At 52.8% G+C, this 57,671-nt stretch carries 40 protein-coding genes (2 of these 40 only partly in view); 5 read left to right on the top strand and 35 right to left on the bottom strand.

Going from position 1 to position 57,671, the window contains the following annotated elements; genetic code table 11:
- Together JT719_RS23045 and JT719_RS23040 are read right to left on the bottom strand one after the other, a co-directional pair.
- A protein-coding gene (locus tag JT719_RS23045; protein ID WP_207436116.1) for an IS3 family transposase occupies positions 1-868 on the bottom strand; the annotation gives its coding sequence in 2 pieces (ribosomal slippage) (positions 1-607 and positions 607-868; 1,080 coding nt in all) (it extends 211 nt beyond the left edge of the window).
- A 135-nt stretch (positions 869-1,003) separates the two neighbouring features.
- Positions 1,004-1,285, bottom strand: a complete 282-nt coding sequence (locus tag JT719_RS23040; protein ID WP_207436115.1) for a hypothetical protein — start codon at positions 1,283-1,285, stop codon at positions 1,004-1,006.
- A gap of 512 nt (positions 1,286-1,797) precedes the next feature.
- On the opposite strand from JT719_RS23040, the gene JT719_RS23035 reads away from it, so the two are divergent.
- Both JT719_RS23035 and JT719_RS23030 read left to right on the top strand, forming a co-directional pair.
- A complete protein-coding gene (locus JT719_RS23035) occupies positions 1,798-2,802 on the top strand; it encodes an aldo/keto reductase (RefSeq protein ID WP_242693428.1) in 1,005 nt (334 codons plus the stop codon).
- A 75-nt stretch (positions 2,803-2,877) separates the two neighbouring features.
- Entirely contained in the window at positions 2,878-3,774 is an 897-nt protein-coding gene (locus tag JT719_RS23030; protein WP_207436114.1) for a helix-turn-helix domain-containing protein, read from the top strand.
- Positions 3,775-4,049: 275 nt separating this feature from the next.
- On the opposite strand, the gene JT719_RS23025 is transcribed toward JT719_RS23030, so the two are convergent.
- From JT719_RS23025 to JT719_RS23000, 6 genes are all read right to left on the bottom strand, one after another.
- Entirely contained in the window at positions 4,050-4,958 is a 909-nt protein-coding gene (locus tag JT719_RS23025) for a helix-turn-helix domain-containing protein (protein WP_207436113.1), read from the bottom strand.
- 37 nt (positions 4,959-4,995) lie between these two features.
- Positions 4,996-5,835 (bottom strand): SDR family NAD(P)-dependent oxidoreductase, encoded by an 840-nt coding sequence (locus JT719_RS23020; RefSeq protein WP_207436112.1) that lies wholly within the window; start codon positions 5,833-5,835, stop codon positions 4,996-4,998.
- 15 nt (positions 5,836-5,850) lie between these two features.
- Entirely contained in the window at positions 5,851-6,255 is a 405-nt protein-coding gene (locus JT719_RS23015) for a PDDEXK nuclease domain-containing protein (protein WP_207436111.1), read from the bottom strand.
- A 231-nt stretch (positions 6,256-6,486) separates the two neighbouring features.
- Complete coding sequence (locus JT719_RS25695) at positions 6,487-6,639, bottom strand: DUF1016 N-terminal domain-containing protein (RefSeq protein WP_423227987.1); 153 nt, start codon at positions 6,637-6,639, stop codon at positions 6,487-6,489.
- On the bottom strand, positions 6,593-6,709 hold the full coding sequence (locus JT719_RS25690; protein ID WP_423227986.1) for a hypothetical protein: 117 nt from the start codon (positions 6,707-6,709) through the stop codon (positions 6,593-6,595). Before JT719_RS25690 ends, JT719_RS25695 begins: the two co-directional genes overlap by 47 nt.
- A 795-nt stretch (positions 6,710-7,504) precedes the next feature.
- Entirely contained in the window at positions 7,505-7,810 is a 306-nt protein-coding gene (locus JT719_RS23000; protein WP_207436109.1) for a PDDEXK nuclease domain-containing protein, read from the bottom strand.
- Between the two features lie 593 nt (positions 7,811-8,403).
- Here JT719_RS23000 and JT719_RS22995 point away from each other — a divergent pair.
- Complete coding sequence (locus JT719_RS22995) at positions 8,404-9,129, top strand: type IV toxin-antitoxin system AbiEi family antitoxin domain-containing protein (protein ID WP_207436108.1); 726 nt, start codon at positions 8,404-8,406, stop codon at positions 9,127-9,129.
- A complete protein-coding gene (locus tag JT719_RS22990; RefSeq protein ID WP_207436107.1) occupies positions 9,126-10,100 on the top strand; it encodes a nucleotidyl transferase AbiEii/AbiGii toxin family protein in 975 nt (324 codons plus the stop codon). The genes JT719_RS22995 and JT719_RS22990 overlap by 4 nt, the downstream gene beginning before the upstream one ends.
- Positions 10,101-10,143: 43 nt before the next feature.
- Here the strand turns inward: JT719_RS22990 and JT719_RS22985 are convergent, their stop codons facing one another.
- The 19 genes from JT719_RS22985 to JT719_RS22895 all read right to left on the bottom strand — a co-directional run bounded on the left by JT719_RS22985 (position 10,144) and on the right by JT719_RS22895 (position 43,245).
- Positions 10,144-10,590, bottom strand: a complete 447-nt coding sequence (locus JT719_RS22985) for a DUF1016 N-terminal domain-containing protein (RefSeq protein ID WP_207436106.1) — start codon at positions 10,588-10,590, stop codon at positions 10,144-10,146.
- A gap of 179 nt (positions 10,591-10,769) precedes the next feature.
- A complete protein-coding gene (locus tag JT719_RS22980; protein ID WP_207436105.1) occupies positions 10,770-11,171 on the bottom strand; it encodes a helix-turn-helix domain-containing protein in 402 nt (133 codons plus the stop codon).
- Between the two features lie 310 nt (positions 11,172-11,481).
- Positions 11,482-12,804: a DUF6055 domain-containing protein gene (locus JT719_RS22975; RefSeq protein WP_242693436.1), complete on the bottom strand. Its 1,323-nt coding sequence runs from the start codon at positions 12,802-12,804 to the stop codon at positions 11,482-11,484.
- Between the two features lie 455 nt (positions 12,805-13,259).
- Entirely contained in the window at positions 13,260-13,700 is a 441-nt protein-coding gene (locus JT719_RS22970; RefSeq protein ID WP_207436103.1) for a hypothetical protein, read from the bottom strand.
- Positions 13,701-13,799: 99 nt separating this feature from the next.
- On the bottom strand, positions 13,800-16,409 hold the full coding sequence (locus JT719_RS22965; protein ID WP_207436102.1) for an alpha-L-arabinofuranosidase C-terminal domain-containing protein: 2,610 nt from the start codon (positions 16,407-16,409) through the stop codon (positions 13,800-13,802).
- A 254-nt stretch (positions 16,410-16,663) separates the two neighbouring features.
- Entirely contained in the window at positions 16,664-17,482 is an 819-nt protein-coding gene (locus JT719_RS22960; protein ID WP_207436101.1) for a DUF5007 domain-containing protein, read from the bottom strand.
- Positions 17,483-17,818: 336 nt separating this feature from the next.
- A complete protein-coding gene (locus tag JT719_RS22955; protein ID WP_207436100.1) occupies positions 17,819-18,490 on the bottom strand; it encodes a hypothetical protein in 672 nt (223 codons plus the stop codon).
- 22 nt (positions 18,491-18,512) lie between these two features.
- Complete coding sequence (locus JT719_RS22950) at positions 18,513-20,000, bottom strand: RagB/SusD family nutrient uptake outer membrane protein (RefSeq protein WP_207436099.1); 1,488 nt, start codon at positions 19,998-20,000, stop codon at positions 18,513-18,515.
- 11 nt (positions 20,001-20,011) lie between these two features.
- Positions 20,012-23,170, bottom strand: coding sequence for a SusC/RagA family TonB-linked outer membrane protein (locus tag JT719_RS22945; RefSeq protein ID WP_207436098.1), 3,159 nt, complete (start codon positions 23,168-23,170; stop codon positions 20,012-20,014).
- A 1,047-nt stretch (positions 23,171-24,217) separates the two neighbouring features.
- A complete protein-coding gene (locus JT719_RS22940; RefSeq protein WP_242693426.1) occupies positions 24,218-26,623 on the bottom strand; it encodes a glycoside hydrolase family 127 protein in 2,406 nt (801 codons plus the stop codon).
- Positions 26,624-27,054: 431 nt separating this feature from the next.
- A complete protein-coding gene (locus tag JT719_RS22935; protein WP_207436097.1) occupies positions 27,055-28,440 on the bottom strand; it encodes an aminopeptidase P family protein in 1,386 nt (461 codons plus the stop codon).
- 152 nt (positions 28,441-28,592) lie between these two features.
- The gene (gene lacZ / locus JT719_RS22930; RefSeq protein ID WP_207436096.1) at positions 28,593-31,841 is read right to left on the bottom strand and encodes a beta-galactosidase, LacZ type; all 3,249 of its coding nucleotides are present in this window, start codon (positions 31,839-31,841) and stop codon (positions 28,593-28,595) included.
- 326 nt (positions 31,842-32,167) lie between these two features.
- Positions 32,168-34,150, bottom strand: coding sequence for a glycoside hydrolase family 97 protein (locus JT719_RS22925; protein ID WP_207436095.1), 1,983 nt, complete (start codon positions 34,148-34,150; stop codon positions 32,168-32,170).
- A gap of 98 nt (positions 34,151-34,248) precedes the next feature.
- Complete coding sequence (locus JT719_RS22920) at positions 34,249-36,462, bottom strand: S9 family peptidase (RefSeq protein WP_207436094.1); 2,214 nt, start codon at positions 36,460-36,462, stop codon at positions 34,249-34,251.
- A 161-nt stretch (positions 36,463-36,623) separates the two neighbouring features.
- Positions 36,624-38,396: a DUF885 family protein gene (locus JT719_RS22915; protein WP_207436093.1), complete on the bottom strand. Its 1,773-nt coding sequence runs from the start codon at positions 38,394-38,396 to the stop codon at positions 36,624-36,626.
- A 92-nt stretch (positions 38,397-38,488) separates the two neighbouring features.
- Positions 38,489-39,736 carry an NAD(P)/FAD-dependent oxidoreductase gene (locus JT719_RS22910; RefSeq protein ID WP_207436092.1) on the bottom strand — a complete coding sequence of 416 codons (1,248 nt, stop codon included), beginning with the start codon at positions 39,734-39,736 and terminating at the stop codon, positions 38,489-38,491.
- Between the two features lies 1 nt (position 39,737).
- Positions 39,738-40,739 carry a 4-hydroxyproline epimerase gene (locus JT719_RS22905; RefSeq protein WP_207436091.1) on the bottom strand — a complete coding sequence of 334 codons (1,002 nt, stop codon included), beginning with the start codon at positions 40,737-40,739 and terminating at the stop codon, positions 39,738-39,740.
- Between the two features lie 6 nt (positions 40,740-40,745).
- On the bottom strand, positions 40,746-42,200 hold the full coding sequence (locus tag JT719_RS22900) for an aldehyde dehydrogenase (NADP(+)) (protein WP_207436090.1): 1,455 nt from the start codon (positions 42,198-42,200) through the stop codon (positions 40,746-40,748).
- A 109-nt stretch (positions 42,201-42,309) separates the two neighbouring features.
- Positions 42,310-43,245, bottom strand: coding sequence for a dihydrodipicolinate synthase family protein (locus JT719_RS22895; RefSeq protein WP_207436089.1), 936 nt, complete (start codon positions 43,243-43,245; stop codon positions 42,310-42,312).
- Between the two features lie 210 nt (positions 43,246-43,455).
- On the opposite strand from JT719_RS22895, the gene JT719_RS22890 reads away from it, so the two are divergent.
- Positions 43,456-44,364: an AraC family transcriptional regulator gene (locus tag JT719_RS22890; RefSeq protein ID WP_207436088.1), complete on the top strand. Its 909-nt coding sequence runs from the start codon at positions 43,456-43,458 to the stop codon at positions 44,362-44,364.
- 70 nt (positions 44,365-44,434) lie between these two features.
- On the opposite strand, the gene JT719_RS22885 is transcribed toward JT719_RS22890, so the two are convergent.
- The 8 genes from JT719_RS22885 to JT719_RS22850 all read right to left on the bottom strand — a co-directional run.
- Positions 44,435-46,750 (bottom strand): S9 family peptidase, encoded by a 2,316-nt coding sequence (locus JT719_RS22885; RefSeq protein WP_207436087.1) that lies wholly within the window; start codon positions 46,748-46,750, stop codon positions 44,435-44,437.
- A gap of 355 nt (positions 46,751-47,105) precedes the next feature.
- The gene (locus tag JT719_RS22880; protein WP_207436086.1) at positions 47,106-48,770 is read right to left on the bottom strand and encodes a M1 family metallopeptidase; all 1,665 of its coding nucleotides are present in this window, start codon (positions 48,768-48,770) and stop codon (positions 47,106-47,108) included.
- 147 nt (positions 48,771-48,917) lie between these two features.
- A complete protein-coding gene (locus JT719_RS22875) occupies positions 48,918-49,067 on the bottom strand; it encodes a hypothetical protein (RefSeq protein WP_207436085.1) in 150 nt (49 codons plus the stop codon).
- Complete coding sequence (locus JT719_RS22870; protein ID WP_207436084.1) at positions 49,064-50,755, bottom strand: sodium-dependent transporter; 1,692 nt, start codon at positions 50,753-50,755, stop codon at positions 49,064-49,066. The genes JT719_RS22875 and JT719_RS22870 overlap by 4 nt, the downstream gene beginning before the upstream one ends.
- A 112-nt stretch (positions 50,756-50,867) precedes the next feature.
- Positions 50,868-52,832: a glycoside hydrolase family 127 protein gene (locus JT719_RS22865; RefSeq protein WP_207436083.1), complete on the bottom strand. Its 1,965-nt coding sequence runs from the start codon at positions 52,830-52,832 to the stop codon at positions 50,868-50,870.
- A gap of 100 nt (positions 52,833-52,932) precedes the next feature.
- A complete protein-coding gene (locus tag JT719_RS22860; RefSeq protein WP_242693424.1) occupies positions 52,933-55,332 on the bottom strand; it encodes a glycoside hydrolase family 127 protein in 2,400 nt (799 codons plus the stop codon).
- Positions 55,333-55,696: 364 nt separating this feature from the next.
- A complete protein-coding gene (locus tag JT719_RS22855) occupies positions 55,697-57,289 on the bottom strand; it encodes a RagB/SusD family nutrient uptake outer membrane protein (protein ID WP_207436082.1) in 1,593 nt (530 codons plus the stop codon).
- An 18-nt stretch (positions 57,290-57,307) separates the two neighbouring features.
- Positions 57,308-57,671, bottom strand: the end of a protein-coding gene (locus JT719_RS22850; RefSeq protein WP_207436081.1) for a SusC/RagA family TonB-linked outer membrane protein. It continues 2,636 nt past the right edge of the window; 364 of the gene's 3,000 nt are visible here — the last part of the coding sequence; the start codon falls outside the window, past its right edge — the gene reads right to left on this strand; the stop codon is at positions 57,308-57,310.

The raw sequence follows: 57,671 nt of genomic DNA, 5'->3' as shown, positions 1-57,671 counted from the left end.
AAGCGGATCCTATTTTCCTTGCACCAGCATCCCAGCCTGTGGGAGATAAATTCCGGTCCGTTGTCCACCCTGATCATTTCCGGTAAGCCTCTGAACTCATTTAGGTACCCCGGCACCCGAACCAGGCGCAAAGCAGGAATAGACAGGTCCGCCTCCATGGTGAGGATCTCCCTGTTGTAGTCATCGACGATGTTCAAAAGCCGGAACCTTCTGCCGTCCCAGAGGCTATCGGACATGAAGTCGATTGACCACACCTGATTGATGTGCTCTGGCTGGAACAGCGTCTGTTTTACCCGGGCAGGAAGTCTCTTCCTGTGCCTTCTCCTGATGTCGAGCCTAAGTTGGCTGTAAACCCTGTACACCCGCTTGTGATTCCAGCTGTGGCCCATTTTCCTGAGTCTGTAAAAGCACTGCCAAAAACCAATGGCAGGATGTCTTTCCACCAAACTCTTCAGCAGTTCAATGACAGGAGTATCATCTTTCTGCTTTGGCTGGTACCGGTAGCTGCTTCTGGGCAGGCTCACTGCCTTGCAGGCCTGACGATGACTCACCCCATGCTCCTCTACCATAAACACCACTAAAGCCTTTTTCCCGTCAGGCCCTACAGCTTTTTTTCCACGGCATCTTTTAAGGCGTGGTGTACCAGGGAGAGCTCAGCGAACATTCTCTTCAGCCGGGAATTCTCCTCCTCCAGCTCCTTCATCCGCTTTAGCTCTTTTACCTCTAAGCCCCCATACCGCTGGCGCCACTTGTAGAAAGCAGCAGTGGTGATGCCCAGCTCCCGGCAGAGCTCCTGAGCATTACCTCCATTCTCATGCTCCTTGATAGCCTTGATGATCTGGCTCTCGGTGAATTTTGTCTTCTTCATTCCATTTAAAGTTAGTAGTTTTTACAACTTTTAAATGGCCGAACTCCAGGTAAGCTTACACTATAAAGTAATAAAGGAAAGGGAAAAAAAGGCGATTTTCGCGGCCAATCGGCTGTTTTGAGCGTCTTTACCAGTTCATCCGCCGCAGGAGCAACCTGTTTCCTGGCGAAAGTTGCCTTTTTGTCCCCAGGACAACTCAGGAAGATTCCCGAAAGTTGCCTTTTTGTCCCTGAACTTAGATAAGTCCCTAAAATAGAAAGCTTTATATTCCTCTATAGGAAGGAATGGATCACTTTGGCGAATCATTCTGGGACTGAACCGGCTATCTTCGCCGGGAAGGTAAGGCATAAATAGGAAGAAGCGGCAATGTTCGGACAAATAGCCCACTTTTGCTGCCGGGAGGACGATTTTTCTCATTTCGCCTGCTTAACATAGTTATAGGGATAAGTCTCGGAAAGGAATAGCTTAATGCCCTATAATTTACCTTATGTTAAGTAAAAAAATAAGTTCCTCTTCCCTTCCGTAAGGGAAAAGTATAAACGAACAAAAGCGAAGAGTAGCCCTAGAAGAGTACTATATAATACTCTTATTTATCACAAATGCCGCCCTACTTACACAACGGTTATGTATGAGCCATCTCATTTCAAATGAACAGCTTTACTGAGAACGCTTAGCAGCTGCCTACTGAAAACGAAGATGTTTGTTATGATCGGATTAGGCTATCACGACAGCATCGGAAAGCTGTTCGCGACCGTGCACGAGGCTTGCCACAAACCCGTCCTCCATTGACCTTTGCTACTTTCCTTTAACGTTTTCAGTGCTTATTTGTCCCGCATTTAACATGACCCTTGATTTGCATACAATGTTCAGGGCTTTGCATACAGCTGATAGTATTGCCTTTGCGAACTTTGACTTATCAAAATAGCATTATGGAAATTAGGGAAATGAAATTAGGAAGCCAAGGTTTGGTTGTACCAACTATCGGTCTGGGGTGTATGGGTATGACTGGCTTTGAAGAAGCAAACATGTATGGGGAAGCAGACGAGCAAGAAGCCATTGCCACCATTCACCGATCCCATGAGTTAGGCGGTAACTTTTTAGATACGGCAGATTTGTATGGTCCCTTAAAGAATGAGCAGCTTATCGCGAAAGCTATCAAAGGTAATCGCAGCAGTTACATCATCGCTACCAAATTCGGCTGGGAAATAGACGATCATAACAAGGTGACCTGGGCCATCAATGGCAAGAGGGAATATGTGAAAAAATCGTTGGAGCGTTCTCTGAAAAATCTTAACACCGATTATATCGACTTGTATTACCTGCACCGGCTCGATAAAAACACGCCCATCGAAGAAACGGTTGCCGCGATGAGCGAGCTGGTGAAAGAAGGAAAGGTGGGTTATATCGGTTTATCAGAAGTTTCCTCGGAAACGGTAAAAAGAGCGCATGCGGTTCACCCGATTACGGCAGTACAGAGTGAGTACTCGTTGTTTGAGCGGACTGTGGAAGAACGGGGTGTACTGCAAACGTTACATCAACTTGGGATAGGCTTCGTGGCCTACTCACCGCTGGGCCGTGGTTTTTTATCCGGACAGATCCGTAGCATAGATGATCTGCCGGAGAATGACTTCCGCCGCGCAATTCCCCGCTTCCAGGAAGCCCACTTCTCTAAAAACTTGGAGTTAGTCAAAGCTATTGAGACCTTAGCGAGAGAGAAAAACGCTACTCCTTCTCAGTTGGCACTGGCCTGGATCATGAGCAAGAACATTATACCCATTCCGGGCACTAAACGGAGAAAATACCTGGAGCAGAATATAGCGGCCGCCGCTATTCAATTGAGCGGAGAAGACCTGTCCAGTCTTGAAAGTATTGTGCCGTTAGGTACTGATACCGGTAAACCGTACGATGAGTTCAGCATGGGGCTTATTGATTGATTGACTTTTTGCGCCTGTATCTTTTGATGGTGCAAGCGTTTATGCTACGAGTCGCAATAAAATTAGAGTAGTGTTATGAATGCCATCAACTCCGTTTCAGAATTTCACCGGTTATTGTCTTTGCCCGAACCCCGCCATCCGCTGGTGAGTGTTATTGACCTTGCTGATAGCATTTTCCTGGAGGACGATATCTGGAAAGGTTTTGTTAACCGGTTTTATTGCGTTGCTTTAAAAAGAGAAGCTAAGGGTAAAATAAGGTATGGTCAGCAACACTATGATTACGACAAGGGTGTTTTAAGTTTTACGGCACCCAATCAGGTTCAGTACCTGGACCTGCAGCAGATGGAATGCGGCTCGGGCTATCTGCTCATCTTCCATCCTGATTTTTTGCTCGCTCATTCATTGGCTAGCACCATTAACAGTTATGGTTTCTTCTCTTACGCTGTCAACGAGGCACTGCACCTTTCCGCTGAAGAAGAAGCCGATCTTATTACTATACTCAGCAAGATCGACAAAGAATGCCAGCATATCGATAAACACACGCAAGAGATTATTCTATCGCAGATCAAGTTGCTGCTTGACTACTCCAACCGCTTTTACGAGCGGCAGTTCATCACCCGCAAAAACCACAACCATCAACTGCTTGCGAGATTTGAACATCTCGTTGACGAGTATTTTGATACCGATGCTACAACGCAAGAGGGACTTTTGACGGTGCAACGTATTGCGGAACGCATGAATCTGTCTCCCAACTATCTAAGCGACCTCCTGCGGGTGCATACCGGACAAAACACACAACAACATATCCATGAGAAGTTGATTGAAAAAGCTAAAGAAAAACTCTCCACTACCGATTTATCGGTGAGTGAAATTGCCTACCAACTAGGCTTTGAATATGCGCAGTCATTCAGTACTTTATTTAAAAAGAAAACTGAAATGTCGCCTCTTGAGTTTCGACAGTCATTTAACTGACAGCTTCAGGTTATCATGGTCATCAAGAGCGCCTAATAAAAATAGGCATATATTAGCTTGTAAGCTCTAGCAGCGGAATGCAACTCAAATCTAACTTCAAGCTAAAATATTCCGACTTCTAAGTCTATAAGCTGGGTTATGTCACATGGGTCTAAGGGTTGGCTTACCGGTGCCCTTGCGCAATTTTTGATTTGAGCGAAGGGCTCCAAGCCAAGTAAGGTTTCAAGCAGTTGTACTCCCGCTTCAAGCCAGCCTTTGCCAGTGGGAGTCCTTTACTACTTTTTGAACCCGGACCTGTATTCCAGCGGAGACAAGGTGGTCCTGCTTTTGAAGAGCTTATGAAACGACTGAGGGTATTCAAAACCTAATTTATAGGCCACCTCCGAGACGTTCAGGTCGGAGGCCGCAAGCAGCTCTTTGGCGTTCTCAATCATTTTCTGCTGGATATGCTGCTGGGCGCTTTGGCCCGTCGTGCTGCGCAGCATGTCACTCAGGTAATTGCGGGAGAGGTTCAGCTTCTCGGCAAAGAAGGATACGGTGGGTATCCCGTCCGTCTCAGGCCTGTTTTCCCTGAAATAGCTCTCCAGCAGCTGCTCGAAGGCGGACAGCAAGCCCTCGCCTGCCTGCCTCCTTGTCAGGAACTGGCGATGGTGGAACCTGTCACAGTAACTCAGCAGCAGTTCCATTTGCTTGATGATGATCTGCTTTGAGAAGGTGTCCGTTGCGGCCGCACTTTCGTCGGCGATACTTACCATCAGCCGGTTAACCGTCTGCTCCTCTTCCTGCGATAAATGCAGGGCCTCGTTCACGGCATAGGAGAAGTACCCGTACTTTTGGATTTCATTCGCCAAAGAAGTTCCCTTCATAAAGTCAGGGTGGATAGCTAACCAGGATCCCTCCAGCGCCCAGTCATCCCTGATTTCGGTGATCACCACCTGGTTAGGGGCGAAGAACGTCATGACGCCCTCATCGAAGTCATAATGCCGTTGCCCATAGCGCATCCTGCCCTTGAAGTTCTTCTTAAGGGCGATGCAGTAGAAACCGTACCTGACTGCCTCCAGCTGCTCGTCGTCAAAGCATCTGATGGTCGAAAGGTCCATTACGCTGACCAACGGGTGCTTCGGCTTGGGCAACTGCAGTAGCCGATGTAACTCCTGGATAGACTCTATCGCGTATGGTTTCATCTCTGTGGCTTTGGCGGAGGGCTGTTTGCGCCCGCTTCTATGGTTTAGCGAAATCCGTCGACAAGGTAAGATCTTTCCACTGCTCAAACTCTGCATCCTCCTGTTTTCTCTTCCTGGTAACAAGCTCGTATGTGTCCGGCCCCAACAGCAGGTGGAGCGGGGGCTGCTCCATCTCGTTGATCTGCACCAGGATCTTCACTAGTTTTTCAGGGTCCCCTTGCTGTCTGCCGCTGAATTGAGCCCACATTCTCTCTGCCTGGTCCACTCCGTACACGTCGATCCGATTCCTGACGTAACTGATGGAGTTCATGAACTCAGTCCTGAACTGTCCCGGGGCGACTACGGTCACCCTGATTCCGAAATCCGTAACCTCCTGGGCCAGTGCCTCGGATAGCCCTATCACCCCGAATTTCGCAGCGTTATAACTGGCCGCCTTCCCAAAGCCTACATAGCCCGCATTGGAGGAGATGTTGATGATGTGCCCCGACTTCTGCCTGCGCAGGTAAGGCATGACGTTTCTGATGATGTTAACGGTGCCGAAAAGGTTCACATCCATGGTGCTTCTGAACTCCTTGTCGGTCATTTCCTCCATACTGCCAACAAGGCTGTACCCGGCATTGTTCACAACCACGTCTATACGGCCGAGCTCTTTTACGATGTTGTCAATGGCCTTTCCCACCTCCTGGTCTGAGGTGATGTCCAAGGCCACCGGATAGAGGTTTTCCCTATGGTTGGTGATTTCATTTTCCAGCGGGGAGACATTCCGGCTCGTGGCAACCACCTTATGGCCTAAGGAGAGCAGAAGCTTCGTCAGGTACAAACCGAGCCCCTTGGAGGTTCCCGTGATCAGCCACACTTTCTGGATTTCACTATGCATCGTTTCGCCTTTTGTTTACGGCTGTAAAACTGCGGAAACAAATCGGACGGGAGGTATCCTGAATACGGGAATGAGTGTCCAGATTACTGATACCAAGAAAAACGGAGAGTGTGTCTGGGTGAATGTTGAACAGAGGGGAAAGAAATTGTCCTTCCAGATCAGCAGTCCGATTCTGGGTTTGTCGTGCTCTGTTTTAAGGAGATCATCCACCACAGAGAGGTAGAAGTTGAGCTTCCCCGCGTATTCCGGTAGGAACTTCCCCCGCTTGAGCTCTATGACCACGTAGCACCGCAGTCTCAGGTGGTAAAAGAGCAGGTCCATATAAAAGTCCTGTCCCCCGACCTCCAAGTGGTACTGCCTTTCCACGAAGGCGTAGCCCGCCCCCAGCTCCAGCAGGAACTTGGTAATGTGCTGGGTCAAAGCACTCTCCAGGACCTTTGCCTAATAATCCTCCGTCAAGGTCAGGAAATCAAATGTATAAGGGTCCTTCAGCATCTCCTGGGCCAGGTCTGGTTGTGGGGAAGGAAGCTTCAGGCCGAAGTTGGTGAGGCTTCCACCCTGCCTTTGGTAGGGGTTCGACTTGCTCTGCAGGCCCAGCACGTTCCTGGACCATCCATTCTCTATGGTTTTATGGATATAGAAGGTCCGTTCCTACTCGTCCTTAACCTTGTGGGCCCAGGGCAATTGCGCAACCGGTTGTTGCGTAAACTCAGGGGCGGTATAGACGTAGGCAAATTGCCGCATGTACAGCAGATTTCTATAGGAGAACCCCCTGTAGGTTTGGGAACTCCCTAGAAATGTCACCGGCGAGTGTCTGGATGACTTTGGCTCTCCACCCTTGGGCTTGTTGTTGCGCCAAGATAGTTTTGCACACCCTCCAGTACAGGGAAAGAAGCTCGGGATTTACGGCGAGGACAGCTTTGTGGCCCTCTTTATCTCCGATTTAAGCTCCTCCAGAACAATCGGCGTAAGCAGTAGGGTGAGAAGGCATGCTAAAAATTAAATGCAGAATAGGTTACATTAACCACTCCCAAATACACGGGATAACCCGGTCCTGTTCCGTTAACATCTTGGCGGGAGCCCATTGAACCCTTTGCAATGCAACTGACGTGTTATCGCGGAAGTAGCCATGACGGTAGGAAGCGTATTTGTTGGCTCCGACACAGGTTGCAAATAACTATAGCTTATGTAGCTGGGACAAAGCCTTGTTAATTACATCATATTCAATAAGAAATTGAATTTTATGCTCTTTAGGTGTTTAACGGTGTCTTGGAAATCCGGTATTACATCTCTCTGACACTTTGTTTTTCCATTGGGTTGGAAAAGCGTCAAAACACAACCTCATTGGTTTTGTGCCTCCATTTGAATTAGGGGCTTTGTAGGGAAGAATATGTCTAAACACGACACTTGGCCGGCAGCTGCCGAGCCTTACCACCCGAAGCCTCTACATGGGATCACATATTAAGGAAATAACGTGTGCTGCGGCCTACCCCTTCCGAGATCAGCGCCCCAAGTTCATGCAGCTGTTGCAAATCCCTAGGATCATGAGCCGCTTAGTGGGCTTATTCGGCTCAAAGATTCGTTAAACTTGAGCCGAATAAGTCTGCTAATCGGCTCAAGGTACATCATAGGTCTAAAGGACTGGTGAAAATGCCGCTCCCGTTATCCGTTAAACATGCTGTCTTCGTTCATTTGAAAAATGGTCAACCGAGTGTAGTGATCCATCAGGGGAAAATTTTTTCTGACGGGCAAGGAAGGCAGAGTCGCTGCCCAGTTCAATGATAAACTGCTGCAATTGCGCCAAGATAAGACCTTCTAAATCTTTCTCAGAATAGTTGTCTGCCAAACCTAGAAAGTCCAGTACAAAGGGGCCCGGAAAACAACTATGACGGTAGCTTGCTTCCTGCAGTTGTTGTAGATTATGTTGAATAGTAACCTCCTGTAGCTTGGAAATAGGAGTGCGCCCATTTAGCAAAGGTTTTTATTAGTCTTGCAGAGTGCGTAACTCCATTGCTCTAGCTTGCGCATTTCAATATAAAAAACTACGATTCAGCTCATTGTCTAGGTACAGGATGGTCCTGATATGCGTTTAGGTTAATTTTCTACGCACTGCGTAGAAAATCTGCTCATCTTAGGAACCTTGGGAAGGATTGAGAAAGTGGACAGCAAGCCCATTCGCGGATTTCGCAGGGAAGGTTTTATGGACAAAACACATTTAGCTGTATACCCACGTGTTTGCCCAGTGCTGGCGCTTACACCGATGAATCCCAAACATTTAACAGTTCCTGTTTAAATCGAACAGCCTATACTTCATATGCTAACTAGAGTTTTAAATGTCCATTCATTTTTGGTTCGTTCCTCCATTTAGTGTTCTACCTAATACTACAGCTCATCTCTTTTGCTATGCTGCTTAGTACAGTTATTTTCAGCAATCATTCTATTCCAAGAATTTACGGCTGGGTATTTGTCAAGTTTAGTAACAAAAAAACTTGACAAATACCCAGCCGTAAACTTACCTTTGTAGGATCGATCTATGGCCCCAATTAGGAATAACACGGAGAGTAGACTATGAGCATCATGCAGCAAGTAAGGGATCGGATTGAGCAGGCCCAGCCAGGTCAGTTGCTGACTTATGCCGACTTTCAGGTAAATGGAAACCAGTTGGAGGCCTTAGCTGCGGCGCTCAGCCGCCTGACCAAACAAGGAGAGATAAACCGTCTGGCTAAAGGCCGCTACTATAAGCCAAAGGAAACTGTTTTCGGGAAAGTAAAACCATCTGAAAAAGAGATCATCAAGAGCTTGAGCACCTCCAAAGGCAAAGTCAAAGGGTATGAGAGCGGTTTAGGGCTATACAACCAGATGGGCCTGACAACACAGGTTCCCCAAGAGGTGACGCTGATGACACGCAGGCAGCGCCGGGTGGCCAATGTCGGGAAAACAAAGGTAAGATATGTGCAGAGTCCTACCAATTTCAAGGAGTCTGACATTGACAAGCTTCAAGTCCTGGACGCACTGCGCGGTTTCAAGAAGATCCCGGACCGGGACAGTGAGAAAGTTATCCTCATTCTGCTTGAACATATAAAAAGAATAGCCAAACGCGATATGGATCGGCTTTTAGAGCTGGCGCTGGCCTACAACCCCGCTACCCGTGCCCTGCTGGGAGCCTTGCTGGAGCAGTTAGGCTACAGACAGGAAGTGGATAAGCTGAGGGAGTCACTCAACCCGCTTACAAAATACAAATTGGGCATTGGCACTAGCATACTGCCCAACGGGAAAGATTGGGATATCATATGAACCTGCACCAGAACCCGGAGGTGTTCCGGGATGCCATCACGGCCACGGCTGAGGCTCTCCAGATCAGGGACGTATTTGTGGAGAAGGATTACTGGGTGACGCTGGTGCTCTACCGCTTGGCCCATTCCCCCTTCGTGGAGCAGGCTATCTTCAAGGGTGGCACTTCCCTATCCAAAGCCTACAACCTGATAGAACGCTTTTCAGAGGACATCGACCTGGCGATCAACGCGCCTGAAGGCATGGCCAACAACCAAGTCATGCAACTCATCCGCAAAATCTCAAAGGAGATCACAAAGGATATGATAGAGGTCGAAGACCCGTACCGAACCAGCAAAGGCTCCCGCTTCCGCAAAACGCTGCACGACTATGGAGCCTCGTTACAGGGAGATTATGGCCAGGCGACCGACAAGGTTTTGGTGGAGATAAACTCCTTTGCCAGCCCAAACCCACACCAGTTGATGTCGATAAAGACCTACATCAGCCAGTTCTTGGCCCAGCGTAACTTGCTGGACCTGATTCGCCAGTATGGTCTGGCTCCCTTTGAGGTAAATGTGGTGAGACTGGAACGTACCTTCACGGAGAAGGTGCTGGCCCTGGTGCGGGCTTCCTATGCAGAGAACCCGATAGATGAACTAAGCAGCAAGATCCGACACGTCTACGACCTGCACGCCATGCTGAATGTGCCTGAAGTGGGCTCTTTTCTGCACAGTGAGGAATTCTTCGGGATGATTGGGGCCGTGCAGGCTGATGATGCCCGAAACAGCGAGTTTCAAGGGGATTGGGCCAAGCAGCCGCTGGATGCCTGTCTGCTGTTTGCCGATGTGAAGGGAGTTTGGAGCTTGTTGGAGACTGCTTACCAGCGGGAATTGCGCTCCCTTGTGTATGGCGCGCTGCCTGACCCGGAGAAGATTATTGCCGTCTTGGGAATAGTCGCTGCACGCCTTAAGGCACTTAGAAGCAGGAAGAGTTGATTCAGACCTTATGTAGCTTTAGGCTCTGCTTAAGACGAGCAGTTTAGAGTTGCCCCTTCTGATAAAAGGCAAGCAGCAGGCTACAGCCTCCTGTTGCCTCCATGACGCGCCTGGAGATCTGACAGGTTTTTGAGGAAGCTGGTATTGCCATTCCTGTCATTGTTATGAAGATAGGTGTCATTGAACGACAGATCGGGGCGCTATTCCTGAAGACCGCAAGGTGCCAAGCTCTTGCCGTATGAGCTTCACCGTTTTGTGGTAGGACAAAACGCTTAAACAGCATGCTGTCCATCCGTTCCTGCAGGAGGCGCGTACTCCAGCGTTCCTGCAGGCTCAGCTCGGTATAGAATTCCCGTTTGAGTCCGTCCTCCACTGCGGCCAGCAGGCGCAGGTGCGTCCAGCTCAATTGTGTACTCAGTGCGTTCACAATGTGGTCTTCTGGAAAGGTGTCCGCCACGCGGACACAATGCCACAGGTGGCGCTTGCCCAAGCCGCTTCATAGAACTTGGTAAGCTCAGTAGCCAGTGAGACAATGGCATGTTCCCCGAGTACGTTGCCTAGAACTAGAAATATAATTTCCTGTACCTCCAAGCACCCGTATTCCGAAAAGATAATGTTGATAATTGGAGTGCTGCAGGTATTTCAATCAGAAAGTATTTGATTGGATCTCTAATCCAATTTCCGCTCTTTCAGCAACTCTATTTTTTCCCGCTCACTTTGCAGCAAACGCTCATATAGCCTTTTATTTTCTTCAATAACTTCCATCAGTTTTTCAAGTGGATTGAAAGTACAATGATTATTGAAGGTGCTATTACTATGGTCGTTAAAGTTGTTGAAATAGTTTATTGCTGCCTCCTCGCTAAAATGCTTAATCACCTCCGGTGTAACACCCAATACCTTAGCGATTTTCATGAGCATTTCCTCCTCCACAGCCTCACTTGACTCTAAACGGGATACCGTCTGCTGGCTCAGGCCCAGCTCCTGCGCCATGACCTCCTGCTTGATTCCTCTCAACTCCCTGATGCGGCTGATCTTCCTTCCTAAATGTATAGGTTTCGTGGTTGTTTCCATGATGCTAAAAGTAATACCTGACAGCAAGTAACGAAAGTGCAATATAGGGGAAAATTCCCCTTGGGCAGTGGGATTGAAAACGACATATGCACTTGTATTCCTCCCTTCTTTAAGCCAATGAATTAGCCGCCTCCATTTTCAGCTTACAGGGGCTTGCCTTTTCAGAGTTGTTTCCAAGCATCGAATCGGCACCAAGCTCCTCCTTCTATAATCTATTAATTTCGCTGGATTCCTCCACGTATTAACCTTGGGTATTTTACTCAAAACTATGAGTTATATACCCAGGGTTGTTACGGGATTTAGGTGCAAATCACTCAATGACAGAGCCGTCCAGGGACGTTCCGCGAAGCTTCACCTGGTAGGGCCACTGCTCGTCGTTCTCCTCCTTTCCATCGGCCAGATGCTCCCAATGCTCCGTGGGGGCTCCGCTCACCACCAGCCACAGGTGCTTTGTCTTCTCGGGTACTCTGAAGCTCCCGGTACCGGAGTTTGAAGAATATACCTTCCCGTATTCACGGCTGCCGTCCTCTTTCACTGCCAGAAACCCGTACCGCCATCCGGCATTCTGGGTTCTAATCGCCCGGAAACCTTCCGCCCCAACTACCCCCCTGAAGTCGAGCCTCACCTTGGTGCCGGCGGCCGGCACCTGCAGCCTTATCCCATTGTAACCATAGTTCTGCGGGCATTTCTTTTCAGAAACCTGGTACCATCCGTTTCCCAAGGCTTTCAGCGAACTGATATGCTGGTTGGCGTAGTTGCTCGAGACTTTCTCGATACGTGCCAGGTCCCAGGTGATGAATCTGCGGGCCGCATCGAAGATCTCATCATTGAATTTCCGCTGGTTGGTGGAGGTCAACCGCTGATAGGCAATGACGGGGTCCTCTCCTTCCAAAGCCTCCCGCCACAGCTTCCCGATGAAATCAACCCCGTGTTTCTGGGACCAGTACTCGAGCACGAAGGGGGAATGGTACTGGTTGGTCTCATGCAGGAACGCGTAGTGGGTCTTTTCCATAAAACCCTTCAGGTGGTAATTCTCGAAGGTTATCCATTCAGGGTATACCTGCCAAAGCATGAATTGGGAGGTCATCTCGAAGATCGGCTGACCGCCTCCCTTCGGTGCCGAGGAAAAGCCCCATGCCCCATCCGCATGAACCAGGTATTGGAAGGCGTGGCCCAGCTCGTGTGCCAAAGCCCCGTAGGGTGCCTTGGCCATCCGGGAGGGCGGTGTCCAGAGAATCCCCACCTTTTTCTCCTCCCCTCCGCCGTAGGCTGTCCCGTCCTTGCCCCCGAATATGTAGAGCAATACTTTATAGGCATCTGTCACGGAACTCCCCTTCTCCACAAACTTCAGACTGTCAACATAGAACCTGTAGAACCGTTCGCACTCCTCCAGTGCCTCCTCCAGGTTGAACCGTAAGGCGACCTCAGGGGTTTGTGACGGGTTTTCACCCAGCTCCTTTGCCCAAAAGGCGGCGATGTTCTCGGATTGGGCCATTCTCCGGAAGCTGTACTCGCTTTCATCGTCAGTATAGTCATTGCCCTGTGGCACTTTCCATACCTTGCCGGGGAGATACAGCTCTTTTGGAGGGGAGGGCCGATCTGCTCTGGGGAGGCGCGTGGCTGTTGGCGGCATCCCTTGGCCTGACGCAAAAGAGGCTGCAAGCATCCAGATCACGCCTGTAAAGAATGGGGTTTTGATCATCTTTAGAAAAAATGAAAGGCAAAAACGCCGAAGATGAAGTAAAAGAAACAATAGAAGGATGGTCAGGCGCTTCTAAAGCCTGTCTCCTGGGAAGTAGGTATCTTCCGCGTACCTATATATTGTATGATAGGGCATGTGGGCAGGTCAGGAAAAAAAGAAGTACGTCTGGTCCTGGTAATGCAGTGGATCAATACTTCGAAGGTAGATTCCCGGAGAACCCCCTGATTGGTATTAGCGGATGTTTATCCACTGTTATCGTTCCCCGGAGAACAGGACGTATGGTGCCACCCACATTCAGGGTGGCTACCTTCCCCGACATTGCTTCGGTTGCTATGAAAAATCAACCGTACCTCCAATCATCGAAAGAATACAACCTACCCATGGATTCAGGGAAAAAGCCCGGAATGCTGTTCAACCTCAGCAGCCCTTCGCGTGCCATTACCAGACCCGGGATTTCCGAGGCTATAAAACGCCACGACTCCTGCTGAGTAAGACAACTTTTTACATATGCTGACACAGTCGGCGAACAAAGCGTGGTCTTCAGCTTTAAGGCATACCGCTTTGCTTACAACGAAGTCTTTATAATATTGACACAGGTCGAATATCAATTTTGCCACAATGAGATTGGGTTCTGACCGCCATAATTCCTTCATCCGGCTCGCCTTTGACCCGGTTCCCTTTTTGTATTTCTCATGGTTGAAGTCTAACCCCACGCTTTTGAAAATAAAAGCATGCAGAGAGGCATTGGTGAAATCAAGAAGAAAACCTTGCTTCATTTTAAGAAGGCTCTCTAGTTTCTGCTTTTCTGAGGCGGTTAAATCTGCCATACTAATATAGATTTAGGGGAGATCTATTTGATTTAGCCACGTTGCGTTTGGTATCTATTTCATAAAAATGGCCGCAAAACCGGCCCTCTTTTCACCTGCTCACTTCTTTGTTTTAAGCCGGAAAACCGAGATAGAGTAAGGCCTCACACCCACTTCAAAGGAAGGCGCAACCTTAGCTAATTTGGAGGTCCGCGGAACATACTTTTGCGGCGACTCAAACGAGTTCTCCGCCTGATAACTTTCCGCCGACAGAATCACTGCTTCTCCCTCCGGCGACAAGCCAGTCACTCCCTTCAGGTTGATGTTGGTCTGGTAGGGCTCCGGGGAGCCGTTCACCACTTTCACAATGATATCACCGGTATTCTCCTCCACGCCGGAGATGCTGTAGAACATATCCGGGATGGTATAGCTCATGAGAAATTTATCGTTTAAGTAGCAATCCACTTTATTAAGGCCTACTTCCAGGCGGATGTCGTACCACTTGCCGGTCTCTATTTTCTCAGGCAATTTGGTAGAGGAAGACAGGTTGGCGACTTCGGTGCCTTCCGTGACCTGCTCAAAGACCGCGTACTGGTTCCAGTAAGAGCCTATGTGCGCCCGCATCTGCGTTTTGCCGCCATCTTTCACCGCAAACGGAATGATGAACGCATTGTACCCGCTGAGTTTGCGGCCCTTCAGTTTGAGGGTGTAGGTGTCGTAGGATTTGTCTTTGAGCCAGGCAAAAAGCTGCGCGCCCTCGGCAGTTTGGCCCATGGCACCTTCTTTCACGTCCCAGGTGCCCCGCACTTTTTCCCACTCATCTTCGGCCTTCTCAAAGTTGCTGCTGTACACCACCTTGCCATTTTGGATGACCTGGAGGTCTTTGTACTCGGTCTGGGTGTCCCAGGTACTGAGGCCGATGCCCCCGGCGAAAGCCGGCTTGGTTACCTGGGCGGGCTGCACCTGAACCGTGGTGGCCAGGTTCTGGTCGGCGCGGTGCTGGTTCATCATCTGGATGGCATAATATGAAATTCGCGCGAAGCTCTGCGAGTTATTGAAGTTGATCAGGTTCACCGGCCAGTCCACATCGTTGGTATTCACCAGCAGCGGGGCATAGCTGGACATGGTCACCAGGTCACCGTTGCGCTCCATGGCCAGGATGTACACCGCGTCATTCAGGGCTGCGAGCATGTTTCCGCTGCCCACGCCCGCATTGGTGGCGTATTCGCCCACGTACAGTTCCCAGTCGCCGCGTTTGTAGTTGTCGAAGTGGTCGTAGTTGTTCATGGCCCAGTATGCCGATTTGTAGGCGTGCTCATCGGCGATGTCCAGCTTCTTCATCCCGTCCAGGGTATGCCGGTTCACGTCGGCGATGCCCATGCTGGCGATCACCTTCAGGTCCGGGTACTTGGCTTTGATCGCGTCGTAGAACAGGTTGAACCGGTTGGCGTACCAGGGGCCGTGCTGCTCGTTGCCTACCTCCACGTACTTCAGCGGAAAAGGCGCAGGGTGCCCGTTTGCGGCTCTTACTTTCCCCCATTTGGAATCAGCAGGGCCTAAAGCATATTCAATGGCGTCCAGTACATCGGCAATCACCTCGGGTAATTGGGCATCGGGAAGAAAGGTGCCGCTCCTGAACTCACAGGCCACGCCGGCATTGAAGACGTACATGGCATCGGCGCCGGTGTCCTCGCAGAACTGCAGGAACTCATGGTAGCCCAAGCCGTCGCTGGACCAGTAGCCCCACGGACTGAAGGTGCCCGGTCTTTTCTCCACCGGCCCTAAGCTCTGTTTCCAGTTGGGAGCGCTCTCCACGGTGATGCCTTCCACGAAACAGCCGCCCGGCCATCGGATAAAGGAGGGCTTAAGGTCGGCCAGGTACTGCGCCAGATCGGGTCTCAAACCGTTCTCCCGGTTCTTGTAGGTTTCAGCGGGGAAAAGCGAAACGAAGTCCAGAAACAGCGTACCGGAACTGCCGAAGCTAATGACGAATTTGGCTTTGGAATCAGAGGCTTGGGCCACTAGATCACAGCTTAACTTTTGCCAGTCTCCGGTTTTGAACGGGTTTTTGAATATGTGGCTGGCCAGTTTTTTCCCGTCTTCGCTCTGTAAGGATACGGTCAGCGGCCCCTTGTATTTCTTCTCAGACCGGGCGTAGAAATTGAGCTTGTAGGTTTTGCCCTGATCCACCTTGATGCCCCAGAACCCTTCATTGACCAGATCGGCTTTGCCCGCTTTCTCCAGATCGGAAACCGTTACCTTCAGCGAGTTGGGTGAAGCCTCGTTCAGGGGCTTATCCTGTGATAAGGCCAGCGTCATGTTGGCTCCACCGCTGGTCAGGCTGGACCAGGCCGGCCAATCGGATTCCAAGGTCCAGGGCATTTTCCAGTCGCTGGACTGTCCGTTGGGCAGGTTGTAGTGCGGCGCCGGATTAGGGACCAGGAACCCGTTTTGCAGGGTGGTGCCTTTGGGGATACGTACTTCCTCAAACCCTCGGTTCTGGATCAGCTCGCCATACAAGCCGCCTTCTCCCCCGTGGCTGATTTCCTCAAAGAAGATCCCGTGCAGCGTAGGCGAAACCTTCTTTTCCAGCTTCGTAGCATCAATGGTGATAGAGGCCTGCCTTTGCGCGGTACTTGGATAACCAACCAACAGGCAAGCTGAAGCTAGGAGCCATTTCTTCATGGTAGAACCGATTCCACCGGTAATAAAATACGGTTTAATTATCATAATGCACCTTAAATCGATTTGGTTTTATCGTTGGAGAAGTTGCCCTTTGTATTAAAATCACTAAAGTCTTCCTGCGAACCAAAACACGCTAGGGCTATAAGTACTACCATCAACTTAGTGGGACAAGGACAGAAAGAAGCAGGGATTGTAATTGTCATCTTGCCCTTCAGCCTCTTTGAGGGAGGATTGGGCTTTAGTGGACATAAAGAGTTAACATGGAAAGAGTCGAAGAAGCTGGAATGATACCCCTCCGGCTACTTGCGTACCGCGTTGGTCAGTTTTACCGTCACCGTATGGGTCCCTGCCTGATTGAACCTGATCTCGAAAACAGGGTTGATGTTTACCCCTATATCAGTGGCGGCCCCGTCAATGCGGTAATAGTTCAAAAAGCCGTTTGTGGAAGAAACCAAAGGGAATGGAAACACGGGGGGGTATTCCCACTCCAACGAGGTGGGCGTTTTCACGACCTTGTAGAAGGTATTCATCAAGCCAAAGTGCCCTCTGAATGCCCGAGGATATACCTCGCCGGCCTCCGGGTTGAAGGGAGTACCGTTTTTGTCCACAAATTTGAAGATGATTTTGTTTGGCCCGGTTACATCCGTTTCCACCTTGATATTCAAAGGTTCACTTATCCCGGTAAATACTTCTCCCGTCATGGTGGAGGTAGACCAAGCAGTGTATCCCAACGTGTAAGGAGCGGATTCCCTTATGACGATATCACAGGCATCTTTTACCACCCTAGTACCGGCGATATTGGACACTTCCACATCGATTGTATAGGTCCCCGGCGATACCCTGCTGGAAGCGGAAGTCACCTCTATCCGCCCCCCTATCTCGTTCACGGACAGAACCGGCCTCTTTTCAACTGTTAACTTTTTGTACAGTAGGTCCAGGGTGGAGTCAGCAGGGGTTACATTCGCCTTATACGTCTGCATTTCAAACTCTTGCAACAATTCATCTGCCGGTGCCCCGGTGGCCTTATTCCGCACGGCCAGTAATTTCACCTTCACCGGCTGGGTTGATCCGTCCAACTGGATTGGAGGGGAAAAGGAGTTCACTCCCTGCCCTGCCACAAATGGGTTAGGCCTATAATAAAGGTGGTCGCTGAGAAAGCCCTCCACTTCGGGCTCGCAGGCGAGCAACCCGGTACCTATTGCGGCTATTGCGGCAAAAAAATATATTAATTTAGGAAACCGTTTCATACGATCTGACAAGTTAAAGTCCAATGTATTTGTTGTGGAGATGGTAGCTTCAAAACCATTTTCTACCAACCCAATTCTTGCTTATCCCCTAGGTAAGCTTCTACTGAAGACCTTTCCCAAGACAAGCACCGTTTCCCCATACCTGTGACTGAGCACCAGGACAAAAGAAAGGCTGATCAGGGGGACGCCAGCAGGGTAGCCGCAGGTTTAGAAGCGAACAAAAGTGTGCGTATTCACCAAGACATGCAGCGTGCCACCCGAGCCTGATTGGATATCAGAGGTTTGCACCAGCACAGTCCTGTCCAAGTTGGGGTCATTGGGCTCCACGGGCACCCCCGGCACATCCAACTCGCCCCTTACTTTTATGTAATTGAGGAAATACACCGGAGCGCCGGACCACTGGTTATAATTGATGTTTTGTATTTTCCGGATGGCACACGGGGTGTTCCCTAAACTCGACAATGCCTGCGGGCTCTCTTTAGCGGTAGCAAGGGTATGGGTACCGGTGAAGAGGTACTGCCTGATAGAGTCCGCCGTCACATCCTGGTACATGTCGGCCAGCGTATAGGTGTTGGCTTCGTTCTCCCGCTTAACCTGGGCATCCCGCAGCAGAATATAACGCCTGATGGAAAAATCACTGGGCGCGAAAAAGGTGGTGCCCGGGCGGTTTATCTCCTCTTTCAATCCATAGTGGTCCACGACCATCAGCAGCGTGTCGAACATCTGCCAAGGATGCTGTTTCAGGTAATCATAAGTGGAAAGTGATGTTTGGTTGCTGTGCACCCCTTCATCGGTCAGGTAGGATTCCTCCTCGCAAGAGGACAGGGCGAACCCGGCACATAACATCATCCAAAAGAATAGAGTATTGATTTTTTTCATGGCTTTGACTTTGAGGGTTGGGCTACATTCTGCTTGTCCAGAAGGGGGTTTGCACTAATTTCGGGTTGCTCCGCAGCAGGATGGGGTCAAGGGGCCAGTAGTATTTCCCTGCGGCAAAATCCGTTTCACTGATTCGGCCCTCCCCAAACTTGAGTAAACCTGTTCTCCGCCCTAGGCGCACCAGGTCATAGAAGGTATGGCCCTCCAGAAACAACTCCCGCTGGCGTTCTTCCATTACCGCCTCAAAAAGGTCTGCCTCCTCGCCTGACCATTCCGGCAGGCCGGCTTTGGCCCGGATCTCATTCAGAATCTGGCGTGCTTCCCCGTTCCGGTCGGTGGCCGCCAATGCCTCAGCCTCTAACAGTTTTATATCCGCCAGACGGAATACAATGATATTGTTCTGGGCAATAGGCATCGTCTGGTTGGCCTGCGTATACACGATATTGGCATACTTAATCGAGATGGGGTCGGTCGTTCCCAGGAAGGCGAACCCATTCTGCAGGCGCAGGTCGGCCGGATCGCTGTAGAGCTCGTTCAGATAGCCGCTGTTCAGGGTGAATTCCGCATTCCCGGAGTTGGTAGACAGGTAAGGGGTTTTCAGGGTTCTGAAGGCGATGGACCCTGATCCCGCGCTCTCATTGGGGTCGCTGGAGGCAATCTCGAAGATGCCTTCCGGGGATTTCCCCTTGAAGATGGTCAGGTACTGGCTTCTGTCCACGAGGGAATATAGGTTGCTTTCCGTTACCATAGCCGCGGCTTCTGCGCATTTTTGGTAATCTCCCTTCCAGGCGTACACATGTGCCAGCAAGGCGTAGGCCGCTCCCTTGTTGGCCCTTACCGCTCGGTTATTCTGGTCAGGATGCGTCATTCTCAGCAGCGGGAGGGCTGCCGCCAAGTCTTTCACGCATTGGTCCAATACCTCCTGTTCAGTGGCTCGGGACAAGTGCTCTGCTTTTGTGACATCCACCGATTCAAGCACCAGGGGTACGCCTCCCCATACCCTTGCCATGTAGAAGTAACTGAACGCCCGCAGAAAATACGCTTCCCCCATCAGGTGATTCCGGGCCGCTTCCGCATCAGAGGAGGTGAACTCCTCCAGGGGCACAGTGGGCAGGAACTTCATACATCGGTTTGCCTGGTCTATGATTCTGTAGAAATTGTTATAACTGCGCAATTGCACCATCGGGCTGTTGATATCCGAGATGCCCAATGACCAGTTAACCCGGCCCACGTCCCCGAAGGTCCAGCCCCCTAACGTAGACACGAACTCCGCCGTGGGCAGGTCACCGTACGCAAAATGGGCCATCCCGTCCGCTGCATACAAGGCTTTCCGGGTCAAGGCATATCCTGCCGCCACGGCGGCATCCGCTTCCTTCTCATTCTTCCAGAAATTGGAATCGGTCGGGGAGCTGATAGGAGCCAGGTCCAGGAAATCTTTGCACGAGGACCCGAGCAGCAGGAGGACAACTAAGAATAACTTTATTTGATGGTGTATGAGGTTGGATCGCATAACGGCTTCTGTTAAAAGGTGAGTTCAAGTCCCATCATATATTTCTTCGGGATAGGATAGTCATTACCGGAGGAGTAACCATTGGGCTCCACTGCCTCCGGATCCGGCACCGTGGCATTGGACCACACATATACATTGTCCACCAACCCATAAATCCGCATGCTCTTCATCTTCAACTTGCTCGCCAAGGCAGTGGGGACGGTATACCCCAGGCGGATGTTCTTCAAGCGGGTGAAGCTGGCATCCTCCACAAAGTAGGACTGGCCAATGTGGTATTTGTCCACCCTATTGGTGATAAGGCCAGGATATTGGGCTATGTCGCCGGGGTTTCTCCAGTAGGTGCCGTTGGCCAGCTTAGAGGCGGGGCCGGAGTTCGGTCCCCAAACGCTGTAAGGCTCATTTGTGCCGGCATCCTGCAGTTTATCGGACAGGTACCCATTCCAAAGGCTCCTGCCCCTGATAAAAGTAATGAGCACATCCAAGGTAAACCCTTTATAGGAGAAGGAGTTGGTCATCCCCCCGGTCACATTCGGGTTGGGGCTACCGGCCGGGATCTTGTCCAGGTCATCGATGATATAGTCTCCGTTGATATCCCTTCTCGCGGGATCCCCGGCGCCGAATTCGGCCCCTCCATACCAACTGAGCCTTCTCCCATTGAGCGGATTGACCGGCACATCCTCGTCGCGGGCGTAAATCCCTTCCACATCCCAAACAAGGAAAGGGAACAGCGGCTGCCCCACGTTCAGGGTCCGCATCATCCAAGGAGGCCCGAAGGTGAATTCCCGGCCACCAGGCAGGTTGGTCACATAATTCTTGTTGTAGGCGATATTGAAGTTCGTGCTCCATTGCAGCGGTGACAAGGGTGGCAGGTTGTTGGTGTTCAGCACCACCTCTACCCCTGAGTTCCGCACATCCACGTAGTTATCGCTGATGCTGGTGTAACCGGTGGTGGCGGGCACTGGCACATCAAAGACCATGCTTTTGGAATCCCGCACGTAGAAATCCGCGGTAATCGATACCCGCTCTTTGAAGAGATGCAGGTCCACCCCTAAATTATACTGGGGGCTTCTCTCCCAGGAGATATCGGTGGAGGCGGCGGCGTTCTGATAATTAGGATAGGCCACTGTCGTGCCGTTATAGGTGGTCATGGTTTGCCCGTTGGCAAAGTCCCCGTTCCCCAGGCGTCCGGTGAAGAAGCTGGCGTCAGAGGTAAGCGTGAGGTACTGGGCATAATAGCTTCCGGGGTCTAAGCCTGTTATCCCATAGCTGCCCCTAAACTTCAGGTATGGCAGGAAGTGGGTCAGGCTGCTGAAGAAAGGCTCCTCGGACACAATCCAGCCCGCCGAAATGGAAGGAAACTGGCCCCATCGGTTGGATTTACCGTATCGGGAGGAAGCATCCGCTCTCCAGTTCCCCTGGAGGATGTAGCGCTCTTTGAACTCATAGCTGAGTCTTCCGAAATACGAGAGGCGGGAGCGCTCCACAACACTGGAGTTTCCTGACAAGTTAGAGCCAGGCGGTACTCCCTGTACCGTTTTAACCGCATCTATCGCAATGCCATTTCCCCTTGTATAAATGGAGTTCCCTACCGCCTTTTCCGCGCCCTGTCCGAGTAAGGCGCTGAACGTATGGTTTTCTCCCAGTTTTTTATCATAGGCGAAGTAGTTCTCAAGCTCCCATCTCCGGTTCTGGTATACAGTGCTGATCGCATCATTCCGGCCGAAGTTCAGCACCCCCGGGATAAACTGGTCTCTGGAGTTCGTATTGAAATTGTAGGACAGGGAACTTCTGAATAACAAGCCGGGCAGTAATTTTACCATTACCTGGGTGTTCCCATTGAGGGAGGTTGACCGGTCATCATCCCGGAGATCATCATACCTCCCAGAGTAGATGGCTTTTTCTTCTTCCCTGATTTGCCAGAAGGAAGAAGGGAAGCCCCAGGTGCTGAAAGGATAGCGCGCGGCATCGCCGGATCCGTGTTTTGCTTTGGTGAACCCCAGGAACAGGTCCTGCGTCACCTGGATTCTGTCGGTCGGGTTGAGCTGCAGGAACAAACGGGGGGTAATCCTTTCGATGCCATAGCCAATCATCACCCCTTCTTCGGTGTACCGGTTGAAAGACAGCCGGTAAGAATAAGTATCATTGGCCCCCATGATGCTGGCATCCACATTGCTGATGATGCCTCTCTGCAGGAAAAGCCCCTGCCAGTCCGTGTTGTTATTGAAAGCGGGGTTTAGGCTGTCGGTCAGCATGGGGCTAAGCTCACCATTGGAGAACCGGGTATAATCCCCACCCACCCTGAGCAAGTCCATTTTCATCCTTCTTTCGGCTGCCCCTACGATAATAGGCTTCATGGCGGGCTGGTCGGCGATGCCCATGTAGGTTGAAACCCGTATCTGCGGCGCCCCGCCCCGCGGACGTTTCGTTTTGATGATGATCACGCCATTGGCTGCCCTCGCCCCATAGATAGAAGAGGCAGAGGCGTCCTTCAGCACGTCGATGGACTCGATGTCGTTAGGGTTTATGGTAGCCAGGGGATTACTGTTGCCATAGGATTGTATGATGTCATTCACATCATACACAATATTATCAATCACATACAAGGGAGCCCTTATACCATCGGGATTCAAGTTGCTGCTTCCTCGTATGTTGACGATATTGTTGGCCCCCGGTTCCCCCGAAACACTTAGGACCGACACCCCTGCCACTCTACCCTGCAGCATGGCATCGAACGTTGGGTAAGGGGTATTTTCTATGTCTTTGCCTTTGATGGAAGCGATGGCACCGGTGGTTTTTTTCCGCTCAATGTTCTGGTACCCGATCACCACTGCCTCTTGCAGCACATTGGTGTTCGCATCCAGAAAAACCTCTACCGTGGATTTCCCCTTCACGGGCAGAGTTTTGCTTGTGTAACCGACGTAAGAAAAACGAAGGAGGCCATCCGGATTCTTCAGGGTGATGGAAAAGGCACCTTCCAAGTCGGTTGCGACCCCATTCGTGGGGTTACCCTCCTCCACTACCGATACCCCGACCAGCGTTTGCCGGTTTTCACTGTCTTTGACAACGCCCTTGATTTGTCTTTGGGCAAATACCTGCTCCTGCACCAGAAAGAGGAGTAATAGCGGCAGTACTATTTCCCAGCCGCGCCATTTAGTAGATTTTTTTATCATATGCTAGGATCTTGGAGATAAGTAAAGGGTGAATACACTTGTAAATACTTTATCAATGGAATCCTCCTAAACCATAGGGGTACTGCTGCGCCTGACCTCTGGCAAAAGGGAGGGATATAGGATAAAAATCAGGAAAATCGTTACGGCACCTTAAGTCTGCGAAAGACTAATATTTAATGCGATAGACTAGTATTCAAAAAGAAATGCAACCATAAGAACCTAGGGAATCCTTCCTTTGCTTACCTCATTATGATGCAACTAACCAGCAAGGCATGGAATAGGTCAACAAGCACGCTGGCTGTTCATTAATTTATGCACGGCACCATTCCTGGTGTCCTTCCCTTCGGGAAGGGCAATCAGAAACCCTACAGAGGAATTACCTAGGTTATTGCAATGGACACTATTAGAAGACATTCCCTACCTAACCGGGCTTGAATTACTTCAATACCTTGTGTGGAAACAAATCTGCTCCTCTGAAAAAACTTTGGGGGAAAGTAGTTCTATATAGTTCACAGGGGAGATGGGCTATATAAATCAAACTTAATACTATACTATTTTGGATGGGCACACTAAAATAGCGAAAAGTAATACTATTTTATCTTATATACCGGTTCTTTGCCGCATCCCACTTTGGTTGGGAAATAAGCAGTCATCTCTGGTGTCTGTTATTGCAATAAATATCCATTGGCGACTCTTAAAGGCTAATCTTAAAGTAATTCTTGAATGACATCTTTCCTTGAAGAGTAGCCCCCGAGGTGAAATGAAGCTTGACACCTCAGGGACTACTTTCCAATAGGATTCTGGGAATTTCATAGTGCTTTATTATTGGTATCCCTGAACAAATCCACTAACTCCCAAAAGCTGCCTGGTTCCTGCATCTTCCAATAAATCAATAATTTACTGAACCAATGACCTAAATAAAACCGCCCTTAGGCTTTTACCCCATTAACCGGCTTCCTAAAGTCTGCCCAAATCAGATAGTCTGGGCAAGAACCTTAGCCATCAGTGTGGCTTGCATAGCCTTTTTCTTATGGAGATTCTATCGGACTATTTCACTGCCCATTCATGGATACCTGTCGCAGCTTCCTTAGGCAACTGGATCTCCATCCGCAGGGCGGTGGTTTTCACCGGGGCGAACTTGACTATATTGTATTTGTCCTTGGAAACCTCATAGGTGGTAGTATTTTTCACAGGCACCCATTTATCACCTTGCTTGTAGAAGATCTGGTACGAGGCCGGGATGGTGCATCCACCCCATGGACTGTCATCAAACCAATACACCTTAGATTCAGAAACGGTATGCTCCCCGTCGAAGTCCAGCTGAACAAACTCTTTGGTGTTTTTGTTTGGCCACCAGTGCAGGTACGGGTAGTTGGAGTCGCGGGAATCCTGAGGATCGTATTGGTCTACTAAGGCGGCCAGGGTTCTGGTGTTCTTGAGGGAGGCCGAGATCTTACTGGTGGTAGCGATGGTTGGTGCCGGTTGCGGCTTGGCAGCAGAGGCCTCATAGGGTACCCACACCGTCATGTCCACCGGACCGCGGTTGGCCCAGGAGAAATACGGAATGGCTTTCACGGCCTGTTCCGTTTGCAGCAAGGCGGTGGTGTTGGCCTGCCGTTTGGTGCCAACGCCGTTAGTCTTGATCACCTGTACACCCTTCAGCAGGCTCGCCTCGAAGGTTTCCTCCACAGGGGCATTTTTGTCCACCAGGATATTGTGCACCAAGTTGTCTTTGTTATCAGGGCCTTCCAGGCAGTACACCAAGGGGCCGCGCTGGAAGGAGAACTTGCCTATGTCGTCTTTTACATTCTGGTTCGCCAGCACTTTCTCGGTTTCCATGGGCAGGTCCAGCGTGATTTTATCCCCTTTTTTCCATTTCCGCTTCAAAACGGCATATCCTTTCTCGGTACTGTATTGGATGGGTTTTCCGTTCAATTTTAGAACGATTGGCTTCAAAGTGGCATCGGCGAAGGTGTACAGGTCTCCGGGCACCGGTTGTTGCTGCGCCCAACCGGGAATCCTAACCCTGAGGGTGAAATCCTTGTTTTTCTGAGGGTCTACCTCCAAGTCAACGGTTCCGTTCCAGGGGTAATTAGTGGTCTGTTTCACCTTCACCCGGCCTGCGGGCAGGCTGATGTCGCTGGCGCTGGTCATGAACAGATTCACGTACAGGTCATTGTTGTTCTGGGCATACACGTAGCCTGGCACCGATGGCAGGAAGCGCGTCATGTTGGAGATGCAGCAGGCGCAGCTGAACCACTCGCCCCGTTGGTGTTGCCCCATGGAGGCCAGCGGATTGGGATAGAAAAACCTGTTTCCGGTGAGGGAAATACCGGACAGCAGCCCATTGTACAGCGTTCTTTCCAGCACGTCAATGTATTTGGCGTCACCGTGCAGCAGGAACATGCGGTTGTTCCAGTACACGTTGGCGATGGAGGCGCAGGTCTCGGCGTAGGCCGACATGTTGGGCAAATCATACGCCTTCCCAAAGGCCTCCCCGGCTCCTGTGGCCCCGATGCCACCAGTGATGTAGAGTTTCTTGTTGACCACATCGTTCCAGATGGCGTCAATGGCTTTCAGGTAGCTTTTGTCCCCGGTGAGCGCCGCGATGTCGGCCATAGCGGTGTACATGTAGGTGGCGCGTACTGCGTGGCCCACCGCTTCCTGCTGGTCCACCACCCGGGCGTGCGCCTGGTTGTACTCGGTTCCTTTGGGTCCGCGCACGTCCAGGAAGAACTTGGCCAGATCCAGGTACTCTTTCTTGCCCGTGATTCTATACAGTCTCGCCAACCCGATCTCCACCACCTGATGGCCCGGATATTTTTCCTCTTTGCCGTACCCGAAGTCCTTCACCAGCAGATCGGCATTTTTGATGGCGATGTTCAAAAGCGACTTTTTACCGGTGGCCTGGTAATGCGCGACCGCCGCCTCAAACAAGTGACCCGAGTTGTACAACTCATGGCTGAGTTCCTCCTCTTTCTCCCAGCGCTTGGATCCGATCCACTCGTGGGGCTTGGCCGCCTTCACCGTCCGGAAAGTGAACAGGTATCCGTCGGGCTCCTGCGCGTCCCCGATGATGGTGATCAGGGAATCCACATAGGCATCCAGCTTGGGATTTTTCTGCACCTGCATGGCGTAAGAAGCGCCCTCTATGACCTTATAAATATCGGTATCATCGAAGGTAAATTGGCTGAGTTTATCGCCTCCCAGTTTGCCAGCTGCCCGCAGGAAATTGTCGATGCGGCCCTGTTCCCGGCTTTTCTCCAGCGTGTGCGGAATGGTCACCGTGGCATTCACCAGCATCTTGGGCGCCCAGAACTCATCGTGCACATGCACGTGCGTGAACGGCACCGGCTGGATGGGATAGTCATTGTGCTGATGCTGCGCCACCACAGGTTTTGCGAGAAACACAAACCCGGTGAGGGCAACGGCCATGAATCTGTTTATGAACATAGTGTCAAACATTAAACTTTGGATACTGGGAAAGATGGAAGACCGGAACAGGTCTGCCAGCATAATATCGTGTCTAAAAGACACCTTTCATCTAACCAAATTTAGATTTCCCAAATCATTTTCCCTGACCGGATATTAGCCAATGCTTCCACCATATTAACATGGAGGTAACATAGAACTCTGTCGAGTATGCGAAACTCATTTTAAACCTAATTTTCTAAAAACACTTTTAACCCACATTTGAGCAAAATGCTGAAAAACAAAACGGTTACCTTCGCATCTGTAGGTAACCGTTCTTGATTCTTTATGATGTTCCGTTTTGGGGCTGTTTCCTGGAAAACCGACGGAAAGTCAGGCTCTCACCTGTATACATTCCTCAGGGAAAATAACCTTGCAATTTGCGACAAAGTCTGGTTATTGCCGAGGTGCTATTACCCCTCTGAAATCCTGAATTCTTCCATATTCCTTGGAACGGGGTTTCCCAGCAGCCTGCTTCCCTCCGGGGTGATCAGAAAATCCTCCTCGATCCTGATGCCGCCGAAGTCTTTGCAGCCCGCCACCAGGTCATAGTTAATGAAATCTGCGTGCACCTTCTCCCCTGCCCACAGATCGATCAGATCGGGGTTGAAGTAGAGACCGGGCTCCACTGTCAAAACAAAACCGGGTTCCAGGGCGCGGGCCAGCCGCAGGGACTTCAGCCCAAACTGGGTACTCTTTTTCTGGTCCTCGGCGTAGCCTACGTATTCCTCGCCCAGGTCCTCCATGTCATGGGTGTCCAGGCCCAGCATGTGGCCCAACCCGCACGGGAAGAACAAGGCGTGCGCACCTTGGGCCACCGCTTCCAGCGAGTCACCCTTCATGAGACCGAATTGCTTGAGTCCGTCTACGAGCGAGGCACAGGCCCGCAGATGCACATCTTTGTAGTGCACGCCGGGTTTAAGCATGCTCACGGCTTGTTCATAGGCCGTCAGCACCACGTCAAACATTTCCTTCTGCCGGGTCGAGAAGGCCTGGTTCACCGGAAAAGTACGGGTCATGTCACCGGAGTAATGCATGGCCGAAGCCGCGCCGCAGTCTACCAGCACCAGCTGTCCTTCCTGCAGCATAGTGGGGCTGTAATGGTTGTGCAGGATCTGGCCGTTCACCGTCAGGATGGTGGGGAAGGCCAGGTTCCCGCCGGCCTTGATGGCGATGGCCTGCAGCTGTCCCGCCAGCTCGGCTTCGGTCATTCCGGCTCGGGCTGTGAGAGCGGCTGTTCTCAGCATCTCCCCGGTAGTGTTGATGCCCTTTTCGATTTCCACTACCTCTTCCGGGGTTTTGATGGACCGCTGCGCCACGATGGCTTTGATCAACGGCACCGATACCATTGACTTGATGGCTACTGGAGACGTTTGCAGCCAGGAACATAGTTTCAGCAGGTTCTCAGGACGGTAAGGCGGCAGAAAATGGATTTCACGCTTTTTCGCCAAAGCCTCCCGGAAATAGGATTCCAGCGAAGACAGCGGATTGGTCGCGAAAACCCCTACTTCGCTGGCCTGTTCCCGGATGGATTTCTGCGGCCCCATCCACACGATGTCGTCCGGCGTCAGTTCATCCCCGAAAATCACCTCGGCATCGTCCTCCACGTCTATCACCGCCATCAGCCCGGCCCGGTCAATCCCGAAGAAGTACAGGAAGGTGCTGTCCTGCCGGAAAGGATACCAATTGTCTTTGTAGTTCATGCTGCTCTGCTCGTTGCCCACCAACACAATCAACCCGCCTCCTACCTGTTGTTTCAGCCGGTTTCTCCGGCTGACATACGTTTCCTTGTTGAACATATTTTTATCTCATATCAAGTGCCCGAACCTCACCGGAAACGCTTCCGGCGATTCCATCAGGCACACCCTGTTTCTTCAATTATTTCTGAATACCGCTGCCGCTCAGGGCCGAAGATGCGGAACCGTTTTAGGGTAATTTACTAAAAACAACCCTAAAACGGCTCTCGACGCTCTTTGCTTTTCGGTTGAGCCTGCGGCTGGGCAGTTCCCTTGATAGGCTTTATCAAGAACTGCACTTCATAAGAGGCGTACGGCAACCGGTATTTTTCCAAGGGCCAGGAGCGCCAGCTGTCCACCCCACCTACGCCCATCTGGGCCGCATCTATGTTGAGCTGGGTTTGAGGCCTAGGCTTCAGCTCGGCGGCGTGTCGCTGCTGCTTCTCCTCGCCGTCATCTAAATCCTGGTCAAAGTAATGCAGGGCACTCATGCTGAGGGGGTTGTCTGAGCTTACCAGCAACCCATTTCCAGCGCCATTCGTGACTTTGTACCAGCGGATATCGGTTTTGTTTCCGGTCTCCTGCGGACGAACGTAGGGGAAATACTGCTCCGCCACGGTTTGCTTGTACACGCCCAAATGGGCGCTGAAATTCCGGTCTTGGTAGTTCTCGTGCGGACCTCGGCCGTAGAACTCCACGGCGTTGAAACCGGCCGGCAAGATCCACTGCATTCCGAACCGGGGCAGCATCGCCACTTTCTTGGTGGTATCAGCCTGCAGGTGCTGCCGTACCAGCATCTCACCGGCACTGTTCAGCATGTACTGCACCGATAGCTGACCAGACACTTCCGGAAGCGTGTATACCGCCTCCACGGTCACCACCTTGTTCTTTTCTGAGGACGTGAGCTTCTGCAGTTGGGCCTGCCGCGGAACGTTTTTCCAGACCTTCAGCTTGGTTTGCAGTCCGGCCCCGAAGTCGTTGTCGTTGGGCGCCCGCCAGAAATTGCTTTTAAGGGCAGTTCCGGCCTCCAGATAATTCACTCCCTCTACCACGTACTGGCTTAGCCAACCGGATTTCTTGTCAAAACTGATGGAACCGGAGGCCAGGGGAATGGTAAGCGCATTCGCGGATTCTTTTACCTGCAAGGCTGCTTGTCCCTTTAAAGCCAATGGTTGGGGGGCGTTCTTGCGCAGCGTCAATTGCTCCGTGGCGATGATGTGGCCGGCGGGGACCAGGGGCTCAGCGTTCTTGAGTTTGTAGGTCAGATTCAGGAAAACTTCGCCGGAGTTGGGCAGCTTGACGGGCACGTTCACCTGGGCTGTTTTCTGCGGACCCACCTCCAGCCGGTTCACCACGCCAGACTTTTTCCTGACGCCATCCACCACCAGTTCCCACTCCAGTTTCACATTCTCCAGCCCGGTAAACAGCTTCTCGTTGTACACCGCAAGGGTGGTGGGGTTCACCAAGGTGGAATGAATATCCTGGTACACCTTTTTCATCTCCCAGGCATGAGGATACGGCTGCCGGGTGGCGTAGAAGATGCCGTTGCAGACGAAGTTCTTGTCTGAGGGAATGTTCCGGTCTTTGGGGCCGTAATCGCCGCCATACATGTAAATGGTATCGCCGGCGGCATTTACTTCCTGAAAAGCCTGGTCCACGAAATCCCAGATAAAGCCTCCCTGGAACGCGTGCTTGTTCTCCCGGATCAGCTGCCAGTAGTCTATGAAATTGCCTAGGGAATTGCCCATGGCGTGCGCGTACTCACACATGATAAAAGGACGCGCCGGCGTGGGATTCGCTATAGCGTAGGCGGCCATTCCCTCAGGCGTGGGGTACATGGGAACCACTATGTCTGAGTTCCACTCCCAGGTAAAGGTCTTGTAATCGGCCACGGCGCGCTCGTACTGGACCGGACGGGAAGCATCGCGGGCTTTCATCCAAAGGTACGAACGGTAGAAGTTGTACCCGTTTCCGGCCTCGTTTCCCATACTCCAGACAATAATAGACGGGTGGTTTTTGTCCCGCTCCATCATGCGCTGCACCCGCATGAGGTGGGCATCCTCCCAGGTGGGTTTATTGGCGATGGTCTTGGTGATGTCATATCCCATGCCGTGCGATTCAATGTTGGCTTCGTCAACCACGTACAGGCCGTAGGCATCGCAGAGCTCGTACCAGTACTCGTCATTGGGGTAATGGCTGGTGCGCACCGCGTTGATGTTGAACTGCTTCATGAGCTTGATGTCGCGAAGCATGGCTTCTTTGGAGATGGTCTGGCCCGTTTTAGGATCGGTTTCGTGGCGGTTCACGCCTTTCACCAAGACTGGCTTGCCGTTGACCAGCAACTTTCCGCCTTTGATCTCCACCTCCCTAAAACCCACCCGCTGCGGGATGATTTCGGTGATGTTTCCTTTTTCGTCTTTTAGCCGGATCACGGCGCTGTACAGGTTCGGGGTCTCGGCGGACCAGAGTTTAGGAGCGGTTACCGCCAAATCAAAGACCGCCGAATCTGAGTTGAAGGCGATTTGCTGCTGCTTGATGAGTTTCTTCCCGTCCATAAGCTGGAAATCGGCGGAGATGGGCTGCGTAGGTTTCCCGTTCAGTTTGAGTTTCACCCGGAGGGAAGCGTTTTTGTAAGCATCGTCCAGATCAGGGGACAGTTCCACATCATACAGGTGCTCCGGGTTGCGGGCCAACAGGTAACAGTCGCGGGTGATGCCGCTGATGCGCCACATGTCCTGGTCTTCAAGGTAGCTGCCGTCACACCAGCGCATGAGCTTCAGGACAATGAGGTTCTTGCCGGGTTTCAGATAAGACGTGACGTCGAAATCAGAGGGTAGTTTGCTGTCCTCGCCGTAACCCACGTAGGTGCCGTTCACCCACACTGCCAGGTTCGATTTGGCCGCCCCGATGTGCAGCACCACCTGCTTGCCCTTCCAGTTTTGGGGCAAGGTGATCTCGCGGCGGTACACGGCCGTGGGGTTTTCCTGCATGGGCACCACCGGCGGCGTGGGCGGCATGAGATAGACAAACTCGTACCCGCCGCTGGAGTAGATGGGAAAACCGTAGCCATTAAGTTCCCAGTTACCCGGCACCTGGAAGGTTTTCCATTGGCTGTCGTTGAAATCCGTTGCTTCAAAGCGGGCGGGCAGGTCGGCGGGGTTCTCCACCCATTTGAACTTCCACGCGCCGTTCAAACTCAGGTAATTACTCGAAGTTTTCCAATCCGCTTTCTGCAAGGCCGCCTCTGATTCATACACTTCATACGAACTGTGCATGGGCATGCGGTTCTCCTCGTTCCGGCGTTCATCCAGCCACATAGGTGCCTGCGCCTGGGCCGAAACACCGGAAATTAGGAACACCAACGGAGCAATTCTTCTGAAAAGAGAGACAAGGGATGCAAACACCAACGGAGCAATTCTTCTGAAAAGAGAGACAAGGGAAGCAGGATGAAAAGAAAAAGTCATGATGTTTAATCAAAAGCTACCAGCTTGAGCTTTAAAGCTGTTTTACCAAAAGGAAGCCAAAAACCGGCAGAAATTATTCGTTAGCAGAATGTAGTCTCGGATGTAACCTACTCCCGCCTTTATCAAGTAAATGGCCTAAAATCAGCATACCTCCCCTTCGCTTTGTCATCCTGAAAGAATCTCGGTGGCGATGGATAGTAGCGTCTGAACGTTGCTTTATTAGTCCGGCCACAAGATCTTTCCAAGATGACAAGAGGTGTTATTTAACTTGTATCACTACCTAGGTTAAGCCAATTTTTGAAAAATAGTCCTAAAACCGGGTAGGGTTATTCTACCGGCCGGAGGATGGCTGCCCAGCCGCCCCCGCCGCTCATGTTCACCTGGATCGTCTCCCCGGTTTTCACTGTTTTGGTTTCTATTTTGTAGTCCTGCGGATGGCGGTCAGCGTTGATGCCGTCGCGGAGTACTTCCATGCGGTAGGTCTTCCCATCCAGAAAGGCCAAAGGAAGGCTCAGTTCCCGGGCATCCCAATCGGTCATGCCCCCAATGTACCAATTCTTACCGTGTTGACGCGCCATCAGGACGTACTTGCCGGCCTCCCCTGCCAGGGCCACTGTTTTGTCCCAGGTAGTGGGGATCTGGCTGATGAACCTGGTGCAGTCCGGGTCTTTGAGGTAATTGGTAGGGCTGTCTGAGAGCATCTGCAGTGGGCTTTCGTAGACCACGTACATGGCCACCTGGTGCGCCCGGGTACCCTGGCTCATGGGTTGGTTGAACACGTCTTTGAAGCCCACCTTGGTGGCGTTCACCATGGCGCCCGGCGTGTAATCCATAGGGCCGGCCACCATGCGGGTAAAAGGCAACGTGACATTGTGGGTGGGGGTGATGATGTCGCTCCACTTGTTGTTCTCCAGCCCTTTCACGCCCTCGTAGCTTAGTACGTTGGGGTACTTCCGGTTCAGCCCCACGGGTTTGTAGGCACCGTGCAAATCCACCAGCAGCTGACGCTGAGCGGCGGCTTTGGCCACGCGCTCATAGTAGTTGACCATATACTGATCGCCGCGGGCCATGAAATCGACCTTCACGCCTTTCACGCCCCATTTAACGAATTGGTCCAGAATTCCGTTGATGTCTTTGTCCAGCGTGTTCCACAGCGCCCACAGAATCACGCCCACGTTCTTGCTGTTGCCGTATTGCACCAGCGCGTTCAGGTCCAGGTCTTTGTTGGGCGCCATCAGGTTGGTGGTGGCCGCCGACCAGCCCTCGTCCAGGATGATGTACTCCAGGCCGTATTTAGAAGCGAAGTCGATGTAGTATTTGTAGGTGTCGGTGTTCACGCCGGCCCTGAAATCCACGCCGTACACGTTGTTGAAGTTGTACCAATCCCAGGCGACTTTGCCGGGCTTGATCCAGGCGGTTTGCTGCAGTGCGTTGGGGGAGGCCAGTCTGTACACCAGTTCCGTTTCCAGCAGGCCTTTGTCATCGGTAACGATAAGCGTGCGCCAGGGGAACGTTCTTTTCCCGGAGGTGCGGGCGATGTACCCGGCTTTGCGGGTAATCTGCTCGGCCCGGTCGCTGCGGGGTTTCAGTTGGGATTCCAGGATCACCTTGGGGAAGGCTGACTTCAAACCGGTTCCACCCGTCCCGAAGAGAAACAGATTGGGGTAGTCGTACAGGTCAGATTCCGTCAGTAGCACTTTAGTGCCCTTCGCAGAGGTGAACAGCAAAGGCAGGTACCCGTACTGCTGGCTCCCGATGGAGGCCACCGTGGTGTCTTTGAACGTAGCCTCGTAATGCGACTGAAACTCCGGATCGGTTTCCTGGGGCCAGTACACCTGGTAATTGCCGCCCATCTGGAAATCGGCGGTTTCGTGCTGCACCTCTATTTCTCTGGCGGGAAGATTAGTCTCAAACCGATAGGCAGCCCCATCGTTGTACGCCCGGAAATGCACCACGTAGCCACCCTTGCACTGCAGTTTCAGCTCGTTGTATACATCCGGAATGGAGCGGTTCTTTACCGGCACCACCGCCATGATGGTTTCCTTCACTGATCTTCGGGCATCCTTCTGCACCACCGGGTTCACGCCCAGCTTCTCCCCCGTGATCAAGGTCATGCTCAGCGGGCTGGGCAACAGCACCGTCTCCCCTTTCCGGGCCACCGACCATTTGATGACATCGGTGACGGATATCTTCACCTGGATATTTTTATCGGGTGAGGTAAGCAGGTAGTCTTTCGCGGAGGCGGCGGAGCTGGTGAACCAGAGACACAGTAACAGGACCAGAATTTTCCCGAGGAGATTGCGTTGCATGGAGTATCGTTTCGTTTGCTCAAGGCTGGGCTCGAGCTGTTTTAGGTCTGATTTCTGAAAAACCGCCTTAAAAGGTATTTAGTAAAAACCAAAAAAGCCTACCGCCCACCCGGTGGACAGTACTGCCTCAGGTAATTGGTGAACAAGGTAGCCAGGTGTTCCGAGGTGCCTTCGCCCTCTGAAATACTGTGCGACCGGTTGGGGTACGGCATCATCTGGAACTGCTTGTTGTGCTTGATCAACTCGTTGATGAGCTGCTCGGCGTTGTTGTAATGCACGTTGTCGTCGCCGGTGCCGTGGATGTAGAGCAGGTTGCCTCTCAGGTTTTTGGCATGCGTGATAGGCGATCCGTTCACGAAAACTTCCAGGTTCTCCTGCGGCAGCCCCATGTAGCGTTCCTGGTAGATATTGTCATAGGTAAGCTGGTTGCCCACTGCGGCCACGGAGATGCCCGTTTTGTAGATCTGCGGGTATTGGAACAGCAGGTTGAGCGTAGCCGAGCCGCCGCCGCTCCAGCCCCACACCGCTACCCGGGAAGTGTCCAGAAAAGGCTGTTTCAGGATCTCCTGCGCCGCCATCGCCTGGTCTTTGATGTTGAGGCGACCTACCTGGCGGTAGATGCTTTTTCGCCACTCCCTTCCCTTCGGTCCCGGCGTGCCCCGGTTGTCTACCGACACGTACACGTAGCCATCCTGCGCCATGCTGCCGTTGTACAGATGGTTCATGCCGGTGCCATAGGAGTCCAGCACCGTTTGGCCGGCGGGCTCGGTGTAGACCTGGAATACCACCGGGTATTTCTTCTTGGGGTCAAAGTTGGTGGGCTTTACCATCCAGGCATCCATCTCCACGCCTTCGGAGGTTTTCACCTGGAAGAACTCCACCGGAGAACTCGCTTTTTTGGCCTGGGCAAGGGCCTGCTCCACCGCACTGGTGCCGCCCAGGGCTTTATGGTCGGGCAGGGAAATGGATTCTGAGGCGGGTCTGGTGTAATGGTTGGAGAAACTGTGGAAGGCGAACTTAGCGTTGGGCGACACGGTGTACTGGTGCGTACCCGGTTGCGAAGCCGGTGAAAGCCGCTCCAGTTTGCCTTTGCCGTTCAGCTTTACGCGGTACAGGTATTTCTGGGTGGCATTCTCCGGGGAGGCCATCACGTATACATAGCCCTCCGGCTCGTTTAAGTTCACGATGGACATCACGTCATAGGCGCCTTTGGTGATGAGGGTTTCCTTTTTGCCGTCGCGGCTCACGCGGTACAGGTGGCGCCAGCCGTCTTTCTCGCTCGCCCACAGGAACTCTTTCCCGTTGCTGAGCCAGTCCCAACCGCCGTTGTTGTAATTGCTGTCCCAGGTGGAAATCACGTCAATCCAGGCCTGGTCTTTCTCAGAGTGGATGTTGGTGGCTTTGCCGGAAGCGGCGTTGCAAAGAAACAAACGGCTTTCGTTCTGTTTGCGGTTCAGTTGCTGCAGGATGATCTCGTTGGCGTTGGCCGCCCACTCCATACGAGGCACATAATTCTGGCGGGGATCACCGGGCACGTCCATCCATTTGGTAGCACCGGCTGCCACGTCTATGACCCCAATCTTGTAAGGCGAAGGCGCCTCTCCCGCCGAGGGGTACTCTACCGGTAGCACTTTGGAATAGACGCCATCGGTGAGGTTGAACATGAAGTAGTCTTTCACGTCGGAGGCATCTATCTGCCAGAAGGCGATCTTCCTGCTATCAGGGCTCCAGCGGAAACCATCACGGCAAGCGAACTCTTCTTCATAGGCCCAGTCAAAGGTGCCGTTAATGCGCTTGCGGGTTCCGTCGGTGGTGAGTTGCGTTACCTTTTGTGAGGCGATGTCCTCCGCATAGATATTGTTCTCGCTCACGTACGCCACCTGCTTGCCATCCGGAGAGAACTTCGCGAACATGAGCGAGGAAACCGGACGACCCGCGCCCAGCTGCTGTAGTTTCTTCGTTTGTCGGTCATATACCCAGTAGTCGCCGCGGGTGTGGTAACGCCAGACTTTTTGGGTGTTGGTAAACAGCAGCACCTTCTGCTCGTCGCCTGAAATTGCGAAACTGCGCACCTTCAGTGACTCGGATTTCCCGGCGGGCATCAATTGTCCTTTCTCCACCAGCACCTGTTTGGTTTTCCCGGGCAGGGTATACGCGGTGATGTTCCCTTCCTCCGGCACCACATAGGTATTCCCGGACTTGAGCCAAAACACGCCGCCGCGTTGCTGCGCAAAGCTTGGCAGGCACAAAACCAGCAGTAAAATGGGTGAAAGAAAAAGCGGTTTCCCGAAAATGTCATGCAACCTATTCATATCTCTAGAGGATGTTTCACCTGCAGTATCGTGTATTTTAAAGGAGCCTCCAAGTCTCGGTTTTGGACAGCCCTTGTTTTCGGCCTGATTTCCTTAAAACAGGCCGAAATCAGGTATCGCAGGAAGGAATTATAAATTAAGCTTCCCCGCTTTTCACTATCCTATTTTCTGGAAGCGGATTTCCCATTGGCATTGCCGTAGAAGCGCCAGTTGGAAGTAAAATCTTTGGGCAATGGCTGGTTCAGCAGAATGGCGCGGACCATCTCCACGGGTAGGTTGTTTTCCTGGATGATGGCGTCATGGAACTGCTTGTTCGTCATCTTGCCGGTCTGCACCAGTTCTTTATGTAAGGCGTAGAATTGCAGACCTCCTATCATGTAGGCCAGCTGGTAGAGCGGACTATAGCGGCCCTCAAAGGAGCGGCGCACCTCGCCCTCAGCATTGGCGCGTTCGTGGCCTACCCGGTCCACCAGGAAATCAATGCACTCCTGTGGGGTCCATTTGCCCAGATGGTAATTGAGCGAGAAGATGATGCGGGCGCAGCGGTGCATCCGCCAGAAAAGCATGCCCACGCGGTCCTCGGCGGAGCGCGGAAACTTCTGGTCCCAGAGCTGCATCTCCCAGTACAGCGACCAGCCTTCGGTCCAGAAAGGAGTGTAGAAGCTTCGGTAGGCTTTGTAACGGTCGTTCATGAAGCCCTGCAGGTGGTGACCGGCGATGAGTTCGTGGTGCACGGTGGCGCGGGAGAAGTGCGGGTTGTTGCCGCGCATGCTCATGAGCTTGTCTTCATGGGCCATGGTGCTGGTGGGATACGAGATGATGAACGTCTCGCCGCCCAGGAAAAAAGGGTTCACCAGCTGACGCTCGGGGCTCATCATCTGCATGCGCCAAGTTTCCTCGGCCACCGGCGGAATAGTGATCAAATCTTTTTCTTTCAGGAAGGCCACCGATTGGTTGTAGAGATCCAACATGGCCTCGGGCTGTTTACCGGCCGGCACGTACAGGTTCTTTACTTTCTCCAGCGCCGCGTGCCAGTCTTTGCCGAAGCCCATCTCCTGCGAGGCTTTCAGCATCTCCTGGTCGCACCAGGCAAACTCCTTGTTGGCGATGTCGATCAGCTCCTCGGGGGTGTAGGGAATCATTTCATACTGCAGCTGCCGGATGAGTTCGTCCCTTCCGATGGGGTTGCCCACGATGCCGCTCTGGTCTATCTTCTGGCCTTTCGCCGGAACCTTCCCTTTTTTTTCAGCTAAAGCTGCATACTGGGTCAAGAGGCTATCTACCTTTTTGTACGGCTCTCTGGTCCACCACGAGAAGCTGGGCTCATAGTCATAGTAGAACGTGTAGACACTTTTGAGGGCATCCTTCAGGTCCAGCGTCACGCCTTGCAGGCGGTAGGCCAGGTCCCGGTCTAATCGGGGTTCGGCCTCCAGAGCGGTCTGGGAGGCTTTGAGGCTTTTCTCGATCAGGTTCAGTTCAGCGGCAATTTTCTGCCCGTCTACGTTGAGGCCGCGGCGGCGCGGTTTCTCCAGGGCATAGATCTTCTCGGCAAAAGGTACCCACTTGCTGATCTGGCTGTACTCCCTGGCACCCACGTCCAGCAGGCGCAACTCCTCGGCAAGGTTCCGTTTGGTGAGCAGGTAGTCTACCCGGGCACCGGTGTTCAGCTGGTCGTAATTCAGCGTGTTGAGTTGCTGCTGGTATTCCCCGTATAGTTTCTGAAAACGGGCCGTAAACTCGGGCGAGTTCTCCATGAAATAGAAGCGCCGCAGACTCCCTTCATCGGCTTTCAGTTTTACCAGCAGGTTGTTCACCTCGCTTGTCTGTTCATACAGCACATTGGAGCTCTGGGCAAAGATGGCTCCCGAACTCAGGAGGGTAAATACAACCGGTAAACAGGAAACCTTCAGGAAGCGAGCGCAACGGTAGATCATGGGTTTAGTAAGGGCTTAAAGGTCTGGGGTGAACATGGTAAGCGCACTCTGGGGTCACTCGCCTGCCTGGCAGGAAGGAACCTACTAAGATGTTAACTGTACCGATCCGGCGAGAAGGCGTCTATGCCCACGGATGATTTCTGGTTCAGGAGTTCCTGGGTGAGCAGCTTGCCGGTGGCGGGCGCCAGGCTGAGGCCCATCATGCTGTGGCCGGTGCCAAAAAACACATTGTTCCAGCGACTGGTTGCGCCGATGTAGGGCAGACCGTCTGGCGAGCACGGACGCAGCCCGCTCCAGATTTTATCTTTTTCCGGAAAATCGGCCTGAAAACCGCCGTAATATTTGGAGATGGAATTATGGATCCCTTTTACCCGGTTCAGGTTGATGCTGGTGTTGTCATTGGTGATTTCCATGGTGCCGCCAAACCGTACCTGTTCCCCGAAAGGGGTCACCGCCACGCGGGCTTCGGTGAGGATAGCCGGACGCTGAATAGCGGGGGAATTTTTGGTGAGGAAACTGTAGCCTTTACCGCCCAGCATGGGCATGGTGATCTTGAGCTTGCGGGCCACCTCACCGGCCCAGTTCCCAGCCGCGATGATGACCTGGTCAGAGGCAAACTCGCCTTTGTCGGTGATGACGGAGGTGACGGTTCTCCCGGAGGTGGCAAAGTCCAGCACCTCGGCATGGCGCACAATCTTCACGCCTTTCTGTTCTAAGTGCCGCACCAAATACGCGTGCAACTGCGAGGGATTCAAATGGGCGTCGCCGGGGAAAAAGACCCCACCCCGCACGTCCATGCCGGCATGAGGTTCCAGTTGCTTCACCTCGTCCGGTGAAAGGATTTCGGTTTCCAGGCCGTGTTTGCGGGCCAGATGCGCGAATTCCACTTCCTCGTGGGCTGCTTCTTCGGATTTATACAGCATCAGCAGGCCTTTTTCCTGAAAGCCTACTTCCGGGGAGTTGTGCTTACCGGCGAAGTCCACGTACAGGTTTTTGCTGTACAGGCTCAGGTTTTTCAGGTAGGGAATGCTGTATTCCACGTGCTTTTTGGTGGCTGCCTTGTAGAAAAGCAGGCACCACTGGGCCAGGCGCAGATCCAGCTTCGGGTGGATGTAAAAGGGGCTGGTAGAGGAAAGCATCCACTTCATGCCTTTGGCGATGATGCCGGGCGAGGCCAGCGGCACGATGTGGCTGGGCACGATCATGCCGGCATTGCCGATGGAGCAGCTGTTGGACAGATCTCCTCTGTCAATAATGGTGACCTCAAAGCCTTCTTCAGACAAATAGTAAGCGGTAAAAAGGCCGATGATGCCGCCCCCTACAATGGTAACTCTGCTCATATCAAATCACTTGGAATCCGTGGACATAAGGGTCTTCGTCATCAAAGAAGATGGTGTTGAGCCCCGTAACAATGGCCCAGCCTTCGATGCCGGGCAGAATGGCGGGTTTGCCGGCGACGGTGGTCTCGCCCTCAATGGTGCCGTTGAAGATTGACCCGATGTAGCTTTCATGCACAAACACATCGCCCGGCTTCAACTTTCCTTTTGCGTACCACTGGGCCATGCGCGCCGAGGTTCCGGTGCCGCAGGGCGATCGGTCTATGGCTTTGTCGCCGTAGAAAACGGCATTACGGGCCGTGGAAGCCGGTTGCAGCGTATCGCCGGTCCAGAGCACATGGCTCATCCCTTTGATGGTGGGGTTCTCTGGGTGCACGAAGCTGTATTTCTCGTTCATGCGCTCCCGTATCACCCGGCTCCAGGAAATCAGCTTATCGGCGGTGAACTCCTGCAGGCCGGGGAAGTTCTCCTGCGGATCAATGATGCCGTAGAAATTTCCGCCGTAGGCCACATCTATTTTCAACTCGCCCAACTCCGGGCATTCCACCGTCAGGCCTTCCGCCTCCAGGTAAGAGGCTACGTTGGTCAGTTTCACTGATTTTACCTTTTTGCCTTCTTGGGTGTATTTTATTTTCACCAGGCCGGCGGGTGCTTCCAAACGCAATTCGCCGGGTGTTTTGGGCGTGATCAAGCCTTCTTCAATGGCAATGGTGACGGTACCGATGGTGCCGTGACCGCACATGGGCAGGCAACCGCTGGTCTCGATGTATAACACGGCGACGTCGTTATCCGGGTCATGCGGCGGATACAGAATGCTGCCCGACATCATATCATGGCCGCGCGGCTCAAACATAAGGCCTTTCCGGATATAATCGTATTCCTGCAGGAAGTGCTGGCGCTTTTCGCTCATGTTGGCGCCCTGCAAAACGGGGCCGCCCCCGGCCACCAGGCGCACGGGGTTCCCGCAGGTGTGGGCATCAATACAGAAGAAGGTTTTTCTTGCCATAAAGGATTAAATGGGGTCTTTGGTGAACTGTCCATCCACGGTACGCCAGATGGAAAGGGGGTTCTGATCTTTTAATTCATCGGGCAGCAGGTCCTGCGGCGCCGATTGGAAGGTGATAGGGCGGGCAAAACGCTTGATGGCGTTGGTTCCCACCGAGGTGCTGCGGCTGTCTGAGGTAGCCGGGAATGGTCCGCCGTGGGTCATGGCCGGGCTTACCTCCACGCCCGTCGGCACGCCGGCGAACAACAATCGGCCGCATTTCTCGCGCACTGTGTCCACAAGGTTCCCAGCGGCAGCTAATTCAGTTGTGGTTCCCCAGATGGTGCAGGTGAGCTGGCCCTGCAGCACTTCCGCCGCCTGCTCCAGTTCTGCCATGTCGCTATAGGTCACCACCAAAGTGAACGGTCCGAAGACCTCTTCCTGCAACGCGGTGTTTTTCAGCCACTCCTGCACGTTGGTTCTGGCCAAGGCGGCGTGGCCGGTCAATACATCTTCCTCCGCCGTCACCAGAGTTTCAACGCCGCTTTCGGCCAATAACCTGGTCAGGCCCTGGTAGTAGTTCTTGGAGATGCCTTCATGCAGCATTTTATCGCCGGCGGATTCGCCCAGTTTCTGGGAAAGTAGCTCCAAAAAGGCTTCCGTGGTTGAGGATTGCGGATAGAAGACCAAGCCTGGGCAGGTACAGAACTGCCCTACGCCCTGCAACACGGAGGCTGCCGCCTGCTCCGCCAGAACAGTGGTTTCCGCTTCCGCTTTCCCGGGCAGCACGAAAATCGGGTTGATGCTTCCCATTTCGGCATACACCGGAATGGGTTGTTCGCGTTGGCAGGCTTGGTCAAAAATGGCTTTGCCGCCTCTGTAGGAGCCGGTGAACGCCACGGCCTTGGTTTTGGGGTGCTTTACTAGCTCCTGCCCCACCTCAATGCCGCCGCTTACGTGCTGGAAAACCCCAGCCGGCAAACCGCATGAGCCCAGAGCCTGTTGGATGGCCCCGAATACCAGCTGAGAGGTTTTCGGGTGCCCCGGGTGCTCTTTGTACACCACCGGACAGCCAGCGGCCAGCGCCGAGGCAGAGTCTCCACCGGCCGTGGAGAAAGCCAAGGGGAAATTACTGGCCCCAAACACCACTACCGGTCCCAGTGGAAACAGCATGCGGCGCAGATCTGGTCTGGGAAGGGGGAGCCGGTCGGGCAAAGCGGGGTCAATGGTGGCCTCTAGCCAGCCGCCCTGCTCCAGAAGATCGGCGAAGGCCTTGAGCTGGTTCATGGTCCGGCCCCGTTCTCCGGTGAGGCGCGCCAAGGGCAGATTGGATTCCTGGCTGGCTACCTGCAACAGCTCCTCGCCTAATTGTTCTATCTCGGTGGCGATAGCCCGCAGAAAGTTGGCCTTTCCTTGGGCAGATGCCTTTTTGTAGGTATGGAAGGCTTCCTCGGCGGTTTGAAGCACTTGATCAAGCGGCATGCTTTGCATTGATTTTGGTCCTTTTAAATATAAGCTTTTCGCTCTGTAAACCAAGATGATCTATCAAGCGAAAAGCTGGGCTACTGTCAGGTGACATAAGCCCAGCTTTTTACAGGGAGGTGATCAGTTCCTTTTCTGTTTCAAAATCTGGCAGAGCCGGACGGTTCTCCAGCGCCTCGTTGATGATAGCCAACACTTGTGCGCGCTCAGCGCCCTCCAAAGGCAGCCGAGGCTGACGTACGGCCTCCGTTCCCAGGTTCGTGCAGACTTCGGCCAACTTGATGTTCTGAACCAGCTTAGGATGCACATCCAATTCCAGCAGTGGATAGAACCATCGGTTGATTTTCACGGCTTCCTCAAAGCGGCCTGCTTTCACCAGTTTGTAAATAGCCACCGTCTCGGCTGGGAAAGCGCAGACCAAACCGGCTACCCAGCCATCGGCCCCCAGTACCAGGCTTTCCAGCGCCAGGGTATCCACGCCGGAAAGGATTTTGAACCTGTCTCCGAAGCGGTTCCGCATCTTGGTGATGTTGCCTACTTCACGGGTGGACTCCTTCACTGCCTGGATATTGTCCATTTCGGCCAGTTCTTCGAACATATCCAGCGTCACCTCAATGCGGTAGTCAATGGGGTTGTTGTAGATCATGATGGGCAGATCCGTGGACTGGGCCACTGATCTGAAATATGTTACGGTTTCCCGGCCATCTGCTTTGTAGCGCATGGGCGGCAACATCATGAGTCCACTCGCCCCGTTCTTGCGGGCTTCCTCGGCCGCCTGGATCGCCTTGGCAGTGGACTGCTCGGCTATGTTCATCACCACAGGCACCCTTCCTTCTACATAAGCAACGGTTTCCATCACCAGAGTTGCTTTTTCCTCATCTGTCAAGGTGCTGGCTTCCCCTAAGGTCCCCCCTAAAATGATCCCGTCCACCCCGGCATTCAACTGAGCCTCAATATTGCTCAGAAACGCAGGAATATCAAGTCGGTCATGCTCCGTGAACTTGGTGGTGACAGCGGGGAAAACTCCTTTCCATTGTACATTCATGGCGTGCTTTTTTAATGTTACTGTATTTGATTTTATGATTTCTAGACGTGTATAAGAGCTTAACAAAACTAGCTGAAAGGGTCCGAAGGGAATTCCTACATTTTACCCATTGGTGATACAGAATTATCAATTAGGCTGCTTGTGCCTTTTTATCAATTATGTTGGCTAAATTTAGGTACGTTCTTACCCTACCTTTTCCTTACCCAAACCATGAAACCCTTACATTTCAAAATCCCGAAAACCTCAGGCGAATCCGTCCGGGTTCAGTATGATGAGCAGCGCCATTTCTATGAAAACCTGCATTTTCACCCGGAGCTGCAGATCATGGTGATCTGCGAAAGCACGGGTACCCGGTTCATAGGAGACAGCATCGGAAGTTTCAGGGCGGGAGACATTTTTGTCCTGGGCTCTAACCTTCCGCACGTGTTCCGGAACGACAAAAAGTACTACGAACCTGCCTCGGAGCTTAAAGCCACCAACATCTCAGTGTTTGTGGATCTTGCCTCCTTTGAAGATAACCTTTTCTCGCTCCCTGAGGCCCATGCGCTGCAAAAATTATTGCTCAACAGCAAGCGCGGCCTATGCATCAAGGGCGACACCAAGAAAAAGGTTTTGGCCCTGATTCAGGACATGCGTTCCATGAAAGGATTCGAGCGGATTATTCAGGTTCTCATCATTCTGAACCTGCTCTCCCACTCCACTGAAGTGGAAATGCTTTCCTCGGTGGGCTTCAATGCCAACCTAAACGAATCTGATAACCGGAAAATCAACGATGTCTTCAACTATATCATGAACAACTTCTCTGAGGACATCAAACTCAGTGATGCCGCCAACGTGGCCAACATGAGCGTGAATGCGTTTTGCCGGTATTTCAAGCAACACACCCAAAAAACGTTTTCCCAGTTCCTGAACGAGATCAGGATCGGCCACGCCTGCAAACTCCTGATTGAGGACAAATGGAACATCCGGGAGACGGCGTTTGAATGCGGCTATGACAACATCTCTTACTTCAACCGGCAGTTCAAGGACATCACCAATTTCACGCCCACCGAGTTTGTGAAACTCCACAACACCCGGTACACAAGCGACTTTTCCCTGGTGGAAACGGCCCAGGAGTAAACCAGTGCTATCGGGCTGATTGAATTCAGCCAGTTCTGTTTTAGGCGGTTTCAGGAATTTCAGACCTGTCTCAGGTTTTGGACTGTTCCTGGTTCTTCGTCTCCCAGGCCGGCGGGTCCACGCCCAGCAGGTGCTTCACAAAGAAGTCACGGCGTTTGTGCTCACCGTAGTCTCCGCCGGACGAGTGCCCCATGCCGGGTACCATCAGGAAGTCGAAGTTTTTGTTGGCTTTGATGAGCGCGTCCACCAACTGCAGCGTGGAAGCCGGGTCTACGTTGTCGTCCATTTCGCCCAAGATCAACATCAGCTTGCCCTGCAGTTTATGGGCGTTGACCACGTTTGAGGAGGCGGCGTATTCCGGCCCGATGGGGAAGCCCATCCATTGCTCGTTCCACCAGATCTTGTCCATGCGGTTGTCATGGCAACCCGCCGAGGAAACCGCTACTTTGTAGAAATCGGGGTGGAACAACAGGGCTCCGGCCGAACTCTGCCCACCGGCGGAAGTCCCGAAAATGCCAACCCGCGTCAAGTCTAAATAAGGATATTTTTGCGCGGCGGCTTTCATCCAAGCAATGCGGTCCGGGAAGCCCGCGTCTTTGATGTTCTTCCAGGCGACATCCTGAAAGGCTTTGGATCGGTTGGAGGTACCCATGCCGTCTATCTGCACCACTACAAAGCCTAACTCGGCTAATTCCTGCATGTGCCGGGCCCCGGAATTGAACGTCTTGGGCACAAACGCGCTGTGCGGGCCGGCGTAGATGTATTCAATGACCGGGTACGTTTTGGCGGGATCAAAGTTGGTAGGACGCACCACGATGCCCCAGATATCCGTATGCCCGTCGCGACCTTTGGCTGAGAACACCTCGGGGGCCTTCCAACCGAGTTTAGGGAGTTCGGAGGCGTCTGCCTTCTCCAGTTCCATCACAATTTTCCCGTCGGTCGCGCTTCTGAGCACCGTCACGGGAGCCACATCTACCCGGGAGAAATTGTCCACAAAATACTTGAAATCAGAGGAGAAAGTACCGGTGTGGTGGGCGTCTTCCTTCGTGAGCGCAGTCAGGCCGGAGCCGTTGAAGTTCACCCGGTAATACTGCACCAGGTACGGGTCCTGTCCCGCCTCGCGGCCACTGCCTTCAAACAGGATGCTGCGGTTTTTCTCATCTACGTGGATTACCCTCCTGACTACCCAATCGCCTTTGGTGATCTGGTTTTTGACGTTGCCAGTAGCACCATCAAAGAGGTAAAGGTGGTTCCAGCCATCGCGCTCAGAGGCCCAGATGATCTCTTTCCCATCCCCCACATCCTGCCGGAACCGCTTGCCGCTGTAATCGATAAAGGTCTTGCTTTCCTCTTTGATCAGGTCCCGCACCTTGCCGGTGAGCGCATCCACCTCCAGCACCTTGTAGGCCTGGTGCCCGCGTTGGTTATACTCCACCGTAAATGCCTGCCCGTTTTTCCGCCAACTGGGGTTGGATAAGTCATACTGCATCCCCACCCCGAAGAGCGCCGGGTCCACCGGCACCTGCCGTTTCTCCTCCACCAGGAAAAGCTGGGGCGCCCGCTGCGGCAGCGCGTCGCCGGGTTTGAGGTAGTTGCGTGAATGGAGCTTGGGTTGCAGTTGGTCCATGGGGGAGGACTCAATCAGGTACACCAAATGCTCTTTGTTGGGCCGCACCCGGTTGGTGGCCAGCTTTTTTGAGTCCGGGGACCACTCCAGAAAGGAGGAATAGTACTCTCCGGCCGACCCATCGAAACTTAACTGATACTCCTCTTTTTTGTCTTTAACCGAACGGATATACACATTGTGGTTCTTGATGAACGCTTCCCATTGTTTATCCGGCGAAGGAACGGGTTTGTTGCCTTGGTCGCTCCCCCTATCGCCCCAGTAGCGGTTGGGGCGCTCCTCTGCTTTGCCCAGGTTCTGCAATTTGTAGGAGTTCAAAGGACTGCGCCACTTCGTTCCGTCGGCAGTAAATTCCAGGGCTTTGCCGTCCTCCACAAAGGTGATCTCCGTAAAGGGAAGGTTGTATGCCTCTACCGGTTTGCCCAAAGCGGCGGATAATTCCCTGGCCAGTTTCTGCTGATCGAAGGCCGGCTTTTTAGAGCGTTTCTGGGCATTGACCAGCATATACTCTTTCCCTCTGGGCGTCTGCCGCACATACCAAAAAGACTCTTTCCCCTCCTGCCAGTTGAACCGGGACGGCGCATAATACACCTTCGTATTCATGGCGGCCTTCAGCTTCTCCGCGCGCTCGTAATCGGCCTTGGTCCCCTGCGCCCGAAGCTGGGCAGAACCCAGGAGAACGACCAGGCAAACCAGGATTTGTTTCAAGGCGAAGCTGTGCCCGCACGGCTTGGTAGTAGGAAGGTAGGGGAAGTGAACCATTTCAGGCAGGATTTAATGGAAGTGTACTGCAATATGTCTGTAAAACCCGTAATTTCTGTTCAGCATATTAGCATCTCCTGATACAATATTAGCAGTCTGCTGTAGCCGGGAACTTCAAACCAAAATCTTATAATCACTAGGCCTCGGCTTTTAGCGACATAGTCAACCTAGGTTCTATCTTCGATCTCAGCGATATCAATCTCCCCATGTAGGGCTCGGTTTTAAAAGGGCAGGCTTTAATCAGCGATGAGCGCATGAGGTACCAAACGTAGCTTCTCCCTGCCAAGCGTAGCCTATCTTGTTTTAAGCCGTTTTGGGTGAAGAGGCTCAAAAGCAGGTTGAATGATCTTGCAACTTAGATGCTCTCTTTACCGGCGACCTCCACATAGAAGTTAGGGTCCAAGGTGAGCTCAGTTCCGGGTTCCACGCCGCTTATTTCCTTCCAGGTGGTCACCGGCTCCAGCCACTTTACTTTGCCGTTCAGGTACACTCTCACCGGTAAATCGAACCCGGAAACGGCGTTGGTCCAGCGGTACTTGAGGGTATTGCCGGCGAGTTGGTATTCAAACTTGGGAATCCGGATGTCGCGGAGGTACTGGTTGAAGAAAGGCGTGAGATCACGGCCCGCGTGTTTGCTCAGGTAGTTCTCAATCTGCTGGGTAGTGACGGTCTGGTGGTAGAACTCTTTGTTGAGGCCCCGCAGAATGTCGCGCCATTTCTTATCATTGTTCACGACTTGCCGAAGCGTATGCAGCATGTTGCCGCCTTTGGGGTACATGTCGCCGGAGCCTTTGTGGTTTACGTTGTACTCGCCTATGATGGGCTGCTTGTTCCCTATTCCGGCACGGGTTCCGATCACGTATTCGCTGCCGGCTTTCTTCCCGTAGTAATACTCCACGAAGAGGTTCTCAGAATAGTTGGTGAAACTCTCGTGGATCCACATGTCGGCGATGTCTCTGTAGGTGATGTTGTTGGCGAACCACTCGTGTCCCGATTCGTGGATGATAATGAAATCGAACTTCATGCCCCAACCGGTGGAGCCGCTGGGGTCTTTGCCCCGATACCCGTTTTTGTACCCGTTCCCGTAGGTCACGGCACTCTGGTGCTCCATGCCGGTGTAAGGCACTTCAATCAGCTTGAAACCGTCCTCATAGAACGGGTACGGGCCGAACCAATGCTCAAAGGCTTTTAGCATACGCGGCGCGTCTTTGAACTGTACCTTGGCCTTCTCCAGGTTTTCTTTCAGGACGTAGTAATCCAGATCCAGCAGGCCTTTCTCGCCCTTGAATTTCTCTGAGAAATGCACGTAGTCGCCAATGCTCAGGTTCACCCCGTAGTTGTTGATGGGGTTGGCAACAAACCAATGGAAGGTCTTGGTGCCGTCATTATTCTTGGTCACACCCCGGAGTTTCCCATTGGAGACATCCATCAGGTTCTCCGGCACGGTGACGCTGATCTGCATGCTGTCGGGCTCATCGTACATGTGGTCTTTGCAGGGCCACCACAAACTGGCGCCGTCGCCTTGGTTCGAATTTGCCACGAAGGGTTGGCCGTTGGCGTCTTTTTTCCAGGTGATGCCGCCGCTCCAGGGTGGATTCTTGCTCACCACGGGTTTGCCGCCGTAATATACCTCCACGGTGTTCACCGCGCCCTTCGTCTGTTTCAGATCTAACTGCACAAACCAGGCATTGCCGTCGCGGGTGAAAGTGAGTTCCTTTCCGTTCTGCGTTACTTTCTCTATCTGCATGGGCGGCTGCAAATCCACCTGCAGGCGCTGGTTGGGCGTGAGAACCTTATAGGTGATGGCGTTCATGCCATTGATGGTGCTGTCAGCCGGGTTCACCTTCACGTTGAGGTGGTAGTACGCCAGATCCCACCAGGCACGTTCCGGGGTGATGCTCCCCCGGAGGGTATCCTGTCGGGTAAACGTCTTGGTCTGGGCCTGCGCGGCAGTATTCCACAAAAGCAGGAAAAGGACAGACAAAGCACTGGTTTTTACGCTGTGAGTTTTAGAAACCATCTGAAAATGAGTTAAGGATCCCAAGCCGATTTCCACAGAATGGCTTAAAAAGAGGAAAGAATTGGAAGCTCCAGACAGATTCAAAGGGAAAACCCCTAGCACCCAGTCAGGCACTTTCCCTTTGGTTGCTACTGTTGGTACTATCGTTCACTTTCCGGTTTGTTCCGTTGCTTCTCCCCCAGGGTTCACCGGGTAGGTTTTCGGGGGTACTTTCAGGACTTTGATGAAAAAGTAGAAGGTCATGCCTGTCACCAAACCCAGGGTGAGGAGCATAAAGGCGAGGGCGGCCATATTCATACCTTTGTGAGTTCAAGGGTGGCCTCCATCCGTTTGCGCTTGGCCAGGGTACATCTTCTTTGATGAGCCACGAAGACCAATCCACAGATGAACACAAAAAGGCTTAACAACAAAAAGCGGGAGGCGTTTACATAAAATAGTTGATCCCGTAGCTGCGCTATTTTCGAGAGATCGGCGGTGGCCGCTATTTTCTCGTGGATACTGCTGTTCAGGATCTTGTTCAGAATTGAGGAGTTATCCGTTTCCCAATTCCCCTTCAGGTAAGCTCCCCAGTCGCCTCCTTTCGGGGTGAAGAGGGAACCCACAAACACCCAGAGCAGGAGCGCGGGCGTAACATACCTGATGATGAATCGGTAGACTCGGGGTACTTTGATGTCTGCCCCATCTGTGATTTCACTCCACCCTTTGCCCATGCCGAACACCCAGGCAAAAAGAAGGCACTCCAACAGGGCAAACACTACCAACGCCACGGTGCCCGTCCAGTAGTCGTATTCATCAAATACTCCGTAGTTGAAGAACAGAACAGTCGGCATCCCCAATATGAACACAAGTACCCCAAACGACCACGCTGCCGGTTTCCTTCTCCAGCTGAACTCATCCTGCAGAAAGCCCATCCAAGGTGTGCCCATCGCCAGCGAAGAGGTGATGCCGGCGAAAAACAGCAATCCGAACCATAGGAAGCTGGAGAAAGCCCCTAGGATGGGACCCCACTGGGAAAACAGGTAGGGCAGCGTCTTGAAGCCTAACCCCAGGCCGCCCAATTGCACCAGTTCGTTTACTTTGTCTATGCCCAGATAACCCACGGCTACCGGAATGAGGATGGCTCCGCCTAAGACTACCTCCACAAACTCGTTCATCCACCCGGCAGACATGGCATTCAACGCAATGTCCTCTTTGGACTTCATGTAAGAGGCATAGCAATGGATGGTTCCCATACCTACTGCCAAGGTGAAGAAGATTTGCCCGGCTGCGGCGAGCCACACCGTGGGCGAAAGGATTCTCTCGTACCTGGGGGTCCAGAGAAAGTTTAGCCCTACGCTGCTGTCATGGAGAGCCCCTGCTTCACCAGCGGTTATGGTCAGGCCTTTGTAGGCCAGGAAAATCCCAAATAGGATGAGCAAAGGCATCCCTACCTTCGCCACCTTTTCCACCCCCGCCATCAGCCCTTTAGAGAGAATCCAGGTGTTGAGCAACAGGCAAACCACAAAGAAGAAGACAGGCTCATAGGGGATCCCCACCGCCGAAGGGCCAAGACTCACATATTGGGTGAAAAAATTGCCAATGGCCTCCTGGGTCTTTCCGTGGAAAGTGCCCAGGACAGAATGCATCATGTAAGACAAGGTCCAGGACTCCAGGTAGCAGTAATAGGCCGCTATGGCAATGTTCGTCCAAATGCCAAACACGCCCACGTACTTCCAGAGGGCCCTTTTTCCCATGGAATCCAGGATGAAAGGAGTAGAGTGGTGCCCCTGTCTACCTCCGAAGCGGCCCATGGCCCACTCCACCCACAGCAGCGGAATACCCATTACCAGAAAGCAAACCAGATACGGGATAATGAAGGCTCCTCCCCCATTCTGAACCGCCTGCACCGGGAACCTGAGAAAATTCCCCAAGCCTACGGCATTGCCTGCCATGGCTAAAATGAGCCCCATCCGGGAGCCCCAAGATTCTGTTTCCTTTATACCCATCGGTTAAACGTGCTTGACTCTGGTGACAAAACAAAGGCTTGAGAAAAACTTCCTGCCTCCGGAAGGTATTCCAATACCCCGACTATGCTTCGGTTTAAAGCATTCTTGCAGGTTAGTAATTCAACATGATGCCGTTGATCTTAGTGGGCAACCAGACCTGCATCGGGCTTTTGCCGCGGTTAGCCCAGGAATAGTAAGGAATGGCGGTGATGGTTTTCCTCTGGGTGACGGTAGACAGGCCATCGGCACTCACGGAGATAACCGGTACTTCGGCCTTCAGGGACACCACGCCGGTTAGGAGCTGTTGGTTGAAAGTAGCCTCAAAACGGGTATCCTCGGGCACCACCATGTTCCAGGCTTCCTTGCCGTTGTCCACGCCTTCCACGCAGTACACCAGCGGGCCGCGTTGCAAGGCAATCCTATTGTTGTTGTAGGTCAGGCTGTCTTTTGCTACAACTTTTTTCACCTCCATGGGGAAGTCTAGTTCCAGGCGGTCGCCTTTCTTCCACTTCCGGTCAATGACGGCGTAACCCCGCTCCATCTTGTAAGGTACGGCTTTTCCGTTGAGCTTCAACGTGAATTTAGATGGAGCCTTGTCAGTGAAACGGTACAGATCACCGGGCACCGGTTCTCCCTGTACCCAACCCGGAATGCGCAGGTGCAGCGTCGCGCTGGTCGCCTTCGCCGGGTTCATGGTCAGGTCCACCTTGCCCTCCCAGGGGTAATTGGTTTTCATCTCCAGCGGCAGGTTCCCGTTGGGGGTATTGAGGGTGGTCTGGCTTCCGATGTACAGATTCACCCACACCCCGTTGCCGGCCTGCGCATAGACGTAGTTGCCCAACGAGGCGATCAGGCGGGAGATATTGGCCGGACAGCAGGCCGTCCCGAACCACTCGCTGCGTTGGTGCTGCCCCCGTGAGGCCAGCGGATTACCGTAGAAGAACCGGTCGCCGCTCAACGACAAACCATCCAGCGCCCCGTTGTAAAGGCTGCGTTCCAGCACGTCTACGTACTTGCTGTCGCCGGTCATGGAGCTCATGCGCTGGTTCCAGAACACCATGCCCACCGAGGCGCAGGTTTCGCAGTAGGCATGCTCGTTAGGCAGGTCATAGTCTTTGGAGAAACCTTCGTTGCGGCCCGAGGAACCGATACCGCCGGTGATGTACATGTTGCGGTAGACCACATCTTCCCACACGTTTTTCATGGCGCCCATATAGGCTTCATCGCCTTTCAGGGCAGCCACATCCGCGGCGCCGGTGTACATGTACATGGCCCGCACGGCGTGCCCCGTGATCTCCTTCTGCAGTTTCACCGGCACTACATCCTGGGCGTAGGCGGTGTCTTTCCAATCGGTCCAGGTGTAGCCTTTGGCCAGTTTGCGGCCGCGTTCCTCCAGAAGCCAATCGGCCAGGTCCAGGTACTTCTTGTTTTTGGTGGTGTTGTACAGCTTCACCAACGCCAGCTCCAGTTCCTGGTGCCCGGTTACCCAGTGCTGCTTGCCCGGCCCGAAAAGCGAGGCGAAATGATCGGCGAACTTGGTGGCCACGTCTAGCAGTTTGCGTTTGCCGGTGGCGTCATAGTACGCCACGGCCGCTTCTATGAGATGCCCGCCGTTGTAGTCTTCGTGCATGCTCATATCGGTCCAGCGCTTCTCGGGAAATTGGAGCGTGTAGTAGGTATTCAGGTAGCCGTCGGGCTGCTGGGCCTTGGCGATGAGGTCTATCCATTGGTCGGCTTTCTTCTCCAACTCAGCTGAGGGTTTGTTCCTGAGGGAATAGGCAATCGCCTCCAGGGCCTTGTAGACATCGGAGTCATCGTAGAAGAGGCCTTTGAACTCACCTTTCTTAAGACCTGCCGTAATCTCAAAGTTCTGGATGCGGGGCGTTTTCACCTCGGTTTGCTCAATACAGACCGGAATCGTGACGGTGGCTACCTGGTCCACGCGGGGTTTCCAGAAGGCATCGTTGATGGTGACTTTAGAAAAGTTGACCGGGGCAATGTTCCTGATGCCGCCCTGCGCGAAAGCCCCGGTTTGCACCAGAAGCAAGGCGGCAAGGCTAAGTAGATTCTTCTTCATTTTCTCAATCCTTTGGCGAAAAGTATGTAAGCGATGAAGGCGAGACAGGACCTGTGAGCAAAGATCAGTTGTCCTGCCGCTTGAAGAAAAGGTGCTCCGTCTATTTGGACGAGGTACCCCCTGAAGTGATGTTTTCTTTCACCATCCGCACTCCGTAGATGGGCCCCGCATTGTTTTTGGGCTTGGCTTGCAGCTTAACCGTCACCTGCTGTTTGCCCTTCACCAACTCCTGCGGAATATCATAGGAGATGTCATAGAAGCGGCTCTCTTTGTACTTATTCAGGTCCTCGGTGGCTATTTTCACGCCGTCCACCAGAATATCAAAGTTTCTGCCCCGGTTGTCCATGCCCCAGTAAGTGCCCATGAGGGTGTTCTTGGCGTTGGGTGCCACTTTCATCTTGAAGACCAGGTTGCCGCCCTGTTTGGTGGAGCGCCACTTACGGCCGTGGCCCTCGCCGGTGGTTGCGCTGTCTCCAGTGAGTTCATGGTCGCGCTCGGGTTGCATCTCGCCTACCCGCAGAATGTCCACGGTGCGGGCTTCTAGGTCTCGTTGCTTTTGCTTTTCTTCCTCGTACAATTTCTTCTGCACAGTCCATTTCTCGGGCGTGAACACGTCCCAATAGACAGTGTAGTACTCGGTGCCGGTTTGGTTGAAAGGAATCAGGTTCACCTGCTCCGGCACGGCAATGCCCGCAGTCTGGAACCGGAGTTTCTCCTCGTTGAGGGTTCTGATCCAGTGGTTGGCGTTCGTTTCGCTGGTGACCAGCACCGGCACGCCGGTCACGGGCTCCGGCTCTTTCTCCCCTAGCACGCCCGCCAGCAGCACCGGACCGTAGAACACCGCCTTGCGGTTGGGGTTATCAGGCATGGCCTCGGTGTAGAAATCAGATTTGGCGGTGAATTCTATTTTGTCGTTGTTTTTCCAATTTCGGGTCAAAACCAGGTAGCCGTCTTTGCCTGGGCTTACTTTCTGGGTTTCGCCGTTCACTTTCACCTGCAGGTCTTTGGCCCAGTGCGGCCGCCGGATGCGCAGCGGGAAAGCAGTTGTTTTGCTGGTGGAAATGGTCAGCGTAGTGTGGTCCTTGGCAGGGAGTTCGGTTTCCTGTTTTACTTTGACGCCTTTCTCTTTCCAGTCCAGCTCTGAAGGGATGAACAGGTTGACGAACAGGCTGCCGTCCTCACCCCGGAAGTAGATGCTCTCGCCGTACTTCACGTGGTTCTCCATGCCCGAGCCCACGCAGCAGGTGAAATCATCAAAGGGCGTGCTGTAGAACTTCCGGCCGCCCATGCGCAAGGGCACGAAGTAGGTCATCATGCCATCTGCGTGGTTCTGGGAAGCCAGGATATGGTTATAGAGCGCTTTCTCGTAATAGTCCATCAAATGCGCTGAGGGCTGCAGGGCGAACAGATGCCGGGTCAGCTTCAGCATGTTGTAGGTGTTGCAGGTCTCGGTGGTGTTGTCGGTGAGCTTGTCGCTGAGTTTGCCCGGCTCGCCCAGGTACTCGTAGTTGCTGTTTCCGCCGGTGGCGTAGGAGTGGTTCTGGGTCACGGTTTTCCAGAAGAAATCGGCGATGGCGATGTCTTTTTTATCACCGGTAAGCTCGTAACGGCGGGCGCTGGCAATGATCTTGGGAATCTGGGTGTTGGAGTGCTTGCCAGGCAGGATGTCTTTTCCTTGCGCCAGCGGATCCAGGATGCTTTTGTCGTAGAACCGGTACGACAGGTCCAGGTACTTTTTGTATTTGGTGATGGCGTAGGTATTGACCAGGGTCTCGGCCATGCCGCCGTACTCGCAGACCATCATCTCCTGCATTTTCTCGTCGCTCAGGCCTTTGATGGTCTCCCCGGTCCAATCGGCGAGGCCTTTGTTCACGGCCAGGGCTTTCCCGTTGCCGCAGTACTGGTAGGCATCCAGGAGGCCGGCCATGATCTTGTGCACGGTATACCAGGGTGCCCAGGCGCCGTTAAGGTCAAAACCCCGTGATTTGATGTTGCCGCTGGCCACCTCGGGCCACATCTTGTCCTCGTCGGGAATGGCGCCCACGTACCCGGTTTTTCGGACTTTCTGGGTCTCTGCCAACTCCTCCACAATGTAGTTCACGCGGTCCAAGTAGGCTTTGTCTTTGGTGGTCGCATACTGCATGGCGCACGCCGAGAGGTAATGCCCCAGACTATGCCCCGCCAAGCCCGAGGATTCCCAACCGCCATACTTAGGCGCCTTGGGTTTGAGGCCGGCGTGGGCCCGGAAATCTGACAACAAGCGGTCAGGCTCAATCTTCAGGAGGTAATCGGCGTCTGCTTTCATGGCCTCCTTGAAAGGGCTTTCCAGCAGTTTCACGTCCTGCAGGTTGAACGCGTAAGCCTTTATCCCGACCACCGGCGTGACCTGCATTTTGGTGTTGCCCCACTCCGGAACATAGGACTGGGCGCGGGCTGTGCTGAGGGAGATCAAACCGCCCAGGAGCATGGGCAGTATAAACCATCTTTTCGTTTCGTTCATGAAGTTGGGGTCTTACTTAATGGTACTGAACTCATCTGGGCCACCCTCTAATGCAAAAAGAAAGTTGCCGCTTCGCACCTTTATTGCCTCTTCCTGCCCAGGGCAGAGCACTTTCTCACCTCCTCAGGACTGCGGTTGGGCCCATTCGGGAAAAACACGCCTAAAACACGTCTCTCCTGCCATCTTCTTCTAATGCAATAAACACCAATAGTCTTACAATAGGCTTCAGCATGTTAGCCAATGGTAATACTATGTTAACAGCGAGGTAACAAACCGGTGGGGCAGCAAAAAAGATCTGCTCACCCTTCCTCCTTTTCAGGAGGCATGAATGAGCAGATACTCTAACAAACAAACCTTATATTCTCTAATACCCAGGGTTCTGTGCCAGTTTAGGGTTCTTGTTGATTTCCTCAGCCGGGATCGGGAACAGGGCTTTGTTGGGGCTGCTTGGGCTATGGTTAAACCAGGCTTTCGTGCTGAAAACCCCGAAGCGGATCAGATCTTGTCTCCGGTGCGCCTCAGCGGCAAACTCCCATCCTAGTTCATCCAACATTCTCCCGAATTGGATATCGGCACCGCCGCTTCCTGGACCGGCCTGCACATTCCCGTTCTCATCCTGCAATCCGTAATTGTAGGAACTGCCTTTCTTCAGATCATCGCCGGTAACGGTGGCTTTGGCGGGGTTGGTGTCCCGGAAAGCGCGTTGACGCACCTGAGTCACCAACACTGCCGCTTCATCTGCGCGGCCCAGGCGCAGCAGGCTTTCCGCCTTCATCATGAGCACATCGGCGTAGCGCAGCATCGGGAAATCATTATCCAGCGCCCCGGTGGCTCCTTCCTTGATTTTATACTTCCCTATGCGGTAACCTTCGTTTGATTCAGTGGCCGCCATGCTGGGCAGCAGTTTCACATAATCAATCACCACTTCACCGGTAGAGGCATTTTTCTGCGGCCCCATGATCCAGGTGTCTTTCAGGCGGCCATCCTGCGCATCATACGTGTCAATAAACTGCGGTACGGCGGCGTTGCCTCCCCATGGACCGGCCTGCATCTTGTACACGAAACGGCTTGCTGGGTCCAGGGTTTTCATGTGCACGATATTGCCCGTGCCGTAGATTTGATCATATGGTATGGCAAAGATAATCTCCTTCGAGTTCTGGTTTGTATAGGTGAAGACATCCGAATAATTGGGGTCCAGGGTATATTTCTGGCTGTTGATGATCTCATCGCATTGCTGGATGCATTTCTCCCATTGCGGGGTACCGGTGTACACCCCGGCGTTCAGGTAGATTTTCGCCAGCAAGGCTTTCACGCCCCACTTGTTCAATTGGCCATAGGTGGCTTGTGGGTCATCGCTCAGCAGGTCTACTACTTCCAACAGTTCTTTAACCACGAAGTCATATACTTCCTGGCGGGTTTTCTGCTCCGGCAACTGGGTGTCTTTGAAATTGGTCACAATGGGAACATTGCCGTGGTTATCCAACAAGAGGTAATAGGCGAAAGCTCGGGTAGCCCGCAGTTCTGCCACTAAGGCCTCTTGCCCGCTCTCCATTGCAATAACTCCGTCTTCAATCTGCGCCAGTACCCGGTTGGCGGTGGTGATGCTTCGGAAGGCACTTAACCAGGTGTTCTGGGGCTGCCATTGCAGCGGGGTCCAGGTGTGGGTGTGCATCCGCAGATACGTGCCCCCATCGTACCAGCCATTGGGACGGGCAGGCGTGGCAATGGCATCCGCGCTTTCTTCCTGCAAATCAAAATACCCTTGCCAGCCCATCATCAATCCCCGGAAGGAGGCATACACCGGAGCAATGATTGCCGGTATGTCCTTTTCCGTGGGCTTGAAACTAGAGGCAAGGACTTCTGAGTACACCTCTTCATCCAGGTTGGTACAGGAGCTGATAGCGCCCACCGCCCCTAAGGTGGTGGCCAAGGTATAGACAATAAATCTCTTTTTCATGATCATGCTTTTAAAAACCTAGAAGGACACATTTAGACCAGCCGTGAACGTACGCGTGGTGGGGTATTTGTCGCGCTCATCGTTGCCAGGGGCGAATCCGGAGTAACTCACACCTTCCGGATCCAGTCCTTTGTAACCGGTGATGGTAATCAGGTTCAGGCCAGACACAAAAACCCTCGCATTTCTGACAACCTTGATCAGGTCCTTGGGCAGTGTGTAACCGAAGGTGACGTTGTCAATTTTCACGTAATCCCCTTTCTCAATGTAATGGCTTACATACACCAAGTCGTTATTGAGCCGTTTTCCGTACACTGGGTCGTAAGCGGTTTTCAACATATTGTAGGCGGGGTTCTTAGGGTTTTCATAGAACATCCGCTGGAAG

Origin of the sequence: Sabulibacter ruber, from assembly GCF_017355955.1 — a bacterium.
Taxonomy (GTDB): domain Bacteria; phylum Bacteroidota; class Bacteroidia; order Cytophagales; family Hymenobacteraceae; genus Nibribacter; species Nibribacter ruber_A.
This window is presented reverse-complemented; position numbering and strand designations above follow the sequence as displayed.

Bases quoted from the DNA above. Each gene is read 5' to 3' on its own strand.
- JT719_RS23040 (WP_207436115.1), bottom strand. From the start codon at position 1,285: ATGAGAAAAATCGTCCTCCCGGCAGCAAAAGTGGGCTATTTGTCCGAA.
- JT719_RS23035 (WP_242693428.1), top strand. From the start codon at position 1,798: ATGGAAATTAGGGAAATGAAATTAGGAAGCCAAGGTTTGGTTGTACCA.
- JT719_RS23030 (WP_207436114.1), top strand. From the start codon at position 2,878: ATGAATGCCATCAACTCCGTTTCAGAATTTCACCGGTTATTGTCTTTG.
- JT719_RS23025 (WP_207436113.1), bottom strand. From the start codon at position 4,958: ATGAAACCATACGCGATAGAGTCTATCCAGGAGTTACATCGGCTACTG.
- JT719_RS23020 (WP_207436112.1), bottom strand. From the start codon at position 5,835: ATGCATAGTGAAATCCAGAAAGTGTGGCTGATCACGGGAACCTCCAAG.
- JT719_RS22995 (WP_207436108.1), top strand. From the start codon at position 8,404: ATGAGCATCATGCAGCAAGTAAGGGATCGGATTGAGCAGGCCCAGCCA.
- JT719_RS22990 (WP_207436107.1), top strand. From the start codon at position 9,126: ATGAACCTGCACCAGAACCCGGAGGTGTTCCGGGATGCCATCACGGCC.
- JT719_RS22980 (WP_207436105.1), bottom strand. From the start codon at position 11,171: ATGGAAACAACCACGAAACCTATACATTTAGGAAGGAAGATCAGCCGC.
- JT719_RS22975 (WP_242693436.1), bottom strand. From the start codon at position 12,804: ATGCCGCCAACAGCCACGCGCCTCCCCAGAGCAGATCGGCCCTCCCCT.
- JT719_RS22970 (WP_207436103.1), bottom strand. From the start codon at position 13,700: ATGGCAGATTTAACCGCCTCAGAAAAGCAGAAACTAGAGAGCCTTCTT.
- JT719_RS22965 (WP_207436102.1), bottom strand. From the start codon at position 16,409: ATGATAATTAAACCGTATTTTATTACCGGTGGAATCGGTTCTACCATG.
- JT719_RS22955 (WP_207436100.1), bottom strand. From the start codon at position 18,490: ATGAAAAAAATCAATACTCTATTCTTTTGGATGATGTTATGTGCCGGG.
- JT719_RS22950 (WP_207436099.1), bottom strand. From the start codon at position 20,000: ATGCGATCCAACCTCATACACCATCAAATAAAGTTATTCTTAGTTGTC.
- JT719_RS22945 (WP_207436098.1), bottom strand. From the start codon at position 23,170: ATGATAAAAAAATCTACTAAATGGCGCGGCTGGGAAATAGTACTGCCG.
- JT719_RS22940 (WP_242693426.1), bottom strand. From the start codon at position 26,623: ATGTTCATAAACAGATTCATGGCCGTTGCCCTCACCGGGTTTGTGTTT.
- JT719_RS22935 (WP_207436097.1), bottom strand. From the start codon at position 28,440: ATGTTCAACAAGGAAACGTATGTCAGCCGGAGAAACCGGCTGAAACAA.
- lacZ (WP_207436096.1), bottom strand. From the start codon at position 31,841: ATGACTTTTTCTTTTCATCCTGCTTCCCTTGTCTCTCTTTTCAGAAGA.
- JT719_RS22925 (WP_207436095.1), bottom strand. From the start codon at position 34,150: ATGCAACGCAATCTCCTCGGGAAAATTCTGGTCCTGTTACTGTGTCTC.
- JT719_RS22920 (WP_207436094.1), bottom strand. From the start codon at position 36,462: ATGAATAGGTTGCATGACATTTTCGGGAAACCGCTTTTTCTTTCACCC.
- JT719_RS22915 (WP_207436093.1), bottom strand. From the start codon at position 38,396: ATGATCTACCGTTGCGCTCGCTTCCTGAAGGTTTCCTGTTTACCGGTT.
- JT719_RS22910 (WP_207436092.1), bottom strand. From the start codon at position 39,736: ATGAGCAGAGTTACCATTGTAGGGGGCGGCATCATCGGCCTTTTTACC.
- JT719_RS22905 (WP_207436091.1), bottom strand. From the start codon at position 40,739: ATGGCAAGAAAAACCTTCTTCTGTATTGATGCCCACACCTGCGGGAAC.
- JT719_RS22900 (WP_207436090.1), bottom strand. From the start codon at position 42,200: ATGCCGCTTGATCAAGTGCTTCAAACCGCCGAGGAAGCCTTCCATACC.
- JT719_RS22895 (WP_207436089.1), bottom strand. From the start codon at position 43,245: ATGAATGTACAATGGAAAGGAGTTTTCCCCGCTGTCACCACCAAGTTC.
- JT719_RS22890 (WP_207436088.1), top strand. From the start codon at position 43,456: ATGAAACCCTTACATTTCAAAATCCCGAAAACCTCAGGCGAATCCGTC.
- JT719_RS22885 (WP_207436087.1), bottom strand. From the start codon at position 46,750: ATGGTTCACTTCCCCTACCTTCCTACTACCAAGCCGTGCGGGCACAGC.
- JT719_RS22880 (WP_207436086.1), bottom strand. From the start codon at position 48,770: ATGGTTTCTAAAACTCACAGCGTAAAAACCAGTGCTTTGTCTGTCCTT.
- JT719_RS22875 (WP_207436085.1), bottom strand. From the start codon at position 49,067: ATGAATATGGCCGCCCTCGCCTTTATGCTCCTCACCCTGGGTTTGGTG.
- JT719_RS22870 (WP_207436084.1), bottom strand. From the start codon at position 50,755: ATGGGTATAAAGGAAACAGAATCTTGGGGCTCCCGGATGGGGCTCATT.
- JT719_RS22865 (WP_207436083.1), bottom strand. From the start codon at position 52,832: ATGAAGAAGAATCTACTTAGCCTTGCCGCCTTGCTTCTGGTGCAAACC.
- JT719_RS22860 (WP_242693424.1), bottom strand. From the start codon at position 55,332: ATGAACGAAACGAAAAGATGGTTTATACTGCCCATGCTCCTGGGCGGT.
- JT719_RS22855 (WP_207436082.1), bottom strand. From the start codon at position 57,289: ATGAAAAAGAGATTTATTGTCTATACCTTGGCCACCACCTTAGGGGCG.